Origin of the sequence: Microbacterium caowuchunii (assembly GCF_008727755.1) — a bacterium.
GTDB lineage: Bacteria > Actinomycetota > Actinomycetes > Actinomycetales > Microbacteriaceae > Microbacterium > Microbacterium caowuchunii.
The window spans coordinates 1415649-1471974 of the sequence record NZ_CP044231.1 but is presented as its reverse complement, the minus strand read 5'-3'; the positions used below and the strand labels follow the sequence as shown (position 1 = coordinate 1471974).

The window sequence follows — 56326 nt, the reverse complement described above, 5'->3', positions numbered from 1 at the left end:
GCCCACCGCAGCGGGTCATGCGCGGCGAGGTGCTCCTCCTCCTGGCGGGCCCATCTCTCCCAATGCGGCTCGAACGTGGCACCGTCGCGGGCGAGGGCCCGCATGCGACGCTGATCCGCATCCGCGTCCATCCAGATGCACACGTCGCCCAATACAGCGCTGCGGGCGGTCAGGACGCCGGAGCCCTCGACGAGGAGCGGGCGGTCCGGCTGGACGGCGTGCTCCTCGGCGTACGCCTCCGTGTCCCAGTCCCATCGCCGCCACCGGCCCACGCGCCCCTCCGCATGCGGCGTCAGGACGTCCTCCAGCGCGCGATCGCTTCCCGCGAACAGGCCGTCCCACCCCGGGTACAGGTCGTCCAGGGCGACGATCTGGAACTCCGGATGACGACGCACGAGCTCCGTTGCGAGGGTCGTCTTGCCGGACCCGGAGCGTCCGTCCACGAGGATGCGCGGCGCCGCACGCACGGCGAGGGCCGAGGCCGCGATGGATGCGGCCGCGGCGGTCGCGGTCAACGGCGGGACGACGTCACTTCTTGAGCGCGCGGATGACACGGCTGAGCGCACGTCCGGCGACCCACACGAACGGGATCGCCACCGCGAGGAAGGAAACCACGTTCGGCTCGAAGCGCAGATCGTCGCCCTTGCGGATGTATGCCCCGAGCGGCACGGCGTACGCCCCGCCCCCGCCGCCGGAGTTGCCGGAGTCGTCCCCACCGCCGCCGAAGCCGTTCCAGGACAGCGCCACCGGGATCATCCGGACGCCGTCGACATCCTGCTGTTCACCATAGACGGCGTTCACACCGAGGGTGGCCGCCTGCTTGCCGAGATCGAGTACGAAGTTGGACATGACTCCACGCTAGTGCGGCGAACCGGCTGCGCACAGCGCTTGACCTCGTGCCGCACGCATGCCCGGGAGTGCGCGGCCGGGATGCGCGTCACGCTCCGTCCGCGTCGGTGCGCGGGGGACGCGGATGGGACGGCAAGGATGAGCCGGCGCGCGGCCCGCCGAGCAGCGCCGCCCGGGTGACCACGCCCCGGCCGAAGCGTGAGGAGGCATCGTCCATCGCCTCCTCGACCCGGCGCCACTCCGCGTCGTCGTCCCAGAGCAGGGCGGAGGCCGCCGCGGGGCGCAGGTTCTCGGCGCGCACGCCGATGAGGCGGATGGGCATCGGACGATCGAGGGTGCCGAACAGGGTCCGCGCGGCATCCCCGATCCGCTGCCCCACGGCCGTCGGCTCGGTGAGGGTGACCGACCGCGTGAGCGTCCGGAAGTCCGCGAAGCGGACCTTGATCGAGACGGTCGCCGCCTCGGCACCGTGCGCCCGGAGCCGCGCGCCCACCCGGTCGGCGAGCCGGCGCAGCTCCGCCCCGAGCACGGCGTCGTCGTCCACGTCGTCCTCGAAGGTCTCCTCATGGCCGATGCTCTTCTCGACCCGTTCGACCTCGACCTCGCGGACATCCTCACCGCGGGCGAGGTGCCAGACCCGCGCCCCCATCGAGGCGCCCAGGGCACGCTCCAGCACCGGACGGGGCGTTGCCACCACATCCCCGATCGTCCGGATGCCGCGGGATTCCAGCGCCTCGGCGGACTTCGGCCCGACACCCCAGAGCGCGCGCACGGAGCGCGGGACGAGGAACTCCATCGTGCGGTGCTCCGGGATGATCAGGAGACCGTCCGGCTTGCTGAGGGTCGAAGCCATCTTCGCGACGTGCTTCGTGGCCGCCGCGCCGATGCTGCAGGTGAGCCCGGTGCGCTCCTTGACCCGGGCGCGCAGCATCCGGGCGATGGTCCCCGGCGGGCCCCACAGGCGCCGGGCGCCGCGGACGTCCAGGAAGGCCTCGTCGATCGAGAGCGGCTCGACCAGCGGGGTGATCTCGTGGAAGATCTCCATCACCTGGCGGGACATTTCCACGTAGCGGTCGAAGTGCGGGCGTACGACGATCGCGGTGGGGCACAGCCGCAGTGCCTGGGACACCGGCATGGCGGAGCGCACGCCGTAGCGCCGCGCCTCGTAGGAGGCGCTGGAGACGACGCTGCGTCCCTCCGGGGCGCCGACGATGATCGCCTTCCCGGCCAGCGAGGGATCGTCGAGCACCTCCACCGCCGCGTAGAACGCGTCCATGTCGACGTGGAGGATGCCCGCGCCGGTGTCGTCGGCGTCGGCGGGCGACACCATCCGCCCGCTTCCGTCGCCTCGTCCCACGTTCCGATTCTCCTCCGCGCCGCCGACATCCGGCCCATGAGACGGAAGAACACCCGCGGTCAGCGCAACGGGGTCACGCGTTCGCGCGCTCGAGGATCAGCTCCCGGACGCGAGCGGCATCCGCCTGGCCCTTCATCGCCTTCATCACCGCGCCGATGACCGCCCCAGCGGCCTGCACCTTGCCGTCGCGGATCTTCGCCATCACGTCGGGCTGCGAGGCCAGCGCCTCGTCGATCGCCGCGATCAGCGCACCGTCGTCGGAGACGACGGCGAGGCCGCGTGCGTCGACGACCTCCTGCGGGGTCCCCTCCCCCGCGATGACGCCCTCCAGTACCTGACGGGCCAGCTTGTCGGTCAGGGTCCCCGCGTCGACGAGTCCCTGCAGGGCGGCGACGTCGGCCGGGCTGACCAGGTCGGTCGCCTCCCGGTCCTGGGCGTTCGCGATGCGGGTGATCTCACCCGTCCACCACTTGCGTGCGGCGGCGGGCGCGGCGCCCGCGGCGATCGTCGCCTCGACCTCGGCCAGCAGTCCGCCGTTCGCGACGTCCTGGAACTCCAGATCCGTGAAGCCCCACTCGCCCTTCAGCCGGCGCCGGCGCGCAGCCGGCGGCTCGGGCAGCTCGGCACGCAGTTGCTCGATGAGCTCCGGTGCCGGCACGACGGGCAGCAGGTCCGGCTCCGGGAAGTAGCGGTAGTCGTCGGCATCCGACTTCGGGCGTCCCGGCGAAGTCCGCCCGGTGTCCTCGTGCCAGTGCCGGGTCTCCTGGATGATCGTGCCGCCTTCGGCGAGGATGGCGGCCTGCCGCTGGATCTCGTACCGCACCGCGCGCTCGACCGAGCGCATGGAGTTCACGTTCTTCGTCTCGGTGCGCGTCCCGAGCTTCTCCTGACCGCGGGGGCGCAGCGACACGTTGGCGTCGCAGCGCAGGTTGCCGCGCTCGAGCCTGGCCTCGGAGATCCCGAGCGACAGCACGATGTCGCGGATGGTCTGCACGTACGCCTTCGCGATCTCCGGTGCACGGTGCTCCGCGCCGAAGATGGGCTTGGTGACGATCTCGACGAGCGGGACACCCGCGCGGTTGTAGTCCACGAGGGAGTACTCCGCGCCCTGGATGCGGCCGGTCGCGCCCCCCATGTGGGTCAGCTTGCCGGCGTCCTCCTCCATGTGGGCGCGCTCGATCGGGACATCCACGAGGGTCCCGTCGGCGAGCTCCACCTGGACCTGCCCCTCGAAGGCGATCGGCTCGTCGTACTGCGAGATCTGGTAGTTCTTGCCGAGGTCCGGGTAGAAGTAGTTCTTGCGCGCGAACCGGCTGGACGGGGCGATCGAGCAGCCGAGCGCCAGGCCGAGGCTGATCGAGAACCGCACGGCCTGCTCGTTGACGACCGGCAGCGCACCGGGAAGCCCCATGTCGACCGGGCGCACGAGCGTGTTCGGCGCCGCGCCGTGGTTCGCCGAGTCGGCGGGGTTCGGCGCGGAGGAGAACATCTTCGTCTTGGTGTTGAGTTCGACGTGCACCTCGAAGCCGAGGACGGGCTCGAACAGCTCGAGCGCCTTGTCGAAGTCCATGATCTTGTCCTTGGCCATCAGAGCGCCCCTCCCAGTGCCGGGGCACGGTCCAGCAGCGGACCACCCCATGAATCCTCCAGCAACGCCTCGAGCGCCGCGCCCACCCGGTAGAGGCGAGCGTCCTCGCGGACCGGTGCCAGGAACTGGATGCCGACCGGGAGACCGTCCTCGGCGGCGAGTCCCGAGGGGATCGAGATCCCCGGCACGCCGGCGAGGTTCGCCGGGATCGTGGTGACGTCGTTGAGGTACATCTGCAGCGGGTCGTCGATCTTCTCGCCCAGGCGGAAGGCCGTCGTCGGCGCGGACGGGGTCGCGATGACGTCGACCTGCCCGAAGGCGGTGTCGAAGTCGCGCTGGATGAGCGTGCGCACCTTCTGCGCCGAGCCGTAGTAGGCGTCGTAGTAGCCGGCCGACAGGGCGTAGGTGCCCAGGATGATGCGGCGCTTGACCTCGTCGCCGAATCCCGCGTCGCGGGTCGCGGCCATGACGTCCTCGACCGTGCCACCGGGCACGTTCACCCGCATCCCGAATCGCACGGAGTCGAACTTCGCGAGATTGCTCGAGGCTTCGGCGGGCAGGATCAGGTAGTACGCGGCGACGCCGTACTCGAAGTGCGGCGCGCTGATCTCGACGATCTCCGCCCCCTGCGCGGCCATGAGGTCCAGGGAGGCGCGGAACGACTCCGACACCCCCTTCTGGAAGCCACTGTCGGGGAGCTCCGTGATGACGCCCACGCGGAGGCCCTTGAGCACGTCGCCCCGGGCTCCTTCACGCGCAGCGGCCGCGAACGAGGGCCAGGTCTGGTCGAGGGAGGTGGAGTCGTGCGGGTCGTGTCCGCCGATCACGTCGTGCAGCAGCCCCGCATCCAGCACGGAGCGGGTGACGGGTCCGACCTGGTCGAGGGACGAGGCCAGGGCGATCGCACCGTAACGGCTGACGCCGCCGTAGGTCGGCTTGATGCCGACGGTTCCGGTGACGTGTGCCGGCTGGCGGATGGAGCCGCCGGTGTCGGACCCGAGGGCGAGGGGCGCTTCGAAGGCCGCGACGGCCGCCGCGGATCCGCCGCCGGAGCCGCCGGGGATGCGGTCGAGGTCCCACGGGTTGCGGGTGGGACCGTACGCGGAGTGCTCGGTCGACGAGCCCATCGCGAACTCGTCCATGTTCGTCTTCCCGAGTGGCACGAGACCGGCTGCACGGGAGCGGGCGACCACCGTGGCGTCGTACGGCGACATGTACCCCTCGAGGATGCGGGATCCACTCGTGGAGGGCATGTCGGTCGTGACGAGCACGTCCTTGATGGCGAGCGGCACGCCGGCCACCGGGCCGAGGTCCTCACCGGCGGCCCGGCGACGGTCGATGTCCGCGGCCACCTCGAGTGCGTGGTCACTGACGTGCAGGAAGGCGTGCACGTCGCCGTCCACGGCCGCGATGCGGTCCAGGTGAGCCTGCGTGGCCTCCACGCTGGACACCTCGCGGGCGGCCAGTCGGTCAGCGAGGTCCGCGGCGCTGAGGCGGGTCAGGTCGGTCACTGTTCTTCTCCCAGGATGGCGGTCACGCGGAAGCGGCCGTCGGCGGCGTCCGGTGCGTTCTGCAGCACCTCGTCGAGGGTGAGGGGGACCCCCACCTCGTCCGGGCGGTACACGTTCTGCAGGGGAACGGGATGGCTCGTCGCCGGGACGTCCGGGGTCGCGACCTCGGAGACCTTCGCGATGTTGTCGACGATGACGTCGAGCTGACTGGTGAGTCGTCCGACCTCCTCGTCGCTCAGCTGGATACGGGCGAGCACACCGAGGTGGCGCACGAGATCTGGGGTGATTTCCGACACCCCACAAGTCTAGGCGTTCCGCTCGCGACCCCCTTCCGCGCAGGGCCGGGCCGCCGCGGGGGTTCCCCCTATGCTGTGCGGGTGATGACGTTCGATCCCCCTCGCCCCTGGGTACGCAGCTACGCCGATGGTGTACCGGAGGACCTGGGACCCGTCACCGGATGCCTGGGCGATCTCGTCGAGGCATCCGCACGGGACTACCCCGATGCCGCCGCGCTCCAGTTCTTCGGCCGCGTGACGACGTACCGCGAGCTGGACGCGCAGATCGCACGCGCGGCGGCCGGTCTGCGCGACCTCGGCGTGCGCCCCGGCGACCCGGTCGCGATCGTGCTGCCCAACTGCCCCCAGCACATCGTCGCGTTCTACGCGGTGCTCCGCCTCGGCGCGGTCGTGGTCGAGCACAATCCGCTCTACACGCCGAGGGAGCTGCGCAAGCAGTTCGAGGACCACGGCGCGAAGCACGCCATCGTCTGGAGCAAGGCGGTGCGCACGATCCAGGAGTTCCCGGCGGACCTCCGGGTGGAGGCGCTGGTGTCCATCGACGTGACCCGGGCGATGCCGCTGCGCACCCGCGCCGCGCTGCGACTGCCGATCGCGAAGGCGCGGGAATCCCGCACCGCCCTGCACGAACGGGTGTCCGGCACCGTGCCGTGGGAGACGCTGCTGCGGGCGAACCCCCTGCCCGCGGGACACCCGAAGCCGGTCGCCGACGACCTCGCGATCATCCAGTACACGAGCGGGACGACGGGCACCCCGAAGGGCGCCGCGCTCACCCATCGCAACCTGCTGGCGAACGCGGCGCAGGCCCGCGCCTGGGTCCCGTCCATCGTGCGCGGTGAGGGATGCGTGGTGTACGCCGTTCTTCCGATGTTCCACGCGTACGGCCTGACGCTGTGCCTGACGTTCGCGATGTCGATGGGGGCGCGCCTCGTGCTCTTCCCGAAGTTCGACGCCGACATGGTCCTCGCCGTGACGAGGAAGCATCCCGCCACGTTCCTGCCGCTCGTTCCGCCGATCGCGGCGCGCCTGCTGCGTGCCGCGCAGGAGAAGGGGGTGTCGCTGCGGGGCACGGAGATCGCGATCTCCGGGGCGATGGCCCTCCCCCACGACCTGGTGGTGCCCTTCGAGGAGGAGACCGGTGGATACCTCGTCGAGGGATACGGCCTGAGCGAGTGCTCCCCCGTCCTCATGGCGAACCCCGTCGCGGACAACCGGGTCGCCGGCACCGTCGGCCTGCCGCTGCCGGGCACCGAGTGCCGGGTCGTGGACCCCGACGACCCCCGGGTGGACGTCGCCGCCGGCGAACGCGGTGAACTGCTCGTGCGCGGTCCGCAGGTGTTCCGCGGGTACTACGGCAAGCCGGAGGAGACCGATGCGGTGTTCGTGGACGGCTGGTTCCGCACCGGCGACGTCGTCACGATCGATCCAGACGGGTTCGTGCGGATCGTCGACCGGATCAAGGAGCTGATCATCACGGGCGGGTTCAACGTGGCCCCCACCGAGGTGGAGATCGCGCTGCGCCAGCATCCCGACGTCGAGGATGCTGCCGTCGTCGGCCTGCCGAACGAGACCTCCGGGGAGGAGGTCGTCGCGGCCATCGTGGTCCCGCCCGGAACCGACGTCGACGTGGAGGCCGTGCGGGAGCATGCCCGCGGCATCCTCACGCCGTACAAGGTGCCGCGACGGATCTTCGTGGTGGACGAGCTGCCGACCTCCATGATCGGCAAGGTCCTGCGCCGTCAGGTGCGGGAACGGCTGCTCACCCTGACCTCGGGCGGCTGACCGCCCGGCCCCATCCTCACCCCGCCGAGCCACCCCTCCCCCGCCGAGCCGCCCCTTTCGCACGCGTGGGCTCAGGGGCGGTTCGGAATCAAAGGGGTGGCTCGGTGGCTACCGGCGCGTCGAGGGCGGCGGGTCCCTGCTCGACCAGGATGCGGAACTGGGCGGCGTCGATGATCCGTACCCCGAGGTCCTCGGCCTTGGCGAGCTTTGAGCCCGCGCCCGGACCGGCGGCGACGAAGTCGGTCTTCTTCGAGACGCTGGACGCCGCCTTCCCCCCGGCGGCGATGATCGCCTCCTGGGCGCCCTCCCGCGAGTATCCCTCGAGCGATCCGGTCGCGACGACCGTGATCCCCTCGAGGACCCCGCCGCCGGCGGATGCCGCGCCAGGGCCGGGATGACCGGGCGTCGCCCATCGCACTCCGGCCTCGCTCCAGCGCTCCACGATGTCGCGATGCCAATCCACCTCGAACCAGTCGAGCACCGCGTCCGCGATGATGCCGCCCACACCCTCGACGGCGGCGAGCTCCTCGCGGGAGGCGGCACGTATCGCATCGAGCGAGCCGAACCACTGGGCGAGCGCCCGAGCGGCGACGGGACCGACGTGCCGGATGTTCAGCGCGACGAGGAGCCGCCACAGGTCCTTCGTCTTGGCCTTCTCGAGCTCCTCCAGGAGTTTCCGCGCCTGCTCGGACGGCTGCGGGCCGGTCAGCCCGGCGCGCTTCTCCTCCGCGGAGGGATTGCGCCGGAACGGGCTGCGCTTCTTCACGACCCCCGCATCGTTCTCCTTCGGGAGCCCGGTCTCGGCGTCCCGCACGACCACCTCGATCGGGACGATCTGCTCCAGGGTGAGATCGAACAGGCCCGCCTCCGTGTCGAGGGGCGGCTCGGCGGGCACATCCGGCTGGGTGAGGGCCGCGGCGGTCACCTCACCGAGCGCTTCGATGTCCAGCGCACCGCGCGAGCCGATGTGTTCCACGCGACCGCGCACCTGGGCGGGGCACGACCGCGCGTTCGGGCAGCGCAGATCGATGTCGCCCTCCTTCGCCGGGGCGAGGGGCGTGCCGCACTCGGGACACTCCGCCGGCATGACGAAGGCCCGCTCCGTGCCGTCCCTGAGCTCGGCGACCGGACCCAGCACCTCCGGGATCACGTCGCCCGCTTTGCGCAGGACGACGGTGTCGCCGATGAGGACGCCCTTGGCCTTGACGACGTCCTGGTTGTGCAGGGTGGCCTGCCGCACCACGGAACCTGCGACCCGGACGGGCTCCATCACCGCGAAGGGCGTGGCCCGACCGGTCCGTCCCACCGAGACGACGATGTCGAGCAGGCGGGTGTTCACCTGCTCCGGCGGGTACTTGTACGCGATCGCCCACCGGGGTGCACGGCTCGTCGCGCCGAGTTCGTCGTGCAGGGAGAGCTCGTCGACCTTCACGACGATGCCGTCCAGCTCGTGCTCCACGTCATGCCGGTGCTCGCCGTAGTACGCGACGAACCCGAGCACCCCGTCGATGTCGTCGTTCACCCGGTTGTGGGTGCTCACCGGGAGGCCCCATCCCTCGAGCAGCGCGTAGACCTCGCTCTGGGCCGAGACCGGCGGATCGGGCCAGGCACCGATGCCGTGGACGTACAGGCGCAGTGCTCCGATCCGCTCCAGTGCCGCTTCGCGCTCGAGCCCGGTCTTCTTGTCGAGCTGCTGCCGGAGTCCCCCGCTGGCGGCGTTGCGCGGGTTGGCGAACGCCGGGAACCGGCGTTGCGCCGCGGCCCGCGCCTTCTCCTCGTCGAACTCCGCCGCCCCCGCCTTGCGGGTCGCCCACCGCTCACGGGCCTCCGCGACGGCACGTTCCCGCAGCTCGGCCTGCAACGCGTTCAGCCGCTCGAAGGCGGCGACCGGGATGAACACCTCTCCGCGGACCTCGACGAGCGCCGGATGGCCCGTGCCGCTCAGCCGCTCGGGGATGTCCCCCAGGCGCAGGGCGTTCTCGGTCACGATCTCCCCCACCCGGCCGTCGCCGCGGGTCGCGGCCGAGGTGAGGACGCCGTTCTCGTAGCGCAGACTGATCGCGAGCCCGTCGATCTTCAGTTCCGTGAGCCACCTCACCCGACGTCCGGCGGAGTTCTCCGCCTTCACGCACCATTCGCGCAGCTCCTCCGGGGAGAAGACGTTGTCGAGGCTGAGCATCCGCTCGGCGTGCTCGATCGTCGCGAGATCGGACGTCTGCGCCGCCCCGACGGACTGCGTCGGCGAGTCCTGACCCTGCAGCTCGGGGAAAGCGCGTTCGATCTGCTCGAGCCGCCGCATCCATCCGTCGTAGGTCGCGTCGTCGACGATCTCGGCGTCCGCGCCGTAGTAGGCGTCGCGGGCGCCGAGGATCCGCTCGGTGAGCTCCTGCCCCTCGGCGCGTGCCGCCTCGAGGGTCAGGGCGAGGTCGATCGAGTCGTCGGAATCCGTCACCCCTCCAGTTTAGGGAGGGGGTCCCGCACCGCTGCCGGGATCGCGCTCAGGCGGCGGGGACGGCGGAGACGGTGCGATCGATCGTGAACTGGCCCAGCACCCGCGTGCCGACGTAGAGCACGGCGGTCTGTCCCGGGGCGACGCCCTCGAACGGCACCTCCGGGCGAACCGTCAGCGCACCGTCCTGCCAGGTCGCCCATGCCGGGACCGGGTCCGCGTGCGCTCGGATCTGCACGTCGCATGCGAACGCGGACTCCTGCGGGGCGCGCCCCGCCCAGGAGTGCCGGTGCCCGGAGATCTCGGCGGTGGCGAGCGCCTCGCGGGGACCGACGACGACGGTGTTCGAGACGGGCCGGACCTCCAGGACGAACCTCGGCTTCCCGTCGGGTGCGGGCACTCCGAGCGACAGGCCGCGGCGCTGGCCGACCGTGTAGCCGTGGGCGCCCTCGTGCTGCCCCACGACCGCGCCGGAACGGTCGACGATGTCGCCCTCGGCGATGCCGACCCGCTCGGCCAGCCAGCCCCGGGTGTCCCCGTCGGGGATGAAGCAGATGTCGTGACTGTCCGGCTTCTGAGCGACCGTCAGGCCCCGTTCGGCGGCCTCGGCCCTGACCAGCGCCTTGGACGGTGTCGATCCCAGCGGGAAATAGGTGTGGGCGAGCTGCTCCGCGGTGAGCACGCCGAGCACGTAGGACTGGTCCTTCGCCTGATCCGACGCGCGATGCAGCTCCGGGCCGTCCGGCGTCTCGACCAGGGTGGCGTAGTGCCCCGTGCACACCGCGTCGAAGCCGAGCTCCAGCGCGCGCTCGAGCAGCGCGGCGAACTTGATCTTCTCGTTGCAGCGCATGCACGGGTTGGGCGTGCGTCCGGCCCGGTACTCCGAGACGAAGTCCTCGATCACGTCGTCGCGGAAGCGCTCCGAGAAGTCCCACACGTAGAAGGGGATGCCGAGGCGGTCCGCCGCCCGCCGGGCGTCCATCGCGTCCTCGATCGTGCAGCACCCGCGACTGCCCGTCCGCAGCGTGCCCCCGGCCCGGGAGAGGGCGAGATGCACCCCGACGACCTCGTGGCCGGCCTCGACGGCGCGCGCCGCCGCCACGGCGGAATCGACGCCACCGCTCATCGCCGCAAGGATTCGCATCGTTCCAGTCTACGAGCGCGGGGAACGGGCGGCCCCGGCTGCGCGCGCCCGTTCGACGGCCCACGGGATGGCGGCGAGCGCCGCGTCCACGTCGCTTTCGGTCGTCGTCCGGCCGAGGCTGAAGCGCAGCACCGAGCGAGCGGTCTCCTCGTCGCGCCCGATCGCCTGGACCACATGGGACGGCTCCGGGACCCCCGCCTGACAGGCGGAGCCGGTGGAGACGGCGACACCGCGCTGATCGAGCAGGAACAGCAGGGTCTCTCCGCGCGCGCCGGCGAAGTGCATGTGCAGGGTTCCCGGGACCCGCCGGACGGGGTCCCCGAGGGGCTCGGCGTCCGGCACGGCGGTGAGGATCCCCGCGGCCAGCCGTTCGCGCAGACGGCCGAGCCGCACGCCCTCCGCGGCCTGGTCGGCGAGCGCCGCCTCGGCGGCCACCGCGAATGCCGCCGCACCGGCCACGTCCTGCGTCCCCGCCCGGAGTCCCCGCTGCTGTCCGCCACCGTGGATCTGCGGACGCAGGCGAGCGCCCCGGGCCACCACCACGGCCCCGACACCCACCGGTCCCCCGACCTTGTGCGCCGAGACGCTCATAGCCACCAGCCCGCCGGGCCCGGCCGCATCCGCCCGCCAGTCGGAGAACGAGAGCGGGATGTGCCCGAATGCGGCCACCGCGTCGAGGTGCAGGGCGACCTCCGCGGACGCCGCGGCCGCGGCGAGCGCGGCCGCATCGGAGATCGTGCCCAGTTCGTTGTTCGCGACCATCGCCGTCGCGAAGGCGGCTCCCGGCAGCGCGGCGGTGAAATCCGCGACCGGGATCGCCCCGGTCCGCTCCAGTCGCACGGGACGGGGCACCGCGCCCTCCCGGTCGACGAGCGCCGCCACCGAATCCAGCGTCGCGTGATGCTCGCCGTCCGGCAGCACGATATCCCGGGCACCCTGCGGGCGGGCGGACCAGAGCCCCTTCACCGCGAGGTTCACCGCTTCCGTCCCCCCGCTGGTGAAGACCACCTCGATGGGGTCGCACCCCAGGGTGGCGGCCAGGCGTTCCCGTGCCTCTTCGAGCACTCTGCGCGCCTGCTGCCCGCCCGCGTGGATGGAGGAGGCGTTGCCGACCACCTCGGCCGCGGCGATCCAGGCGTCGCGCGCCTGCGGACGCAGCGGACTCGAGGCCGCGTGATCGAGGTACACCTGCATCCCTCCACTGTCGCACGGGACTCTGGCAGCCTGCCGCGTCAAGAGTGCGGCCCGGCGGTGATTAGGGTAGTCCGCATGGTCAACCCGAAGACGACCGCCGATCCCGCGGGTCTGCTGGATCCCGCCCTGGACGACCTCGGCGTCACCCTGCACGACGGCGGGGGGACGCTGCGGGTGTGGTCGCAGGCGGCGGACAGCGTCGAACTCGTCGTCTTCGACGAGGGCGATCTCGACTGGAGCATCGCCGCCGAGCCGCTGCAGCGTCAGGCCAGGGGCGTGTGGCAGATCGACACGGAGCTGCTGCGACCCGGCACGCGGTACGCCGTGCGGGTGGCCGGATCGACCGCGGCCGGCAACATGTTCAACCCGCAGACGCTCCTCATCGAGCCCTACTCCAAGGGGCTCGTCAGTGGCGGCTTCGCGGACTGGCGGTCGGTCGCAGTGGACACGACCTTCGACTGGGGCGGGGTACGCAAGCCCCGGGTTCCGCTGGATCGGACCGTGCTCTACGAGGGGCACGTCAAGGGCATGACCAAGCGTCACCCCGGCGTCCCGGCCCACCTGCACGGGACCTATGCCGGTCTCGCACACCCGGCGATGATCGAGCACTTCCTGGATCTCGGGGTGACGACCATCGAGCTGCTGCCGATCCACGCCTTCGCTTCGGAGCCGCGCCTGCTCCAGCTCGGACTGTGCAACTACTGGGGGTACAACAGCCTCAACTTCTTCTCACCGCACGCGGAGTACGCCACCGAGGCCGCCCGCCGGGAGGGCCCGGATGCGGTCCTGCGCGAGGTCAAGGGCATGGTGAAGCTCCTCCACGAAGCCGGTCTGGAAGTGGTGCTGGACGTCGTCTACAACCACACCGCGGAGGAGGGCATCGGCGGGCCGCGCACGAGCCTGCGTGGCCTGGACAACCGGGCGTACTACCGGCAGACGGAGGACGGCGCCTACATCGACGTGACCGGCTGCGGCAACTCACTGAACACCTCCACCGATGCCGCCGCCCGCCTCGTGCTGGACTCCCTGCGCTACTGGGCGGACGAGGTGCAGGTCGACGGGTTCCGGTTCGACCTGGCCGTGACCCTCGGTCGCGACGCCGACCACACGTTCACCCCGGAGCATCCCCTGCTGCGTGCGATCATCGACGACCCCGTGCTGGCGGACGTGAAGAAGATCGCCGAGCCGTGGGACGTGGGGATGGGCGGCTGGCAGACCGGCAACATGGGGCAGGGATGGATGGAGTGGAACGACCGGTACCGGGACCGGGTCCGAAACTTCTGGCTCTCCGACATCGACTACGCCCGGCGGGCGTCCACCGCCCCGGTCGGCATCGGCGGCTTCGCCACCCGGCTCGCTGGTTCGTCCAACACCTTCAGCGCCGAGCGGGGGCCGCTCGCCGGTGTGAACTTCGTGACGGCGCACGACGGCTTCACGCTGCGGGACCTCGTCTCCTACGACGTCAAGCACAACCTCGGCAACGGCGAGCAGGGACGCGACGGCGCCGACACGAACCGCTCCTTCAACCACGGCACCGAGGGACCGACCGACGACGAGTGGATCCTGGCGACGCGACGGAAGGCGATGCGCAATCTGCTCGGCACACTGCTGCTGTCCGCGGGCGTCCCCATGCTGACCGCCGGGGACGAGTTCGGTCGCTCGCAGCGCGGCAACAACAACGCCTACTGTCATGACTCGGCGCTGACCTGGCTTCCCTGGCAGCACGCGCCCTGGCAGGAGGACCTCTACGCGCACGCGCGACGGCTGCTGCAGGTGCGGCGGGACAACCCGGCGCTGCGGCCGATTCGGTTCGCCCGCCCCGACGAGGCGATCCCCTCCGCATCGGTCATGGAGTGGTACGACGAGCACGGGGACACCATGTCCGGCGAGCGCTGGACGAACCCCGCGCACCGCACGCTGCAGTACGTCGCGGCGTCAACGCCCGAGACGGAGGCCTTCAACCGCATCCTCCTCGTCGTGCACGGCAACGAGTCGCCGATCGACGTGACGCTGCCCGACGTGCCCGGTGTCACCCGGTACGTATCGCTCTGGACGAGCGCCGAGGAGGTGCCCTCCGAGCCCGGATCCGTGCACGTCCCGGGTGGGATCGTGCCGATGGCCGCGACATCCATGCATCTTTTCCGCGCGGAGTGAAGCCCGCGGTGTCGCCTGTCGTCCCGGGCGGCTGAACGATAGGTTCGGAACGTGGCCCTCCAGACCCGTTCCCCGAAGAACCCGCCCGCCTGGCGCAGCGCGTCCGCCCTCCCCATCCGTCCCGCAGCCGACATCGGCGCGGCCGGTGACACGGTGACCGGACGCATCCCGCTCGCGGACCCGCGGCCCGCCGCCCTCGACCCGGCGTTCTCGCCCTCTGCCTTCGCCGGCGAGGTCGTGCCGTTCCGGGTGACGGCGTTCCGGGAGGGACACGACCTCATCGGCGTCCGCCTCCGGCTCACGGCTCCGGACGGCGGGGAGTCCCTCCACGCACTGCGGCCGATCGGCAACGGTCTGGACCACTGGAGCGCGGAGGTCGCCCTCCTCGTCCAGGGCACGTGGTCGTTCCGATTCGAGGCGTACGGCGACGATTTCGCGACCTGGCAGCATGCAGCGGCCCTGAAGATCGCCGCGGGGGTGGATGTCGCCCTCATGCGCGAGACGGGCGCACTGCTGTTCGACCGGGCGCAGGCGGAGGCGGACCGCCCCGCCTCCGAGCGCCGAGTGCTGCAGGAGCGTGCGCGGGATCTGCGCGACCCGGATCTCGACGCCGCTGCGGCGCTCGCGATCGTCGGCGACGAGATGCTCACCGGGTTCTTCCGCGCCCGGCCGCTCACGTCGCTGCTCACCGTCGGACGGACGACCGACCTCCTGGTCGAGCGCGAGCGCGCCGGCGTCGGCGCCTGGTACGAATTCTTCCCGCGTTCCGAGGGAGCGAGCGTCCGCGAGGACGGGACCATCGCGAGCGGGACGTTCCGTACGGCGATGGCGCGGCTCCCCCAGGTGGCCGACATGGGCTTCGACGTCCTGTACCTGCCCCCGATCCACCCCATCGGCCGAACCAACCGCAAGGGGCCCAACAACACGCTCGAAGCCGGTCCCGCCGACCCCGGCTCCCCGTGGGCGATCGGCGGCCCCGACGGCGGGCACGACGCCGTGCACCCCGATCTCGGCACGCTCGCCGACTTCCGCGCGTTCGTCGCCGAGGCCGGACGGCTGGGGCTCGAGGTCGCCCTCGACCTCGCGCTGCAGGCGTCGCCGGACCATCCCTGGGTCACCGAGCATCCGGAGTGGTTCACCACCCTCCCCGACGGCTCGATCGCGTTCGCCGAGAACCCGCCGAAGAAGTACCAGGACATCTACCCGGTGAACTTCGACAACGACCCGGAGGGCATCCGCGCCGAGGTCCTGCGTGTGGTGCGCCACTGGATCGCGCAGGGGGTGCGGATCTTCCGCGTCGACAACCCGCACACGAAGCCGCTGCAGTTCTGGGAGTGGCTCATCCGCACCGTGAACGCCGAGTCCCCCGACGTCGTCTTCCTCGCCGAGGCCTTCACCCGCCCGGCACCCATGCAGGCGCTCGCCCAGGCCGGTTTCCAGCAGAGCTACACCTACTTCACCTGGCGCAACACCAAGACCGAGCTCGAGCAGTTCCTGGACGAGATCTCCCACACCACGTCGGATTTCCTGCGTCCGAACCTCTTCGTGAACACGCCGGACATCCTCACCGAGTACCTGCAGTACGGTGGCCGCCCGGCGTACAAGATCCGCGCGGCGATCGCCGCGACGGCCGCCCCCACCTACGGCGTGTACGCCGGCTACGAGCTCTTCGAGAACGTCGCCCGCCCGGGCAGCGAAGAGAACATCGACAACGAGAAGTACGAGTACAAGCTGCGGGACTGGGCCGGCGCCGAGGCGAACGGCGATTCGCTGGCGCCCTACCTGCGGCGGCTGAACGAGATCCGCCGCGCCCACCCGGCGCTCCGGCAACTGCGCAACCTGTCGATCCAGTGGAGCGACGACGACGCCATCCTGGTCTACGCGAAGCACCTGGACGCCGCGGTGGCGCCGGACGGCGTCGCCGACACCATCCTCGTGGTGGTCAATGTCGATCCGCACTCGGTGCGCCAGACGACGGTCCACCTCGACACCCGGGTCTGGGGGGTGGAACCGGGCCTGCCCTTCCTCGTCGAGGACCTGCTCACCGGCCAGACCTGGACGTGGACGGATCACGACTTCGTCCGCCTGGATGCGTTCTCGGAACCCGTCCACATCCTGCACGTGAAGGGCATCGCATGACTCCTCCCGACCCGTCCCTGCTCGACGCCGTCGCCGCGGGATCCCACCACGCCCCGCACGACGTGCTGGGGATCCACCCGGCTACCGCGGACGGCACGTGGATCGTGCGCACGCGTCGCCCGCTCGCCCAGTCCGTCACGGCCGTCTTCGGCGATGGCCGCCGCGTCCCCCTCGCCCACCTGCACGGCGGGATCTGGGAGGGTGAGACGACCGGCGAGCCGCAGGCCTATCAGGTGGTCGCGACGTACCAGGACGGCCCGGCACACACCACGGACGATCCCTATCGGCACACCCCGACGCTCGGCGAGCTGGACCTGCATCTGATCGGAGAGGGCCGTCACGAGCGGCTCTGGGATGTGCTGGGCGCCCACGTGCGCCTGCACGGGGACGCCGAGGGCACCTCGTTCGCCGTCTGGGCCCCCCACGCCCGCGCCATCCGCGTCGTGGGCGACTTCAACGGGTGGGACGGTGCCGGCCACGCGATGCGCTCGATGGGGGGCAGCGGCGTCTGGGAGCTGTTCATCCCGGGTGTCGGCGTCGGGACGACGTACAAGTACCAGATCCTCACGGAGCACGACGGCTGGGTCATGAAGGCCGACCCGATGGCGAGGGCCGCCGAGGTGCCGCCTGCGACCGCATCCGTGGTCACCGCATCCGACTACGTATGGGGCGATGACGAGTGGATCGCCGATCGCGCCTCCTCGCAGCCGCTGACCAGACCCATGTCGGTGTACGAGCTGCATCTCGGCTCCTGGCGTCCAGGACTCGGGTACCGGGAAGCGGCCGATCCCCTCGTCGAGTACATGACCGCGCAGGGATTCACCCACGTCGAGTTCATGCCGCTGGCGGAGCACCCGTTCGGCGGTTCGTGGGGATACCAGGTGACCGGCTACTACGCCCCGACCAGCCGCTTCGGCAGCCCGGACGATCTGCGCTACCTCATCGACCGCCTGCACGCAGCGGGGATCGGGGTCATCATGGACTGGGTCCCCGGTCACTTCCCCAAGGACTCCTTCGCCCTCGCCCGCTTCGACGGCGGCCCGCTGTACGAGCACCCGGACCCGCGCCGCGGTGAGCACCGTGACTGGGGGACCCTCATCTTCGACTACGGCCGGAACGAGGTGCGCAACTTCCTCGTCGCCAACGCGCTGTACTGGTTCGACCAGTTCCACGTCGACGGGCTGCGCGTCGACGCGGTCGCGTCCATGCTGTACCTCGACTACTCGCGCGAGCCCGGCGAATGGGAACCGAACGAGTTCGGCGGGCGCGAGAACCTGGAGGCCATCCGGTTCCTGCAGGAGACCAACGCGACCGTCTACAAGACGTTCCCCGGCATCGCGATGATCGCCGAGGAATCCACCAGCTACCCCGGTGTCACCGCACCCACCAGCGCCGGCGGTCTCGGATTCGGCTTCAAATGGAACATGGGCTGGATGAACGATTCGCTCGTCTACATCTCGCGGGACCCGATGTACCGTTCCCATCACGAGGCCGAGCTGACGTTCTCGTTCGTCTACGCCTTCAGCGAGAACTTCGTGCTGCCGATCAGCCACGACGAGGTCGTGCACGGCAAGGGCAGCCTCTTCACGCGGATGCCGGGCGACCACTGGCAGAAGCTGGCCGGGATGCGACTGTTCCTGTCGTACATGTGGGGCCACCCGGGCAAGCAACTGCTGTTCATGGGTCAGGAGTTCGGTCAGCTCTCGGAATGGTCGGAGAGCCGCGGTCTGGACTGGTGGCTGCTCGACCAGCCGACCCACCGTGAGCTGCAGGACTTCGTCGCCGCGCTGAACCGGGCGTACCGCGCGGAGCCCGCCCTCTGGAGCCGGGACCACGACGGGGCCGCCTTCGACCGGATCGGGGGGCCCGCGTGGAACCCGGACGTGTCCGCGTTCGTCCGTCGTGGCGACGACGGTGCACCCGTCGCGATCCTCTGCAACTTCTCGGGCGCACCGCTGCGCCTCGAACTGGACCTGCCCTCCGCCGGGCGCTGGGACGAGGTGCTGAACTCGGACGCCACCGTGTACGGCGGATCCGGGGTCGGCAATTTCGGCAGCGTCCAGACGGATGCCGCCGGTCGCGCGAACGTCACGCTCCCGCCGTTGGGCGCCCTCTGGCTTCGCTACGCGGGCTGACGCGGCGCCCGGTCAGAACAGGAGCGAGGCCAGACGACCACGCGCCCGGATGACACGGGGGTCGGCGTCGCCGACGAGACCGAACAGCTCGAGCAGGCGCTCCCGCACCGGGGCCCGCTCGTCGCCGGGGAGGCGGCCGAAGAGGTCGAGCAGCCGCTCGAATGCGTCATCGACGTGACCGCCCGAGACATCGAGGTCGGCCACGGCGAACTGCGCGTCCACGTCGAGCGGAGCCGCTGCAGCGGCCGCGCGCGCCTGCTGCAGGTCGAGCCCCTGCACCCGCTGCAGCAGCGAGACCTGGGCGAGACCGGCACGGGCGTCCGCGTCCCGCGGGTTCTCCACGAGTGCCTGCTCGTACGCGGCGACGGCACGGGCGTAGTCCCCCGCCTCGATGGCCTCGTAGGCGGCGGCGTGCAACGGCGGGAGCGCCGGCTCGGCGGGCTCTGCCGCGTCGCCGTCGCCCGGCTCGACCGGCAGCGTCCCGGTCACGCCGTTCTGCGCGGCGACCTGCAGCAGCTGTGCGAAGACCTCCCGCACCTGCTGCTCCGGGACCGCGCCCGTGAACAGCGGCACCGGCTGACCGCCGACGAGGGCGACCACCAGCGGGATCGACTGCGCGCGGAAAGCCTGGGCGAGCTGAGGGTTGGCGTCGACGTCCACCTTGGCCAGCACGAGCCGGCCGCCGAGTTCCGTCACCACCTTCTCCAGGATCGGGCTGAGCTGCTTGCACGGTCCGCACCATTCGGCCCACAGATCGACCACGACGGGCACCGTGCGGGAGAGCTCGAGTACCTGCGGGAACAGTGCGTCGGTCACGTCCATGATCAGCGACGGGAGGTCGGATGCCGCACCGGGATCGGCGGGCGCTGCGCCGGCGGCCGGCTGGGGACGGTTGCGCAGCGAGGACAGGTCGACGGCGCCGCGGAGGACGGCACCGGGGGCGGGATCGGTCATCACAGAACCTTCGCTTCGAGGATGTTGGACGAATAGCCGAGCAGCCGGATCTTCTCCGTGGATCCCTGTGCCGGGACGTAGAAGAAGAGCTGGTCGACGAACGTGGTCGAGACTCCGGTCTGCGACTCTGCGACCCCGGTGAGGGCCTGCACGGTCGGGTTCCCGTCGAACTTGATCACGACGTCTTCGTTGGCCGGTTTCACCGTATCGGACTCGTTCACGGTGATGGCCACGATCGCTCCGCTTTCCAGCGTGGCCAGCGCCAGCGGGGTGAAGGCCCCGGGGGCGGCGCCGAACTCGAGCGTGCCGGTGTCGGTGGCCGTCGTGTTGAACGCGTCGAGGCGCTCCTGACGGTCCTTCGCCACGCTTTCACTGAAGCGGTCGGATGCCTCGTCGAACAGGCCGGCGAAGGAGCTCTCCGCGCCGTTCGTGAGCACGTCGGCGTACGCGGCCGGGAGCGCATCGGGAGCGAGGACGAGGAACGAGGAGTCCGGCGGGACCTGGGCCGCCCCGATGTAGGCGGGCGCGAGGTCCGGCATCTCGGTGGAACCGCCGAGGTTGCCGACGTAGGAGAGCTTGTACTCGGACCAGGGGTCCTCCTGCGTCATCATCATGATCGTGGAGGTGGTCGCCTCACTGGCGTCGTTCTGCACCACGGCCATCACGGTGCGCGGCCAGGCGTCGAAGGCCTGCGGCAGGATGATCTGGGTCGGCTCGGCGGGGATCGCCGGGAGGGCCGCGTAGTCGGCGATGCCGGCGCGCAGGGTGTAGTTGGTCTGGCGTTCGGCCAGAGCTGCGCCGGAGAGCCGGGTGGCCGCGAGATCCGCGTCCAGGGCGGAGTCGGCCTGGGCCACGGTCTCCGCGATGCGGGTCAGGATGATCTTCGCCTGGGCCTCGGTGACGGCGGGGGCCTGCTGCTGGTCGGAATCGACGATCGGCGCCGTGGGAGTCGGGGTGGGCGTGCTGCCCAGCTGCGGCCACGCCTCCGGCGAGCAGCCGGTGAACACGAGGGCGCCGACGAGCAGGGCGGGAAGCGCGACGACGGCCTTCCGGCGTCCACCACCACGGCGGGAGGTCGACGGACCGGAGGTGATGACGCCCTTGTCGGCCGCGGTGACGGACAGATCGATGGGCTCCGTCTCGGGCAGGGGCGGCGGCGCCTTCCGTCGCGGGCCGCGCGAGCGCCGCGCGTGGCGGATGGCGAGCACGTACAGCACCACTCCGCCGAGGAGCACCAGGGCACCGACCAGGATCAGCGGCCCGGCCCAGGGCGTGGTCTGCGGGATGTCCCACGTGACCGAGATGTCGGCGGGAGCGGGGGCCGTGCCGTCGGAGGCGATGAGCAGGCTCATCGTGGACGGAAGCTGGAGGTTCGCGACGACCGCATCCGGGTCGGTGTACTCGGCGAGCCACAGATCGGACCCCACGGGGTTCCGACCACGGGGCGCGGATGCATCTTCCTCCGCCGCGGCATCGTCCGCGGCCTGCGCGTCGTCCGCGGTGCCCGGGTCCACCTGCTCGACGGCGTCCGGATCGGGCTCGACGACGGAGCTGACGATGACGTCGTCCTCATCCAGGGTGACGGCGGTGTACTCCTCGTCGGAGAGCCAGGCGGCGACATCCGCCGTGCGTCCGTAGGCGACGAACACGCCGTCCGGGCCTGCGACCTCGAGGGTCTGCGTACCGGGGAGGGTGTTCAGCACGGCGCCGTCGACCAGGGTGAAGGGCGTGTCGTCCTCCAACGCGATCGTCGCGGACTGGGTGGACGGACCGGCGAATACCGTGCGCTGGGCGATACCCGCCCCGATCAGGGCGGCAGCCAGCACGAAGGCCACAACGGCCCAGACGAAACGCACGAAAAACCATCCTCCCGACGCCTCACGGCGGCTCGATCCGACGTTCCAGCCTATCCGGAAGCACCTGTGTGTTGTGCGAAAGGGAGTGGCTGCGCCGTGCAGCGCCGTCGGGGCCATAGGGTTTCCCCTACGCCCGTGTCACTGAGGAGACCGCTGTGAAGATCCACAACCCGTTCCGCGTCGCGCTGGTGGGCACGCTCGGCGTCGGTCTCGGCCTGCTGCTGATCGGCAGCATCCAGACGCTCTCCACGATCCTCCTCTACATCGGTACCGCACTGTTCCTCTCGCTCGGTCTGGAGCCGCTGGTCGCCTGGCTCACCCGCCGGAGGCTGCCGCGCTGGGCGGCGGTGCTGGTGACGGTGCTGGCGGTGCTGGCGGTCTTCGCGGGCATCGTCTGGATGATCGTGCCGATCATCGTCGCCCAGGTGGGGCAGCTCGTGGATGCGATCACCACGTTCCTCAACAGCACGTCGTGGCCGGATGTGAAGGACTGGATCCACTCGCTGTTCCCCGCCATCCAGGAGTCCGCGATCGACGACACGGTCGCCAACATCCAGGACTGGCTGCTCTCCAACTGGGGCGAGATCACCGGAAGCGTGATCAACGTCGGGATCTCGTTCTTCACCGGGCTGACCGGCGCGTTCATCGTCCTCATCCTGACGATCTACTTCACGGCATCCACGCCGAATCTGAAGTCCGCCGTGTACAGCCTGGTCCCGGCGTCGAAGCGTCCCCGGTTCATCGACCTGTCCGAGCAGATCACCGACTCGGTCGGGTACTACGTCATGGGCCAGGGCGCCCTCGGTGTGACCAACGGCGTGCTCAGCGCGATCTTCCTCAGCATCATCGGGGCCCCGTTCCCCGCGGTGCTGGCCGTCATCGCCTTCTTCTTCTCGCTGATCCCGCTGGTCGGGACGCTCACCGGCGCAGCCATCATCGTCCTCACCTGCTTGATCCCGGGGCTCGGCTCCCCCATGACGGCCCTGATCGCTGCGATCTACTACCTCGTCTACATGCAGCTGGAGGCTTACCTGATCTCGCCGCGCATCATGAACCGTGCCGTCTCGGTTCCGGGCGCCGTCGTCGTGATCGCGGCCCTCGCCGGCGGTTCGCTGCTCGGGCTGCTGGGCGCGCTCGTGGCGATCCCGGTCGCGGCGAGCATCCTCATCGTGTACCGGCAGGTCGTGGTCCCCCGGCAGAACGCGCGCTAGCGCGACGCCCACCGTCGAGGGCGCGGTTCAGCCGAGGGGTCCGTCCCACTCGTCGGGGAGCGGCAGTGCGGCGGGGTTCACCGCGGCGACGATCTCGGTCAGCACGCGACGGGTCTGATTCTCGCCGACCCAGAGGTGCTTGCCGCCTTCGACCGGGATGAGCTTCGCCTCGGGGACCGACGCGAAGCGTTCGCGCGCCTCATCCGGGCGCAGGTAGTCGTCGAACTCGGGGATGAGGGCGATGAGTGCGCGACGGTCGCCGGCCCAGGCCGCGACCTCGTCTGCGGTGGCGCGGTGCAGGGGCGGAGACAGCAGGATCGCCCCCTCGACGTCGTGCTCGCGCCCGTACTTCAGGACGAGCTCCGTGCCGAAGGACCAGCCCACCAGCCACGGCCGCGGCAGCGCGCGCTCGCGGACGAACCGCATCGCGGCGGCGACGTCGTGGCGCTCCAGCCCGCCGCCGTCGAACGCCCCCTCGCTCGTGCCGCGCGGGGACGACGTGCCCCGGGTGTTGAAGCGCAGGACCGCGATCCCGGCGAGGGCGGGGAGCCGGGCTGCGGCCTTGCGGATGATGTGGGAGTCCATGAATCCGCCGTGTGTGGGCAGCGGGTGCAACATGACGAGGGTCGCGACTGGATCTGCGTCCAGCGGTGTGGCGAGCTCGCCCACGAGGGTGAGCCCGTCCTCGGTGTGCAGCTCGACGTCCTCACGACGGGCGGGCAGCAGGGTCGCTCCGCGGATCTCCATGTCAGTACACCTTCCAGCAGTGCGAGTGCCAATGTCTGCGTGCCGCGAGGTCCGCCGCATCGCCGAGGACGCCGTCCGCACGCCAGACGACGACGTGCGCCGTCCCCTCGGGCACGACGCCGCCGCATCCGGGGCAGGTGTAGGCCTTCACGGCCTGGCCCGCGGACACCGGCTGGACCGTCCATTCACCGCCTCGGCGCACCTCGGTGCGCTTCCAGCCTGCGACGAGCCGGTCGAACGAATCCTCGTGCCGCGGTCGCTGCGGCCGACGGCGGGACTTCGCCAATGGTTCAGTACCAGCCCTTGGCGTTCGAATGTCCCCACGCGCCGCAGGGGGCGCCGTACCGGCCGGAGATGTAGCCGAGACCCCAGGAGATCTGGGTGGCGGGGTTCGTCTCCCAGTCGGCGCCGGCGCTGGCCATCTTGCTGCCCGGCAGGGACTGCGGGATGCCGTAGGCGCCACTGCCGGCGTTGTACGCGTTCACGCGCCATCCGGACTCACGGTTCCACAGGGCCACCAGGCAGGCGAACTCGTCGTCACCCCATCCCCGCGCACGCACCATGTCGTAGGCGATGGCCTGCGCGCTGCCCGGGTCCGGGGACACGAACGGGGGGCTCCAGGAGCGCCCGCCCCCACCGGACGAGGACGAGGATGACGCGGTCGCCGGCGGGGCCGTCACGACGGGCTCGGGCTTCGGGGTCTGGTACGCCGTGTAGCCGTCGCGCTGGAAGTCGATGGTCTCCTCCACCGCCGTCCCGGTCACGGTGAAGCGCTGCGCATCGCTGAGGATGCTCGCGTAGACGGTGGTCGGCGGCGTGTCGGCGGCAGCCGGCTCAGACATCGCGAATCCGACCGGGACCAGGGATGCGGCCACGAACCCGAAAGCGGCGAGGCCGGCGAACACGCCTGCGACACCGCGCCGGCGAGACCATCGCGCCGTCGAACGGGATGCATTCGCGGTCGTCGAGCGCGCCGCGGCAACCGCGGCACGGCGGGTCACGACGGTGGCATCGGGGGTGCGGATCTCATCACCAGAAGTCACAATCCCCCGATTCTAACGAGGTAGCCCTGAGTACGCCATCCGAAGGACGTCAGCCGACCGCCAGCATGATCTCGATCACGGCATCGAGCAGCGCGTCGACCTGCACCTCGCGGTACCCCCCGCGCTGCATGCGGAAGGCGACGGAACGCACCTGTTCGACGGAGACGCCGGTTCCGTCAGCGAGGTAGCGGGCGATCTTGTCCGCAACGAGATCGACCTCTTCGATACGGTAGCCGTAGCGGATCGCGGAAACGCGGTCGAACCGGTTCCGCGGCGGACGGGACAACCGGTCCAGGATCTCCTGCGCGTCCGTGCGCTGCTTCTCCACCCACGCGCGAGCACCGAGACGGGCGATGGCGTCGGCGCGCTCCTGGGCGGCGAACGCGTCCTCGACGCGCCCCAGCGCCGCATCCACCGCGGCGACCGAGTACCCGCCGCGGACGAGCGCGAAGGATGCGTCGCGGACGGCGGCCGCCGTGACCGGCTCACCGTCGGTGGTCTCCATCTCGAACGAGGCGCGTGCCCGGTCGAGGAACGCATCGACCGCTGCCGGTTCGTATCCCTTCTCGCGGCCGTGGACGCGACGGAACGAATCGTGGACCGGCTCGATGTCTCGGGACGCGGCATCGCTGCGGCGCACCACCTCGTCCGTCTGCCGCGTCGTCAAGACAGCACCAGCGGGGCCAGCAGGAAGTAGAGGGCGAGGCCCGCGACGGCGGAAGGGAGGATGGAGTCCAGCCGGTCGAGCACTCCCCCGTGCCCGGGAAGCCAGGAGCTCATGTCCTTTATCCCCAGGTCCCGCTTGACCATCGACTCGCCCAGGTCACCCGCGGTCGCTGTGCCCAGGACGACCAGACCGAAGATGATCCCGGTCCACCAGGGGAGGTCCAGCAGGAGCCACGCCAGCAGGATTCCGGCGATCACCGACGCCACCGCGGCACCTGCGAAACCCTCCCACGTCTTCTTCGGACTGATCCGCGGCGCCATCGGGTGCTTTCCGAGGGTCAATCCGGTCACGTAGGCGCCGGTATCGGCCGCGATCGCCACGATGAGGAACGACAGCACCCACCACTCGCCGTTCTCCTGCCGCAGCAGGATCAGCGCGAGGCTCGCGAGGAACGGCACATACACCGGGATGAAGCCCGAGGCCAGCACGTCGTCCAGCACGGAGGCGTACACCCGGCCGTCGCGCGCCGTCATCTGGCCGATCAGGCGGCACACGATGACCAGCGCGACCGCGGCGAACAGCGATACCCAGTGCAACCACGGATCCAGGAAGACGGCGGACAGCACGAGCAGCAGACCCGCGATCAGCTGCGGGATCAGGTCGACGCGCCGTCCGGCCCCCTGCAGGGCTCGGACGAACTCGAAGACCCCGAGCAGGGCCACGGCCCCACCCACGATCGCGAAGGGCCACTTCGCGAAGATCAGCGAGGCCAGAACGATGGCGCCGATGGCCACGCCGATCACGATCGCCAGGATCAGATCGCGGCCGGTCCGCTGCTTGATCCGCGCGTTCGCCTCTTCGAACTCGGCGCGCGCGTGCGCGACCTGCATCTCGAATTCGTTCCGCGCTGCACGCATGGATGCGGCGCGCGTCATCGGCTCGGCAGGCGCATCAGGGCGCGCCGGTCCAGGAGCACCCGCGGTGCTCCCGGTTGACGGCGCTGATTCGCCGGGGGCGTCGGTCATCGGGTCTCAGACCTCGAGCAGCTCTGCCTCTTTGCGCTTGAGCGCATCGTCGATCAGATCGACGTGGGCCCGGGTGAGAGCGTCGAGCTCCTTCTCCGCGCGAGCCAGTTCATCTTCGCCGACCTCGGACTTGAGGGCGTCCAGATCGTCCTTCGCCTTGCGGCGGATACCGCGCAGGTGGACCTTCGCGTCCTCGCCCTTGTTCCGGACGAGCTTGACGTATTCCTTGCGCCGTTCCTCGGTCAGCTCCGGAAGCGTCACCCGGACGATGTTGCCGTCGTTGGTCGGGTTCACCCCGAGATTCGGCGTGTCGCGGATGGCCTGTTCGATGGCCTTCAGCGCCGACTTGTCGTACGGCGTCACGATGATGGTGCGCGCCTCGGGGTTGTTGAGCGACGCGAGCTGCGCGAGAGGCGTGGGCGTCCCGTAGTATTCCACGCTGATCTTCTGGAACAGCTGCGGGTTCGCCCGTCCGGTGCGCACAGTAGCGAAATCCTCTTTCGCAGCCTCCACGGCACGATCCATACGCCCGGCGGCGTCGGTCATCACATCGGCGATCACGGTTTCTCCCTCAGTCACAGCAGGATTCAAGTCTAGTCGGGACGGCGCGGGGCCCGTGAGCGCACCGCCCGTGAGCGGTCAGGCGGTGACCAGGGTTCCGATCGGCTCGCCCCGGAGGGCGCGGGTCACGTTGCCCGCCGGCTGCATACCGAACACGCGCATGTCGATGCGGTTGTCCATGCAGAGGCTGAAGGCAGTGGAGTCCACGACCTTGAGTCCCTGCACGAGAGCGTCGTTGTACGTGATCCGGTCCAGCCGGGTCGCCGTGGGGTCGCTCTTCGGGTCGGCGGTGTACACGCCGTCCACGCCGTTCTTGGCGACGAGCACCTCCGTCGCACCGATCTCGAGCGCACGCTGCGCGGCGACGGTGTCGGTGGAGAAGTACGGCAGGCCCGCACCGGCACCGAAGATGACGACGCGCCCCTTCTCCATGTGACGCTCCGCGCGACGGGGGATGTACGGCTCCGCGACCTGGGTCATGGAGATGGCGGACTGCACACGGGTGGCGGCGCCCGCCTGCTCGAGGAAGTCCTGCAGCGCCAGAGCGTTCATGACGGTGCCGAGCATCCCCATGTAGTCGGCGCGTCCCCGGTCCATGCCCCGCTGGCTCAGCTCGGCGCCGCGGAAGAAGTTGCCCCCGCCGACGACGATCGCGATCTCCACCTCGTCGACGGCGGCCGCGATCTCGCGGGCCATCTGACTGATGACGTCGGGGTTCACCCCCAGGGATCCACCCCCGAACGCCTCTCCCGAAAGTTTGAGCAGAACGCGACGGCGTCCGGTGGATTCATCCATGGGGGGTCCTCTCTTCGGGGTAAACCTACGGCATGCGAAAGGCCCGCACCGGATGCCGATGCGGGCCTTTCAGGTCGGCTACGCGCCGACCTTGAAGCGGGCGAAGTCGGTGATGGTGATACCGGCGTCGCTGGCGACCTTGGCGACGGACAGCTTGTTGTCCTTCGCGTAGTCCTGGTCGAGCAGCGCGACCTGCTTGAAGAACGCGTTGACGCGTCCCTCGACGATCTTCGGCAGCGCAGCCTCGGGCTTGCCCTCGTTCCGGGAGATCTCGGTGACGATGTCACGCTCCTTCTCCACGTCCGACTCCGGCACGTCCGCGCGGGACAGGTAGGAGGGGTTCGCGAACGAGATGTGCTGCGCGATGCTGCGAGCGGTCTCCGCGTCGTCGCCCGAGTAGGCCACGACGACACCGATCTGCGGCGGCAGGTCCTTGCTGGTCTTGTGCAGGTAGATCTCGAAGTTGTCACCGGTGAGGGTGCGCACGCGACGGAGTTCGACCTTCTCGCCGATGATGGCGGCCTCGTCCGAGATCAGCTGAGCGACGGTCTGACCGCCCGCGTCGGCGGCCAGAGCAGCCTCGGCGGAGTCGGCGCCGGCGGCGGCAGCGGCATCCGCGACCTTGTCCGCGAGGGCGATGAACCGGTCGTTCTTCGCGACGAAGTCGGTCTCGCAGGCGAGCTCGACGAGCGTGACGGCACCGTTGTGCTCGCGAGCCGCGACGAGGCCTTCGCTCGTGGAGCGGTCGGCGCGCTTGGCGTTGCCCTTGGCGCCCTTCAGGCGCAGGATCTCGACGGCCTTCTCGACGTTGCCGTCAGCCTCCTCGAGAGCCTTCTTGGTGTCGACCATGCCCGTGCCGAGCTGCTCGCGCAGAGCCTTGATGTCGGCGATGGTGAAGTTTGCCATGAGTGGCGGCTCCTTCTGTCTGGGTAGTTCTCGATGATGCCGATCGGCGCGACCGGAGTGCGGTCGCGCCGATCGGTGCGGCTCCGTGGGGCCGCAGGGGTTTACTTGTCGGCTGCCTCGGCGGCGGCGACGGCCTCGACCGTCTCGCCCGACGCAGCGGCGATCGCCTCGTCGTGCTCGGCGGCACCGGCGGCGTCGGCGGCGGACTCGGTCGCAGCCTGACCCTCGATGGCCTGCTCGTCGGCGATGAGCTCGGTCGCCTCGGCGGCGGCTTCGGCCTGGTCGGCGACGGCAGCGGTCTCGGCGGAGGACTGCTCGGGGGCGCCCTGCTCGAGCAGCTCGCGCTCCCACTCGGCCAGCGGCTCGGCGGCCGGCTCGGCGTCGCCGGCGGGCTGGTGGCGCTGGATGAGGCCCTCGGCTGCGGCGTCGGCGATGATGCGCGTCAGCAGCGAGACGGAGCGGATCGCGTCGTCGTTACCGGGGATCGGGTACTGGAACTCGTCCGGGTCCGCGTTGGTGTCGAGGATGCCGATGACGGGAATGCCGAGCTTCTTGGCCTCGTCGATGGCCAGGTGCTCGCGCTTCGCGTCGACGACCCAGAGCGCGGACGGCGTCTTGGTCAGGTTGCGGATACCGCCGAGGGACTTGTGCAGCTTGTCGAGCTCGCGCTTCTTGAGCAGCAGTTCCTTCTTGGTGAAGCCACTGTCGGCGGGGTTCTCGTAGTCCAGCTCCTCGAGCTCCTTCATGCGCGCGAGGCGCTTGGAGACCGTGGCGAAGTTGGTGAGGAGGCCACCGAGCCAGCGCTGGTTGACGTAGGGCTGGCCCACGCGGGTCGCCTGCTCGGCCAGGACTTCCTGAGCCTGCTTCTTGGTACCCACGAAGAGGATGGTGCCGCCGTGTGCGACGGTCTCCTTGGTGAATTCGTACGCCTTGTCGATGTACCCGAGCGACTGCTGCAGGTCGATGATGTGGATACCGCTGCGCTCGGTGAGGATGAAGCGCTTGACTTTCGGGTTCCACCGGCGGGTCTGGTGTCCGAAGTGGACGCCGCTGTCGAGCAGCTGGCGAATGGTGACGACGGCCATGGCCGTTCTCCTGTTCTGTACGGTTGTCGCGCCTGACCGATCGGCCGGCGAGCCTGGTGCCCGGCGCACACCCGCACGTCGCTGACGCGACGAGACCGAAGGGTGTGGATGCCGCGAGACGGATCCGGGGATCCGTGCCGCTGTGGGCACGCGGAGTCACCCCGACGAGCGAGGTGCGCCCCCAGTGTATCAGTCGCGCCTCGGGTCATCGCGTCCTCCCCATGCTCGTCCGGCGGGCGTCTTCTCCCCCGCCGGCCGCATCCCGGCGCGGGTGACGGTGCGGCAGCGCAGGGTTCTTCCATGCCCCATCCCGTTCTCCGCCGATCCGTGGTCGCGCTCACCCTGCTCATGCTCACCGGCGGACTCACGGCTCCGCCCGCCGTCGCGATGCGCGGGGCTGCGAGCACCGCCGCGCCGGGCGTTGGCACCGCCGCTCCGCCGCTCGTGGACCCGCTCTGGATCTGGCCGGTCGCGGGTGTGGTGAGTCACCGGTACCAGCAGCCCGCACACGCCTACGGTCCGGGCCACCGCGGCATCGACGTGCTCGTCGCGGAACGCTCCGTCCGCGCTCCGGCGGACGGGGTCGTGCTGTTCGCCGGCACCGTGGTGGATCGTCCGCTGATAACGATCGACCACGGTCAGGGCATCGTGTCGACCCTGGAGCCGGTCTCGTCCCCCCTGGTCCCCGGAACGGCCGTCGCTCAGGGGGACGACATCGGCGAACTCGCGGCAGGCGGTCACAGCGGGCCGGGCGAGCTCCATCTGGGCGCACGGTGGAACGGCGACTACGTCAATCCCCTGCTGTTCCTGGGCGAGGTGCCCCGCGCGGTGCTGCTGCCCTGCTGCTGACGGATGGTCAGGGCGCGCCTACCCGGTTGCGCTGACCGCTGTCGACGATCTCGCCCAGCTGGGCGGACGAGATCTCGTTGTCGGCGCCGGCGACGACGACGCGGTCGATCGACGCCCGGGCCTCGATCTCGTTCCGGTCGCCGTTGACGGTGAGCGAGCCGATCCGGTCGGCGTCCACGTCGTTGTCCTGACCGCTGACGGCGAGCGTGTCGACGGACCGCGCGTCGAGGTCCATCCGGTCGCCGCTCAGCTGCATCGCGCCCACGGTCGCCGCCGAGGCGTCGATGTCGACGTCGTTGCCGTTCACCGAGACGGACGGGCAGTCCCCGGTGAGGACGACGTCGAGGTCGGCGCCGTCGACCGACACCGGCGCGCCGCCGCAGTCGCTCTCCGATCCGGGCTGCGCCGGGGCCGCGGAGGGGGCCGCAGTGGTCGCCACGGGCGGAGGGGATGCGGCGCCCGCGTCCGTGGGTACGACCGTCTGGCGCGGATCCGGGAGGACGCTGCATCCGGACACGACGAGGAGGGTGGCGATGAGCAGCGGAAGCGCGAGGCGGTGACGTGACGAGACGGACATGTCCCCACGCTACGCCGCGGCGCCGCGCCCGTCCGCCTCCCCGGTCAGGCGCGCGGGTGGGCGAGGCGGTAGGTGGAGACCAGGCGCTCGCCCGAGACGTGGGTGTAGATCTGGGTCGTCCCGAGGCTCGCGTGGCCGAGGAACTCCTGCACGGCGCGCAGATCCGCGCCGCCGTCGAGCAGGTGGGTCGCCGCCGAATGCCGCAGGGTGTGCGGGCCGACGGCACCGGAGCCGAGGGCCGGGCCGACGGTGCGCGTCACGAGGTCGTAGACGCTCCGCGGCCCGAGCGCCCCGCCTCTCACTCCGAGGAAGAGGGCATCCACGGGTCCGGCGGACCGTCCGGCGAGGGCGGGACGTGCCCGCACCAGGTAGGCGTCGACGGCACGGACGGCGGGAACGCCGAAGGGGACCACGCGATCCTTGTCACCCTTGCCTGTCACCCGCACCGTGAGCCGGTCCCGGTCGATGTCGCCGATCCGCACGGAGCAGAGCTCCGAAACGCGCAGGGCAGCGCCGTAGAGCAGTTCCAGGACGGCGTGGTCCCGCAGCGCCACCGGGTCGCCGTCGGCTGCATCGTCGGCGAGCGAGGCGAGGACCTCGGCCAGGGCGGGCGCGGTGGCCACGGCGGGCAGGGTACGACCCCGCTTGGGCGCGACCAGCCGCAGGCTCGGGTCCGTTTCCACGTGTCCTGCCTCGCGCGCCCAGCCGAAGAACCCGCGCGCGGCGGCGGTGCGGCGGGCGAGGGTCGCGCGGCTGTCGCCGCGGTTCGTGGCGGCCCACAGCCATTCCCGGAGCTCTTCGAGGTCGACCCTGCCGAGATCGGTCTCCCCGCCCACCGCGGCCGAGAGATCCATCAGATCCGCCCGGTAGGCGCGCACCGTTGCGGGCGAGAGGCGGCGCACGTCGGACAGGTGCCGTGTCCAGTCCTCGATCGCCCGCAGAAGCTCCATTCCCCCAGCATGCCCGGAGTACCCACCGCACCGTGACCGCCACGCGCGCCGCCCGTCAAGGCCCTCCCGCGTCCCACCGCGGTGGCGTCTACTGGCGGTATGAGTCGAGACGGCAACGAGCGACCCCAGCAGGACCACTACGACGACGGATCCGCCGACGAGCAGGAGTCGCCCCTGCCGATGCCGGACCTCGACGACGACGGCACGCCGCCTCCCCACGGCACCGCGGACCGGCCTTAGCCGGCGAGCTTCAGGGGAGAGCGGCAGCGCCGGATGGCACCGCCCCACTCCGGGTGATGCGGATGCGCCTCCCCTCAGCGAACGCGCCGCCACCGGTCCGCGACGGGTTCGGCGGCCCCCTCCAGCATCAATGTGCCCAGGTGCGCTCGGACGTCCGCCCCGGACATCCCGGAGCGGGCGGCGACGTCCTCGACCCGGCGCGGGACACGGTCACTCAGCGCATCGAGCACACGGATCCGCCCCGCCGCTTCCGGTGACGGGGCGGCCGTTCCGTTCCCCGGATCGAGACCGATGAGCTCCCGGACATCGTCGACCCCCGTCACGCAGACCGCGTCGAACTCGCGCAGGAGACGGTGCGTGCCCGCGGATGCCGCGCTCGTCACCGGACCCGGTACGGCACCGATCGGGCGACCGAGGGAGGCGGCGTGACCGGCCGTGTTGAGAGAGCCGCTGCGAACACCCGCCTCGACCACGACGGTGGCATACGTCGCCGCAGCGATCAGCCGATTGCGTTGCAGGAAGCGCCACTTGGTGGGCGCCGCACCGCACGGCACCTCGCTGACGACGGCGCCGGACGCCGCGATCCGCTCCAGCAGGTCGGTGTGCCCGCTGGGGTACGCGCGGTCGCAGCCGCCGGCGAGGAATGCCAGCGTCGTGCCGCCGCTCGCGAGGGCGGCACGGTGGGCGGCACCGTCGATGCCGTAGGCGGCACCGGAGACGACCACGATCCCCGCCCCAGCGAGCCCCGCGGCGATCTCCCCCGCCACGTGCTCTCCATAGGAGGTGGCCGCCCGAGCGCCGACGATCGCGACGGACGGATCCAGTCCCGCCGACCACCCCCGCCCGCCGCGTACCCAGAGGCACGGCGGAGCGTGGTCACCGAGATCGTCGAGGGCTGCGGGCCAGTCGTCGTCCCCCGGGACCACCACGGCGACACGGTGTCGCTCCGCGCGCTCGAGGGCCTCCTCGGCGGTCCGCGATCCGAGCCTCGGTGCCCATCTCTCGATCGCGGCCTTCGCCTCGTTCCGACCGATGTCAGCCTCCGCGGCGAGCACGTCCGCGGAGGGCAACCCTTCGACCAGGCGCCAGGCTTCGGCTGCGCCGCGCGCGCGGATGAGCGCGCCTCCCAGCCGATCCCCGGGCTCGAGCAGCCCGCTCCAGAGGATCCGCGCAGCGCGGTCCTCCCGCTGCCAGGCATCCGGTTCCGTGGCCGCCGGCCCGACATCGGGCATCCGGTCCACGAGATCGTCCAACGATGTCATGCGGCGATCCCCTTCTTCATGAACAGCGCCCTGCCGATGTCGCCCGGCTCCAGGCGCATGCGGCCGTCCATATCGGCGAGGGTCCAGGCCACCCGGAGGACACGGTCGTAACCGCGGAGGGTCAGCGCCCCGCGCTCCAGGGCGGCGTCGAGCGGTCCGCGGACGCTCCGGTCCGGTGCGGCGGGACCCTCCCTCAGCCACGGTCCCGACACGTCCACGTTCCGGCGCCAGGGTGTCGCGTGCAGGCGCCGGGCCGCGCTGTCCCGTGCTCGCGCCACCCGTTCCCGCGCCTGCGCGCTGGTCACCCGGTCCGTCGCCGGGTCGGCACCGATCCTGGCGACCCGCCGCATCGGCAGTTCGATGTCGACCCGGTCGAGGAGCGGCCCGGAGAGCCGTCCGAGATAGCGCCGGATGGCGAAGGGCGCGCATTCGCAGGCGGCCCCGCGCACACCGTGGTTGCCGCACGGACAGGGGTTCGTCGCAAGGACGAGCTGGAACCGCGCGGGGTAGCGCACCGACGCGCCCGCCCGGTGGATCTCGATGTCCCCGCGTTCGAGGGGCTGACGGAGGGCGTCCAGCACCGATGCGGGAAACTCCCCCGCCTCGTCGAGGAACAGGACGCCCTCACTGGCGCGGGCGATGGCACCCGGACGGATCACCCGCGACCCTCCTCCCACGAGTGACACGATGCTCGCGGTGTGGTGCGGCGCCTCGATCGGCGGCACGCGGGACAGGCTGCTGACGCGTTCTCCGGAGAGCGATCGGATCGATGCCACCGCGAGCGCGGCGCGCTCGTCGAGGGGCGGGAGGATCCCGGGGAGCCGGCGGGCGAGCATCGTCTTGCCTGCTCCCGGCGGCCCGCTCATGAGCAGGTGGTGGCCGCCGGCTGCGGCGACGATCAGCGCCTCCACGGCGTCCCGCTGGCCGACCACATCCGAGAGATCCGCCGGTTCGGGGTCGTCGCAGGGCAGGGGCTCCGGGATGTCGGGCGGAACCTCGGGAACCTCGATCTGCGCGCCGTGGCGACGCGCCACCTCGGCGAGCGTCGCCGCCCCGACGACGTCGATCCCCTCGACCAGGGAGGCCTCGGCGAGGTTGCCGATCGGCACCATGATCCGCGTGCGGCCCGCCCGTGCTGCGGAGACCACCGCGGGGAGGACGCCCGCGACCGGACGCAACCGTCCGTCCAGCCCCAGCTCCCCCAGGTGCACGGTCGCGGCGACCGATGCGGTGTCCAGCCCGCCGTCTGTCGCGAGGGCCGCGACCGCGATCGCCAGGTCGAAGGCGGAGCCGTGTTTGGGCAGGCTCGCCGGGGAGAGGTTCACCGTGATCCGCCGCCGCGGAAGCGGCAGACCCGAGTTCGCGCACGCATTGTGCACACGCTGCACGGCCTCGCCCAGTGCCCGGTCCGCCAGGCCGATGATGCGGAAATCCGGCGTCTGCTGGCTCAGATCCGCCTCGACATCGATCAAGGCGCCGTCGAGGCCGGACAATGCCACCGCCCAGGTGCGGGCGACGCTCATCGCACATCCCGCAGGTGCTCCAGCCGGAAGCCGCCGCGACCTGCGCCGATGGCCGACACGGCGTCGATGCGCACGGGTCCGCCGCGCGCGTGTTCCGGATGCGCGGCGCACCAAGCCATGGCCAGCCGCCACAGCCGGGACCGTTTGCGGGCGTCGATCGCCTCGAGCGGGTGCCCGAACCGTTCCGAGGTGCGCGTCTTGACCTCGACGACGACGAGTTCCGTCCCCTCACGGGCGACGATGTCGATCTCCCCGTCCGCGCACCGCCAGTTGCGCGCCAGCACCTCATAGCCCTGGGCCCGCAGATAAGCGGCCGCGGCGCCCTCGCCGTCCCGCCCCAGATCGTCTTTCGCTGCCATCCCCCCAGCGTTCCTGGCGGCGCGAAGCGACGGGCGGGGATCAGCGCGTCGGTGAACGGATGAGCCGCCTGCGCGCCTGGGGAGGCGGGGATGCGTCAGGTGTCGAGCGACCGTCCTTCGGGCATTCAGCTCGCGGTCGGGGTGCCCTCGGATCGGCTGCGGCGTCCGCCGATCTCCCGGCCCGGCTGAAGACCACCGAGCGCTCACCGCACCGTGCCGTGGCACCCTTGAAGAGTGACCCGACTTCCCCTGCGCGCGCGGCTCCTCACGGCGCTGGCGGGCGATCCGGACGGAACGCCCGCATGGGTTCGAGCTTTGGCTGAGGGTGACGACGGCGGCTACTTCGCCGACGGCGGCGCGGTCTGGACGGTGCACGCCGGCACGGCGACGTTCGTCGCGGGCATACGCGCTCTTCTCATCCAGGCGCTGCACCCGGGCGCCATGGCGGGCGTCCATGACTTCTCCCGCTATCGCGAAGACCCCATCGGGCGTCTCACCGGCACGGTGCGCTGGATCATCTGCGTGACCTATGGGTCGACCGAGCAGGCTCACGCTGAGACGGCCCGGGTGGGTCGCCTTCATCAGAGGGTTGCCGGTACCTACTCGACGGACACCGGCCCCCGCACCTATTCGGCGTCTGACGCGGCGCTCCTGGAATGGGTCCATGTCGCCTTCACCGAGGCGTTCCTCGGCGCCCACCAGCGCTGGGGCGGCTCGATCCCGGGAGGGGCCGACGCGTATGTGCGGGAATGGGCACAAGCGGGCCGGTTGATGCACGTATCCGATCCGCCCGAGACCGAGGCCGATCTGAGGGCGCGGATGGATGCCTACCTCGAGCGGGGTGACCTCCGGCATGACGAGCGTGTCGCCGAGGTCGTGCGGTTCCTTCGCAACGTCCCCTTCACCGGACCGATGCGGCTCGCCTACCGCGTGCTGTTCGCCGCTGCGGTCGCGAGCCTTCCGCGCGCATACCGCAAGCTGCTCGGTCTGCGACGAACGCCCCTGCCCGTGATCACCGCGACCAGAATCGTGCTCGCCATCTCATCCCGCGCCCTCGGGTCAGGTCCACGCGCCCAGGACTTCGCCCGCGACCGGATTCAGCGACTTCAGAACGCCGGTCACGGGAAGGTCGGCGGATGACCGACGACGACCCGAGAGCGGACGGCCTGGACGCGCTGCGTTCGCGCATCATCTCCGAGCAGACCGTGCGCCTGCGGGGGAGGCGGGGATGCGTCAGTTGTCGAGCGACAGCTCTTCGGGCAGCTGGAAGTCGCGGCGGGAGAGCTCCTCGACGTTCACGTCCTTGAACGTCAGGACGCGGACGCCCTTGACGAAGCGGTCGGCGCGGTAGATGTCCCACACCCACACGTCCTTCATCGAGATCTCGAAGTAGAAGTCGTTCTCGGTGTCCCGGCGCACGACGTTCACCTCGTTCGCGAGGTAGAACCGTCGCTCGGTCTCGATCACGTACTGGAACTGCGAGACGACATCCCGATACTCGCGGTACAGGGCGAGCTCGAGTTCGCGATCGTAGTCTTCGAAGGCGTCGTCATCCATGGTGCTTCCATCCTAGATCGGACGGACGCCTCCGCGACCACGCTCAGAACAGCGCGGGTGCGTCCAGGATCGCCCACGACGCCCGGTGATGGTCGCTCATGCCGTGTTCGAGGATCGCCGCACGGTGCGCGGAACTGGCGTATCCCTTGTTCCGGTCCCAGACATACACGGGTGCGCTCTCGTGCAGGTCGACCATCAGCGAGTCGCGGGCGACCTTCGCGAGGACGGATGCGGCCGCCGCGCTCGCGCAGTCACGGTCGCCCTTCACGATCGGCCGCACGGCGCACTCGAGAGGACCTGCCGGACTGATGTAGTCGTGGTTCCCGTCGAGTAGGACGATGGCGTCCGCGATGGGCACCCCCTGACCGCGGAGCCCTGCGATGGCCCGATGAGCGGCGCGTCCCAGCGCCCGGATGATCCCGACCTCATCGATCTCGGCGGATGTCGCCCAGCCGAGGGCGGACGCATCCACCCACGCGGCCGCGCGCTCCGCGACCTCGACCCGGCGCGCCTCGGGGATGAGCTTCGAGTCCCGCAGACCCTCCGGGACGCGGGGCCTTCCCGATCGTGGCGCCATCACGGTCGCCCCGATCGTCACCGGTCCGGCGAGGGCGCCACGCCCCACTTCGTCGCAGGCGATGACGATGCGTCCCTCCGCCCACAGCGCCCGCTCCACGCGGAGGGTCGGCGCGACCGGCGTCACCGCGAGGCCTCTTCGGTATCCGGGACGGTCGAGAAGAGCTCGTGGTGGGAGTCGATCGACCCGAACCGGTCGAAGGGCCAGGTGATCAGGAAGGCGCGGCCGACGAGGTTCTCCATCGGCACGAAGCCCTTCCCGGGCTGGTCCTGGTTGTAACGGGAGTCCTTCGACCGGTAGCGGTTGTCCCCCATCATCCAGAGGGAGTCCTCCGGGACGACCACGTCGAAGCCGACCGCCGACGCGGGGGCGCCGGGCTCGGGCAGTTCGAGGTAGGGGGTCTCGTCCACCGGCGTGCCGTTGATCGTGAGCTGGCCGAGGTCGTTGCAGCAGACCACATGGTCGCCCGGCAGACCGACGATGCGTTTGATGAGGTGATCATCGCTGTCCGGAGCCGCGAGTCCCACGAGCGAAAGCACCCACTCCACGGCGTCCACCACAGGGCCGCGCGACGGGGTCTCCGTGCTCGTGCCGAGCCATCCGCCGGGGTCGCGGAACACCACCACGTCCCCGCGCTCGTAGCCGCCGAAGCGCGGCGTCAGCTCGTCGACGAGGATCTGGTCCTTGACCATGAGCGTCTGCTCCATCGACGCCGAAGGGATGTAGAACGAGCGCACCAGGAAGGTCTTCACCAGGAAGGACACCGCGAGGGCGACCAGCACGATGACCAGGACGTCCCGCAGGAAGATCGCCGCGCCCCGGCGTCGTGTCCGCGGTCGCGGTGCCCCAGGAATGGAGACGTCGGGGGTCGCGCTGTCGCTGGTCATGGGGGTCCTTCGGTGCGGGGCGCTTCGCGCCGGTCTCTAGGGTCGCACACCGTGCCTCGGGATCGCGTGTGACCGCACGGGAGCCGGCATGCGACGACGAAACCCCCGGTGCGCGATGCACCGGGGGTTTCACGGGAGACGACTCAGTTGTCGCGCTTCTCCTTGATCTTGGCCTTCTTGCCACGGAGGTTGCGCAGGTAGTAGAGCTTCGCGCGACGCACGTCACCGCGGGTGACGACCTCGATGTGGTCGATGACCGGGGAGTGAACCGGGAAGGTACGCTCCACGCCGACCTGGAAGCTGATCTTGCGAACCGTGAAGGTCTCGCGCACGCCGTCGCCCTGGCGGCCGATGACGACACCCTGGAAGACCTGGATACGGGAGCGGCTGCCCTCGGTGATGTTCACGTGCACCTTGACGGTGTCACCGGGACCGAACGCCGGGATGTCGGAGCGGAGCGATGCCGCGTCGACGAAGTCGAGGATCTGCATGTCTGGATCTCTTCCTGCAACCGCCACAGGTCGGCAGCAAAATTGGTGTTCATGAAGTGGAGGTGGTACCCGTGCCGCCCGCATGCGGGCGACGGACTCCCCTGAGGCAGAGCCGGTCAGGGCACAAACAATCATTCTGCCACGTTCGCGCGGCGCAGCCAAAACGTCACCGCTCCGGCCGGGTCGTCTCCTCCACGATGATGACGCTCTGCGGGTCGTCGCCGGCGGCGCTGCGCTGCCGATCGGGCATGGGCGGGATGTAGGCGGCACCGTTCGACGCGTGCAGGACGACGTCCGCCGGACGCGCTTCCTGCCAGAGCTGACGCAACTGCAACCAGACGAGGGCGATGCCGACCAGCACGGTGACCACCATCACGGGCGCCCACCAGGCGGCGACGTAGAAACCGAGCGCGATCGTCAGCGCGTGCCAGACCCCGTATCCGAGCACGTCCCACCAGGAGACGGCACGGAGGGCCCGCACGCTCGGACGCATCCGGGTGAGGACCGTCAACGCGAGCTGCCCGAGGAACACCGAGGGGATCGCGAGGAACAGGACCCAGAGGAACGCCCAGCCGCCGGCGTTGAACACCCCCCAGCCCACGAAGAGCCAGAGCGGCAGCAGCACGGCAGCGGGGAACAGCCACCGGTAGATCGCGCGTCTCAGCCACATGCTTGCGATGGTACGCGGCGTCGACCGTCCGCGGGGGCGCGTGCCGCGCACTCACCGGGATCACCCAGCCGGGCGCGGGGCGCGCCGATCACGCCACGACATCCGCGACAATGGAAGGGACATCGAAGGAGCACCATGATCGAACTTCGCACACCCGCCGAGATCGAGGAGATGCGGCCGGCCGGCCGTTTCGTCGCCGAGGTGCTCGCCACCCTGCGGGACGAGACGAAGGTGGGGACGAACCTCCTCGCCATCGACCGCCGGGCACACGAGATGATCCGCAAGGCGGGCGCCGAGTCCTGCTACATCGACTACCACCCGTCCTTCGGAGCGAGCCCGTTCGGCAAGGTCATCTGCACGTCCATCAACGATGCCGTGCTGCACGGTCTCCCCCACGACTACGCGCTCCGCGACGGCGACCTCGTCTCTCTGGACTTCGCGGTGTCGGTGAACGGCTGGGTCGCCGACTCGGCGGTGTCCTTCGTCGTCGGCACGCCGCGTGACGAGGACCTCCGCCTGATCGAGACGACCGAGCGCGCCCTGGACGCGGCGATCGCGGCCGCCCAGGTCGGAAACCGGATCGGTGACATCTCGGCGGCCGTGGCACAGGTGGCGCACGGCGAGGGCTATTCGATCAACACCGACTTCGGCGGGCACGGCGTCGGACGGATCATGCACGGCGACCCGCACGTGCCCAACGACGGGAAGGCGGGACGCGGGTACCCGCTGCGCGCCGGTCTCGTCGTGGCGCTCGAGCCCTGGTTCCTCGCGACGACCGACAAGCTCGTCACGGATCCGGACGGGTGGACCCTGCGCAGCGCCGACGGATCCCGCGGTGCTCATTCCGAGCACACCATCGCGATGACGGCGGACGGCCCGATCGTGCTGACCGACCGTTCGTTCCTCGGCGTCGACTGACTCTGCGGAGGGCGCCCCGCGCCCGACCGGCGAACTTCAGTCGGCCAGAAGGTCGGGGCGCCGTTCCCGGGTGCGCTCGATCTGCTGCGCGCGGCGCCATTCGGCGACGCGTCCGTGGTGCCCGCTGAGGAGCACATCGGGCACGTCGTAGCCGCGCCAGGACGCGGGCTTGGTGTACGAGGGGTACTCGAGGAGGCCATCCTCGTGGGACTCCTCGACCAGGCTGGCCGGATTGCCGACGACGCCGGGGATGAGCCGGCCGACGGCCTCGATCATGGCCATCGCCGCGACCTCGCCGCCGTTGAGCACATAATCGCCGAGACTCACGAGACGAACGTCGCCGAGGGTCGCAGCGTATTCGAAGACGCGCTCGTCGATCCCTTCGTACCGCCCACATCCGAACACGAGGTGGTCCGCGGTCGACCACTCCCGGGCCGTGGCCTGGGTGAACCGCTCCCCCGCGGGCGACGGGAAGACGAAGATCGGGCGCCCCGGCGAATCCGCGGCGATCGCATCGAGGACCTCGCCCCAGGGCTCCGGCTTCATGACCATGCCCGCGCCGCCGCCGTACGGCGTGTCGTCCACGGTACGGTGCCGGTCGTGCGCGGCGTCCCGCAGGTCGTGCACGCGCACGTCCAGCAGGCCGCTCCCCCGGGCCTTGCCGAGCAGCGAGACCTCGAGGACGTCGAAGAACGCCGGGAAGATCGTGACGACGTCGATCCGCACGTCAGTCCTCGTCGGTGGCCGGAGCGGCGTCCGAGAGCGGCGCGGGCGCCGTCGGCTCGTCTGCCGGGAGTTCCTCGAAGAGACCTGCCGGAGGCGTGACGACCACTCGGCCGCCGCGGATGTCGACCTCCGGGACGATCGCCTTAACGAACGGCACGAGCACCTCGTTGTCATCGCCGGTGTCGACGATGAGGAGGTCCTGGGCGGGCATGTGGTCGACGCGGGCCACGCGGCCGACGACGGCACCGTCACGGATGACGCTGAGACCCACCAGCTGGTGGTCGAACCAGGCATCCTCCTCGGCAGACTCGGCGTCCGCGTCCTGGTCGATCCACAGGATGGCGCGCACGAGCGACTCGGCCCCCTCGCGGTCCTCGATGCCCTCGAGGAAGACGACGGGATGGGAGTTCATCCATTTGAACTCGCGCACGGTGACGGTCTTGCCGAACCACGGCGAGGAATCCGGCACCTGCAGGGTGAAGACCGCACCGGTGTGGAAGCGGCCGTCGGGGTCATCGGTGTACAGCTCTACCTTCAGAGCGCCCTTCAGACCGTGCGCCTTCACGAGGCGGCCGACGCGGAGCTGGGTCTTGGCCGGGTGCGGAGGGCGCGCAGAGGCCCTCGCCCGCTCGGACGATTCTTCGCTCATCAGTCGTCGGCGACGTCGACGCGCACGCGGGACCCGTCGGCGAGAGCACTCACCACGGTCCGCAGGGATTTGGCGGTGCGGCCGCCGCGCCCGATCACGCGACCCCGGTCATCGGGGTGCACGTGCACCTCGAGCACGTCGCCGCGGGGCGACGTGGACGAGACGATACGCACGGCGTCAGGGTGATCGACGATCCCCTTGACGACGTGCTCGAGCGCGGCGGCAAGCACGACGGTTACGCCTCGGTGCTCTCAGCGGCCTCGGCCGGGGCCTCGGCTGCGGGGGCGTCGGCCTTCTTCTCGGCCTTGGGCTTGACGACCGACTTCTTGGCGGAGTCGACCTCGAACGGAGCCTTGGGCTCAGCGACCTTCACGGTGCTGACGGCGTTGGCGTCGCCCTTGTAGCGGCCCCAGTCACCGGTGAGCTTGAGCAGCGCGCGGACCTGCTCGGTCGGCTGTGCGCCGACGCCGAGCCAGTACTGCGCACGGTCCGAGTCGACCTCGATGAAGGACGGGTTCTCGGTGGGGTGGTACTTGCCGATCTCCTCGATGACACGACCATCGCGCTTGGTGCGCGAGTCGGCGACGACGATGCGGTAGTACGGCGCACGGATCTTGCCGAGACGCTTGAGACGGATCTTGACAGCCACGATTCTCCTGAATGTGTGGAAGGTGGTCGAACCAGGCGCCTGGAGCGTGGGGTGCACACCCGGCGGAAGCTCTGTAGGGGCGGATCTCATCGGATAGAGGGTCGGACGATGATCCAGCGTCCTATTTTGCCAGATGATCGGGGATGCCGCGAACCAACCGGTGCCGCGTGTCAGACTTGGGCCTGTGACGGTCAACTTCGCTCCCTCCCGCCGCTCGACCGTCGGGGTGGAATGGGAACTCATGCTCGCCGACGGCGCCACCGGTGATCTCGTCCCCCGGGCACCCGAGGTGATCGAGTCCCTCTCCGAGCACACCGCACCGGAACGGTTCACCGTCACGGGCGAGCTCCTCACCAACACCATCGAGCTGACCAGCGGCGTCGGCGACACGGTGGAGGCGGCGATCGACGACATCGCCGACGCGATCTCGGCGGTGCGCACGGCCACCGACCCGGCCGGCATCGAGCTGCTCTGCGCAGGAAGCCATCCGTTCGCGCAGTGGTACGACCAGAGGGTGACCGACAAGACCCGGTACCACTCCCTCATCGAGCGCACCCAGTGGTGGGGACGCAACATGATGATCTGGGGCATCCACGTGCACATCGGCGTCGAGGACGTCACGAAGGTGTTCCCCCTCATCGGCGCGCTGTCGGCGTACCTGCCGCACCTGCAGGCACTGTCCGCGTCCAGCCCCTTCTGGGCGGGCGAGCGAACCGGCTACGCGTCGAACCGGTCCCTGGTCTTCCAGCAGCTGCCCACCGCCGGCCTCCCGTGGCAGTTGTCCGACTGGGCGGGATACGAGGGGTACCTCGAGGACATGGTGCGCACCGGCGTGATGGCCGATGCGACCGAGGTGCGCTGGGACATCCGGCCGGCTCCGAAATGGGGGACGATCGAGATACGCGCCTGCGACGGGATGTCGACCCTCCCCGAGCTCGCCGCGGTCGCCGCCCTGACCCAGGTCCTCGTCGAGGACTTCTCCCGGCGACTGGACGACGGCGAGGACCTCGCGGTCCTCCAGCCGTGGTTCGTCCGGGAGAACAAGTGGCGTGCGGCGCGCTACGGGATGGACGCCGAGGTGATCGTCGACCGTTCCGGGCGACAGGAGCCCGTCGCCGAGCACCTCCGCGAGACGATCGATCGGCTCTCCGAGACCGCTGACGAGCTCAAGTGCGCCGGCGAGTTCGCGGGTCTGCAGTCGATCCTGTCCCAGGGTGCCAGCTATGAGCGACAGCTCGCGGTGGCCAGCGCCGCCGACGGGGACCTGCGTGCGGTGGTCGCCCACCTCATCCGCGAGTTCCGCGCCGGTCCCAGCCGCCGGGAGCCCCTGAACGCGCTCTGATCCGCTCCGCGCGGCTCTCAGCCCTTGCCGAGCATCTTCTGCAGCTCGGCGAGGTCCGCCGCACTCGGCGCCTTCTGTGCGCCGCCGAGCCCGAAGCCGGACCCGGTGGGGGTGGCCGCCTCCGCGGCGGCACCGGCGTTCTCCGCCGCGCGCTTGGCGGGGTTGCCCGACCGCGAGCCCTTCGCCTTCTGCTGCTTGCCGCGCTTGCTGGACGCGCCCGGACGGCCCATCGACCCCATGCCGGGGATGTTGGGCACGCCGCCGCGCGCGACGGTCTTCATCATCTTCGCCGCCTGCTCGAAGCGCTGGACCAGCTGGTTGACGTCGGTGACCGTCATCCCGGAGCCCTTCGCGATGCGCAGGCGACGGGATCCGTTCAGGATCTTCGGGTTGCGGCGCTCCCCCGGCGTCATCGAACGGATGATCGCCTCGGTGCGGTCGATCTCGCGCTCGTCGAAACCGTCGAGCTGCTGTTTCATCTGGCCCATGCCCGGGAGCATCCCGAGCATCTTCTTCATCGAGCCCATCTTCTTCATCTGCTGCAGCTGCTCGAGGAAGTCCTCCAGCGTGAACTGCTCCGTCGCGAGCTTCTCCGCCATCTTCATGGCTTCGGTCTCGTCGAACGCCTGCTGCGCCTGCTCGATCAGGGTGAGGATGTCACCGAGATCGAGGATGCGGCTGGCCATGCGGTCCGGGTGGAAGGGCTCGAGATCCTCCAGGCCCTCGCCGGTGGAGGCGTAGATGATGGGACGGCCGGTGACGGATGCCACCGACAGCGCGGCACCACCGCGCGCGTCGCCGTCGAGTTTGGAGAGCACGACTCCGGTGAAGTCGACGCCCTCCTGGAACGCCTTGGCGGTGTTCACGGCGTCCTGACCGATCATCGCGTCGATGACGAAGAGGACCTCGTCGGGGTCCGTGGCGCGCCGGATGTCGGCGGCCTGCTTCATGAGCTCCTCATCGACGCCGAGCCGTCCGGCCGTGTCGATGATGACGATGTCGTGCAACTGGCGCTTGGCGTACTCGACGCCGTCGCGCGCGACCTTGACCGGGTCGCCGACACCGTTGCCGGGCTCCGGGGCGTACACGGCCGCGCCGGCGCGCTCGGCGACGACCTGGAGCTGGTTGACCGCGTTCGGGCGCTGGAGGTCCGCCGCGATGAGCAGGGGCGTGTGCCCCTCCTTCTCGAGCAGCCGGGCGAGCTTGCCGGCGAACGTCGTCTTCCCGGATCCCTGGAGGCCCGCGAGCATGATCACCGTCGGGGGCGTCTTCGCGAACCGCAGACGCCGCTGCTCCCCGCCGAGGATCGCCACCAGCTCCTCGTTGACGATCTGCACGACCTGCTGGGCCGGGTTGAGTGCACGGTTGACCTCGTCGCCCAGCGCCCGCTCACGGACCTTGCCGGTGAACTCCTTCACGACCGGAAGGGCGACATCCGCGTCCAACAGCGCGCGGCGGATCTCGCGGACGGTGCCGTCCACGTCCGCCGCGGTGAGCTTGCCCTTCGTGCGCAGATTGCGGAAGGTCTCGGTGAGCCGGTCGGAGAGAGTGCCGAAAGTCGCCATGATTCCCCGATTCTACGCTGAGCGGCGGACGAGTCCGGGGCATCCCCGCCGATGCGCCGTCGGCGGGTCCGGCGAACGCGCGCGGATCCCGCCGGTCAGCGCGCGGCGAGCTCGAGGGCGTCGGCGAGAACCCCCTCCAGCGAGGTGTCGTCACCCGTCCTGTCCGCCCAGGCCCAGACGGCGGCCAGCACCGCCGCGGCATAGGCCGCTCCCCGCACCTCGGACTCCAGGGACGATGTTCCTTCGGCACGGAGGCGTTCGGCCACGGCGTTCTGCAGGCGGGCCTGCCGGAGGGCCCGGTCGCGGGCGAGCTCGGCGGCGACCCCCATGGCCTCCGCGTTCGTGATCGCGAGGGCGAGCGTGTCCGGGACGAGACCGTCCGCGAGGGCGGACAGCGCGTCGCGGACCGTCACCTCCGGCGTGCGGAGCAGGTCCTCCGCCACCCGGATCCGCTCGTCGAAGCGGGTCCAGAGCACGTCGACCTTGCCGGCGAAGTAGTTGAAGAAGCTGGAACGAGAGACGCCGGCGCGACGGGTGATGTCGGCGATGGAGGTCGCGTCGTAACCCTGCTCCAGGAACAGTTCGCTGGCGGCCTCGGCGATCGTCTCACGCGAGGAGGCGCGCGGACGACCGGGGCGGGCGGATGCGGACACGCACCCAGCTTACGGAGCGGCCGACACCCCCTGAGGACCCCTAGACTCGATTTGTTGGACCGCATCCATAAAGTACGGTCCGTCTCCCACAGCAAAGGCACACCATGCACAGCGCCCCCACGGCCCACCACCGTCGCACCCTGCCTCTCCTCGCCGTCTCCCTCGCCGGGCTCCTCGCGCTGGCTGGGTGCGCCGCCCCCGCTCCGAGCGCACCCGAGTCGGGCGGCACCCTCGTCTATGCGACGGGCGACGCGGAGCCCACCTGCCTCGACCCGCATGTGGGCGGCAACTATCCCCAGGCCCTGATCTCGACCCAGTACCTCGAGCCGCTGGTCGGCCGCGACGAGGACGGGGAGATCACGCCCTGGCTCGCCACCGACTGGACCGTCTCGGACGACGGGCTGACATGGGACTTCACCCTGCGCGAGGACGTCGCGTTCACCGACGGCACTCCCCTGGACTCCGCTGCGGTGAAGGCGAACATCGAGCACCTCCAGGACCCGGACACGGGCTCTTCGACGGGCTACCTGGCCGTCGAGAAGGTGCGCGAGGTCGAAGCCGTCGATGCCGGGCACGTCCGCTTCCACCTCTCCGCGCCGGACTCCGCGCTGCTGGAGTCCCTCAGCCAGCAGTGGACCGCCATCCAGTCCCCGGCCGGGCTCGCCCGCGGCATCGACGAAAACTGCGCCGCCCCGGTCGGCACCGGTCCGTTCATCGTCGACGAGTGGGTGCCCCAGCAGCAGATCACCCTGGTCCGCAACGATGCGTACGTCGCCCCGGACGGCGGCACCGAGGATGCCGGAGCGCCCCACCTGGACGAGATCGTCTGGCGCTTCATCCCCGACGCCGCCACCCGCTGGGCGGCGCTGCGCGCGGGAGAGGTCAACGTGATCGACAACCCCCAGCCGGACGCCATCGTCGCCGCGGAGGCATCGGAGGACATCGCCCACATCGACGCCCCCCGCCCCGGCTCGGTCAACCGCATCGAACTCAATTCGGGACAGGCCCCCTTCGACGATGAGCGCGTGCGCACGGCGTTCCTCCTGGCCGCGGACCCGGAGCCGGGCATCCGGTCGCTCTACCAGGGCACCGTGGAGCGCTCCTTCTCACCGCTGGCGAGCACCGAGCCGCTGGCGTTCTCCGATCCCGAGCCGTTCGGCACCGATGTCGCCGAGGCCGAAGCGCTCCTGGACGAGGCCGGATGGACCGACGAGGACAGCGACGGCATCCGCCTCAAGGACGGTGCGCGGCTCACCGTCCGCTTCCCGGTGAGCACCAACCAGTCGGTGGCGGCGGAGCAGTCCCTGTTCGAGCAGATCCAGGCCAACGCCGCTGCCGTGGGCTTCGACGTCATCCTCACCCCCATGGACCTCTCCGCCTGGTATGCGGCACTCGGCGCGAACGAGTACGAGGCGGTCAGCGCTCCGTACACGAAGGTCGGTCCCGACGTCCTGCGCATCCTGTACCACTCGGACGGCATCATCCCGGCGCCGTCCGGGTACTTCGCCAACCACGCGCAGCTGTCCGACCCGGAGCTCGACGCGGTCCTCGATGCGGCATCCGCGACGAGCGATGCCGAGGAGCGGGCGGACCTGTACGCACAGGCCCAGCGGATCATCCTGGACAGCCGCACGGTGCTGCCCCTGTACGACCAGCAGAACCATTTCCTCACCCGGGGCGTGACGGGGGTCCGCACCCTGGGCACGGTCGCGACGCCGACCTTCGTCGACGCCCGCCTCGGCGACTGAGCCCGACCGATGCGGTTCGCACGCTGGGCAATGGCCCGCATCGGTTCGGCCCTGCTCGTCGTCTGGGTCGTCACCACCGTGGTCTTCTTCGCACTGCGGGCGTCGGGCGACCCCCTGGAGGCGATCCTGGGGGGACCCGGTTCGCAGGCCGGTGAGGAGGCCGTCGCCCGGGCGCGGGAGACCTACGGGCTGGACCAGCCACTGATCTGGCAGTACCTGCTTCTCCTCGGTCGCGTCGCGACGATGCAACTGGGCGATTCGTACGCCCGCAGGCAGAGCGTGGTGGACCTCATCGCCGCCCAGCTGCCGTCGACCCTGCTGCTGGCGACCCTCGCGCTGGTGCTGGCGTGGGCGCTCGCCCTCACCGGCGCGCTCATCGCGCAGACGGCTCGTGGTCCTGTCGCGCGGTCCTTCTCCGTGTTCCTCCGGGGCGCCGAGGTGGTCGCCACCGTCATGCCGCAGTTCTGGCTCGGCGCCGTGCTCATCCTCGTGTTCGCGGCCGGCCTCGGCGTGCTCCCCGCCACCAGCAGCGGGGCGGACCCGGCGGGCCTCGTGCTGCCGGTCGTGACACTCGCCATCCCGATCGCGGGCTTCCTGGCGCAGGTCATGCGCGACTCCCTCGCCGAAGCGGACGCGGCGCCCTTCGCGACGACGGCGCGCTCGCGCGGCGCGTCCGAGACGCGGGTGCTCCTGCGGCACACGCTCCGCCACGCCAGCCTTCCGGTGCTGGCCCTCTCGGGATGGGCGTACGGCAGCCTGCTCAGCGGAGCGGTCGTGGTGGAGACGCTCTTCGCCCGGCCTGGTCTCGGCCGGCTGCTGATCGACGGCGCCATGCAACGCGACGTGCCCCTGGTGATCGGCGCGGTGGTGGTGGTCGCCCTGGTGTACATCGTGGTGCTCGTGGTCGGCGATGCCCTCGAGCTCCTGGTGGATCCGCGTCTCCGGCGCGGACGGGGCGTCGTCTCGCCCCCTGCGGACGTGGCGGTGGGATCGTGACCGTCCTCGCCCCGACCGTCCTCGCGGTGCGCGGCACGGCGGCACGGCTCGGGCCGACCGGTCTGCTCGCCGCCGTGGTCCTGGTCCTGCTCCTGCTGGCCGCCCTGTGGCCGGGGTTGCTCGCTCCGGGCGCGGCGCTCGCGATCGCTCCCGCCGACGCCTTCCAGCCGCCCTCCTGGGGGCATCCATTCGGCACCGACGAATCGGGGCGGGACATCTACACGCGCGTCGTCCACGGCACGGCCCCCTCGGTCGGGATCGGGATCGCCGCGACCGCCATCGGCGTCGGCGGCGGCCTGGTGCTGGGATTCGCGGCGGGCCTCGGGCCGCGATGGCTGGATGCGGCCATCGGCCGGATCATCGAGGTGCTCTTCGCCCTCCCGACTCTCGTCATGGCGCTGCTGCTGGTCGCCGTGATGGGTCCCGGCACGGGTGCCGCCGTGCTCGCGATCGGGGCGGCCACGGCCCCGGGGTACGCCCGCATCCTGCGGGCCCGCGTCCGAGGCGTCGCGCGCAGCGACTACGTCGCCTACGCCCGCTGGGAGGGCGCACGCCCCGTGTCCGTGTTCTCGAGACACATCGCCCCCAATGCCCTCTGGCCGCTCGTGGGGGTGGGCACCCTCGGTATCGGCCAGGCCGTGGTGTGGGTGAGTGCGCTCAGCTTCCTCGGGTTCGGAGCCCTCCCGCCCTCACCGGAGTGGGGGGCCATGCTCAACGCGGGACGCGTGTACATCTCCAGCGCGTGGTGGATGACGATCTTCCCGGGACTGGCGATCGTGGTGACGGCGACGGCCCTCACCGTGCTGGGGCGACGCGTCGGGGGAACGGGGCGAGGATGACACTGCACGTGGAAGGGCTCACGGTGATCCTGCCCGGGGCGGGAAAGGTGCTGGATGACGTCGACCTGCATGTCGGGCCGGGTGAGCGGCTGGCGATCGTGGGCGAGTCGGGGGCCGGCAAGTCCGTTCTCGCCCGGACGCTCCTGGGGCTGACCCAGGACGACCCCCGCGCACGTGTCACCGCCGACCGGTTCGAGATCGACGGTCGGGACGTCCGGCGTCTGTCCCGGCGCGCCTGGCGCCGGATGCGGGGCACCGCCGTCTCGCTCGTCCTCCAGGATGCCCTGCAGTCGCTCGACCCGCTCCGCACGGTGGAGGCGGAGGTGGGCGAGGCCCTCGCGATCCGCGGCGCGCGCCGCGGGGACCGACGGGAGCGCGTCATCCGCGCTCTCGAGGAGGCAGGGCTGCCCGGAGCCGAGCAACGGCTGCGGCAACGGTCGGAGGAGCTTTCCGGCGGGATGCGGCAACGTGTCCTGATCGCCTCGGCGCTGGTCGCGGGCGCACCGCTGCTGGTGGCGGACGAGCCCACGACCGCGCTCGACGCGACCGTGGCGGCCCGCATCCTGGGGCTGCTCGGTGACCTCCCCCGCCGGGGGCGTTCGCTCGTGCTCATCAGTCACGATCTCGGAGTCGTCTCCCGCGTCGCCGACCGCGTCGCGGTGCTCGACGCCGGCCGGGTCGTCGAGCAGGGAGCGACCCGTGATGTGCTCGAACACCCCCGCCACCCCGTCACCCGCGCACTGGTGGACGCGATACCGCGTGGCGCGAAGGAGGCGTCGGACCCCGACGGCGGACGCGTCCTCCTGGAGGCGAAGGATCTCACACGCCGATACCGCGCCCCGGGCGGGCGGACGGTCACCGCGGTGGACGGCGTCGGCATCACGGTCCGTGCAGGACGGACCGTCGGTGTGGTCGGCGAGTCCGGCTCCGGCAAGACGACACTCGCCCGGCTCCTGATCGGCGCGGAGCGCCCCGATCGGGGAGAGGTCACCCTCGGCACACCCCCGCCCCGCATCCGCCTCATCCCGCAGGACACGCTCGGCTCCTTCGACCCGCGGTGGACCGTCGCGCGGATCCTCCGGGCCGCCGCAGGCCGCGAGGGCCAGAGGCCCGAGGATCTGCTCCGCCAGGTCGGTCTCCCGCCGGCGTTGCTCGGCCGACGCCCGGCCTCGCTCTCCGGCGGTCAGCGTCAGCGCGTCGCGATCGCCCGAGCGCTGGCGGGCTCTCCGGATCTGCTCGTCTGCGACGAACCGGTGTCCGCTCTCGATGTCACCACTCAGGCCGGGATCCTGGAGCTCCTGTTGGAGCTCCAGCGCACCGCGGGGCTGGGGATGGTGTTCATCTCACACGATCTGGCCGTCGTGCGTCGCGTCAGCGATCGCGTCATGGTGATGCGGGACGGCAGGACGGTCGAAGCCGGTCCGGTCGAGGACGTCTTCTCATCGCCGAGGCATGACTTCACGCGCGAACTCATCCGCGCCGCCACCCCGGCCTGACCGACGTGCGAGACGACTCAGTCCGCGCTGGTGACCGACTGGACGCCCCCGTCGGAGTCCAGGTTGACCAGGAGCACGTCGTCGGTCTCATCGGCGTCGAGCGCGTACTCCAGCACGGCGAACGGGTCCGCGCCGCCGTGCTCGTCGGCGAGGATCGTCAGGCTCGTCAGCTGCATCGACCTGATCACGTCGACGTGCACGTCGCCGGAGAGGTCCACCAGCATCCCGGGCAGCGTCTCACCGTAGGTGGCCTGCTGCTGCAGGATGTACTCCGTGACCTCGCTGGTGCGGTCGTCCAGTTCGGCGATCATCGCGTTCCGGGCGACCATGTCGAGCTGTTCGAGTGACGACACCAGGGACGCCGCCACGTCGAGGGCCGCCTCCGAGACGTCGTCCTGATCCGGCGCGGTCAGATCAACCGTCACCGTCTGGTCGCCGAACTCCACGTTCTCCGACCAGAAGATCGAACCATCGGGGCCGGACTCCAGGAGCCCGAAGAAGTCGTGTTCGATCGCCATGTCCTTATGAAACCAGCCTGTCAGCCCGGACGGTAGTGCGACGCGCAGTCCGCCTCCGTACCCGCCCGCGCATCACGAGACGAGGGCGTCGACGAACACGTGCGGCGTGAAACCGGTGAGATCGCCGATCCCCTCGCCCTGACCCAGCAGCTTGACCGGAATGCCCGTTCGCTCCTGCACGGCGAGCACGAAACCGCCCTTGGCGGAACCGTCCAGCTTCGTCAGCACGAGCCCGGTCACCCCGGCGTGCTCCAGGAACGCCTGGGCCTGCATGACACCGTTCTGACCCGTGGTGGCGTCGAGGACGAGCAGGACCTCGCTGATGGGGGCCTGCTTCTCGATGACGCGCTTGATCTTGCCGAGTTCGTCCATGAGGCCGCCCTTGGTGTGCAGGCGCCCCGCGGTATCCACGAGCACGATCTCGGTGCCGGTGTTCTTCGCGTATTCGACGGTCTGGAACGCGACGGATGCCGGGTCCTGACCCTCCTGCTGCGGGCGCACGATCGCCGCTCCCCCGCGTTCCGCCCACGTCGCGAGCTGGTCGACCGCCGCCGCGCGGAAGGTGTCCGCCGCCCCGACGACCACCGAGCGGTCGTAGCGACGGAGGAAGTGCGCGAACTTGCCGATCGTGGTCGTCTTGCCGACCCCGTTGACGCCCACGACCAGCACGACGGCCGGACGCTCCGTGAGCCGGAGCGTGGTGTCGAACGCGGCGAAGTGCTCCTCCAGCGTCTCCTTCAGCATCCGCTGCAGGTCACGCGGATCCGTGGTGCGGTACCGCTCCACCTTCTCGCGCAACTCCTCGAGGAGGCGCTCCGTGATGTCCGGGCCGAAGTCGGCGGTCAGCAGCGCCGTCTCGAGGTCTTCCCAGGTGTTCTCATCGATGACGGGTTTGACGAACATCCCGCGCAGGGCACGCCCCAGGGACCACGATCTTTCGGCCATGACTCCAGCCTAGGGGCCTGACTAGGCGCTCTCGCGTTCCCGCACGCGTTGACCGACCACGGCGGACACGCCGTCCTGCCGCATGGAGACGCCGTAGAGGGCGTCAGCGATCTCCATCGTGCGCTTCTGATGCGTGATGACGATCAGCTGACTGGACTCGCGCAACTGCTCGAACACGCTGAGCAGTCGCCCGAGGTTGGCATCGTCCAGCGCGGCCTCGACCTCGTCGAGGATGTAGAACGGGCTCGGACGGGCCTTGAAGATCGCCACGAGCAGTGCCACCGCGGCCAGGGATCGCTCCCCGCCGGAGAGCAACGAGAGCCGCTCCACCTTCTTCCCGACCGGCCGCACCGTCACCTCGATGCCGGTGCGCAGCGGATCCTCCGGCGCCGTCAGGGCGATGCTGCCCGTCCCGCCCGGGAACAGCACCGGGAAGACCTCGGCGAACGCCGCCTTGGTGTCTTCGAAGGCGGCGACGAAGATCGTCTGCATCCGCTCGTCCAGCTCCGCGATGATCGTCAGGAGGTCGGCGCGGGTGCGGGTGAGGTCGGCCAGTTGGTCGGTCAGGAAGGTGTGCCGCTGCTCGAGCGCGGCGAACTCCTCCAGCGCGAGCGGGTTGACCCGGCCGAGCTGCGCCAGCTTCCGCTCCGCATCCTGGAGCCGCCGCTTCTGCGCGGCGCGATCGTACGGCACGCCCTGGGGCGCATCGCCGTCCTCCCCCGTCGGGCCGTTCTCCGCGGGGATGAGCTGATCGGGACCATATTCCGAAATGAGAATGTGCTCGTCCAGCCCCAGCTCACTGTGCACGCGTTCCAGCAGCGCGGTGACGTGCAGACGCTTCTCGTGGATGCGCAGTTCCAGGCCGTGGACGCTCTCGGTCAGGCCGCTCAGTCGCTCCCGGAGCGCGGCTTCCTCGCGTCGCGCCTCGGACAGTTCCGCGGTGACCGCGGTGCGCGCGGTCTCGGCGGTGGCGAGCGCGACCCGGGCCTCGGTGACGGATCGATCCACGGACTGCATGAGCGCGGGCAACTGCGCGGCGACGCCCGCCGCGATGTCACGCTGGCGGCGACGGAGCACCGCCCGACGGGCGGCCTCCTCGGCGGCTGAGCGCTCCCGCTCGCGCTGTCGTTCCAAGCCTGCGACGCGGGCCTCCCCGGCACGGATGCGCTCCCGCAGCGTCTCCACGTCCAGTCGGCAGCGCATCTCGGCGTCCCGCGCCGCTTCCAACGCCGCGAGCATGCCGTCGCGGGCGGAGACGTCCAGGATCGGACGAGGCGCCTCCTGCGCATTCGCGAGCCGCTCGTCCGCCACCCGGGCGGCGTCCTCGGCCTCCGCGACGGCTTCCTGCACCTGACGCAGGGACGCGGTCAGCCGATCGCACTCCGCGATCGCCGCCTCGTGCCGCACCGTTGCCCGGTTGACCTTCTCGGCGTGGGCGGCGAGGGCGGCATCGTGCGCGCGGAGGGCGGCCAGGGCGGATTTCGTGTGCGCGCGGGCCTCGGCGAGGTCGTGCGAGCGATCCCCCAGCGCCTCCCGCAACGAGTCCGCCACGACCCTGATCTCCGAGAGTCGGTCGACCGCCGCATCGCGCTCCGCAGCCAGTTCCAGACGCGAGCGGCCCTGCCCGGAGCCCGCACGGACCGTGAACCGGGTCGCGACCTCGCCGCTGCGCGTGACGATCGTCACGTCCGATGCGTCCGCGTGCTCCGCCAAGGCGAACGCTGCCCGGAGATCGTCCACGATGACCACGCGCGAGAGCAGCCCGAGCACGCCCGGCGGCGCCGTGACGACATCCCGGGCCGCGACGATGCCCTTGCCGGTCGGGATCCTCGCGGGCTCCGTGGCGACCTCGGCGACGACGATGTCGACGACGCCGTACTCCCCCGTACGCGCGGCATCCACGGCGGCCATGGCATCCGCGCGGGTGTCCACGAGCACGCCCTCCGCGACGGCCCCCAGGGCCGCGGCGATCGCCGGCTCGTATCCCGCCGCGACCTGCACGGAATCGCCCACCAGGCCACGCACCCCGGGACCTCCGCCGAAGATCAGTTCCGACGCGCCGGTGCGCACGTCCAGCGCGCGGCCGAGCGCGGTCACCTGCGCGGTGAGGGAATCCTGTTCCCGCTCCGCGGCATGCAGTCGTTCACGGATGCCGGCGACGTCGTTCTCGGCCTCGGTCGCGCGGCGCTGCGCCTGCTCGTACGCTGCGGCGTGCTCGGCGGAGGATTCCTCAGGAACGAGATCGGGGTCCACTCCCGCGAGTTCCTCGGCCGCGGCCGCGCGGCGGCTCTCCGCGGCGTCGAGCGCCTTCTGCTGACGTTCGACCCCGGCCCGCACCGCCGCGAGGGCGGACTGGGCGGCCTCCGCGGATCCGCGCAGCGCGGTCAGCCTCATGTCGTGCTGGGAGACGAGCGCGCTCTGCTCGGCGATGTCGACGTCGAGCGCGTCGAGTTCGGCGCGGGCGCGGGTGACCTCGCGCGCCGCCGCCGCGGCGGCATCCTGGGCCTCGCCGACCCCCGTCGACACCTGCTCCAGTTCGGCGCGCGCGTCGTCGATCGTCGACTGCGTCACGGACGGCGTCGGCACCAGTGCGTCCTCGTCGACGGACAGCAACGCGAGACGCTGCCCGGTGAGCGTGTTGAGGCCGCGCAGCCGTTCCTGGACCCGCTCCAGCCCGAACGCGACGCTCCGGGCACTGTCCACCGCGGCGGAGCGCTCCTGAGCCTCGAGCGCGGCCACCCTGGCGCGCAGGGATTCGGACCGATCCTGCAGCAGGGTGCGCTCGGCGCGCCGCTCCTGCTCGTTGCGTGCGAAGTCGGCGAGCTCGGTCCGCAGGGCCACCAGCTCGTCCGCCAGCAGGCGCGCCTTCGCGTCACGCACCACCGCGGCGATCGTGGCAGCCTCCCGGGCGACCTCCGCCTGGCGCCCGAGCGGCTTCAGCTGACGACGCAGCTCTCCGGCGAGATCGCTCAGGCGGGTGAGATTCGCCTCCATCGCATCGAGCTTGCGGAGGGTCTTCTCCTTGCGACGGCGGTGCTTGAGGATGCCGGCGGCCTCCTCGATGAATCCGCGACGATCCTCCGGGCTGGCCTGGAGAACGGTATCGAGTCTCCCCTGACCGACGATGACGTGCATTTCCCGCCCGAGTCCGGAATCGCTCAGGAGCTCCTGGACGTCGAGAAGCCGGCAGGACTGACCGTTGATCGCGTACTCGCTCGCGCCGTTGCGGAACAGTGTGCGACTGATCGTGACCTCGGCGTACTCGATCGGCAGAGCACCGTCCGAGTTGTCGATCGTGAGCTGGACCTCGGCACGTCCGAGCGGTCCGCGGGTGGATGTACCGGCGAAGATGACGTCGTCCATCTTGCCGCCGCGCAGAGTCTTCGCGCCCTGTTCGCCCATCACCCACGCGAGTGCGTCGACGACGTTCGACTTGCCGGATCCGTTGGGTCCGACGATGGCGGTCACCCCGGGTTCCAGGGCGAAGGTCGTGGGCTGGGCGAAGGATTTGAACCCTTTGAGCGTCAGGCTCTTCAGGTGCATGCAGGATCCTCCGGCCGGTTCGACGAGCTCCGCTCAACGGTACCCGAGCACGCTCCACGGCCCCTGCAGGCTCGCCCCGCAACACACACGACACGCCCGGGATGTTGACAGCGCTCTCTCAGCGGGTCTATGTTCGCTTCTCGCAACCGATGTCGAGAGGAGGTCGCCCCATGATGAACCCAGCTTGCACCCGCACCCCGCGTGTCAACGCCCCGGCGACCGTCTCCATCGATGCGTTCCGGATCGGCGGCGCCGCCGCGATCCAGAACCCCGCGTACGCCGCGAACTAGCGCGCACAGGGGACGAGTCCGCCCACGACGGGTCGGACGCCTCCGGCGTCCGTGGCCCG

General features: G+C 70.7%; 53 protein-coding genes (1 of these 53 running past the window's edge). 14 read left to right on the top strand and 39 right to left on the bottom strand.

What is annotated here, in order from left to right; genetic code table 11:
• The 6 genes from F6J84_RS06985 to gatC all read right to left on the bottom strand — a co-directional run.
• On the bottom strand, nt 1-515 hold the 5' portion of the coding sequence (locus F6J84_RS06985; RefSeq protein WP_238702632.1) for a nucleoside/nucleotide kinase family protein. Its footprint begins 25 nt before the window's first position; the window shows 515 of its 540 coding nt (coding positions 1-515); its start codon is at nt 513-515; the stop codon falls past the left edge of the window.
• A 13-nt stretch (nt 516-528) separates the two neighbouring features.
• Nucleotides 529-849: a hypothetical protein gene (locus tag F6J84_RS06980; RefSeq protein ID WP_150892375.1), complete on the bottom strand. Its 321-nt coding sequence runs from the start codon at nt 847-849 to the stop codon at nt 529-531.
• Nucleotides 850-937: 88 nt separating this feature from the next.
• Nucleotides 938-2206 (bottom strand): DNA polymerase IV, encoded by a 1269-nt coding sequence (gene dinB / locus F6J84_RS06975; protein WP_150972509.1) that lies wholly within the window; start codon nt 2204-2206, stop codon nt 938-940.
• 73 nt (nt 2207-2279) lie between these two features.
• Nucleotides 2280-3794 (bottom strand): Asp-tRNA(Asn)/Glu-tRNA(Gln) amidotransferase subunit GatB, encoded by a 1515-nt coding sequence (gatB, locus tag F6J84_RS06970; protein ID WP_150972507.1) that lies wholly within the window; start codon nt 3792-3794, stop codon nt 2280-2282.
• Nucleotides 3794-5305 carry an Asp-tRNA(Asn)/Glu-tRNA(Gln) amidotransferase subunit GatA gene (gatA, locus tag F6J84_RS06965; protein WP_150972505.1) on the bottom strand — a complete coding sequence of 504 codons (1512 nt, stop codon included), beginning with the start codon at nt 5303-5305 and terminating at the stop codon, nt 3794-3796. Before gatA ends, gatB begins: the two co-directional genes overlap by 1 nt.
• Nucleotides 5302-5601 carry an Asp-tRNA(Asn)/Glu-tRNA(Gln) amidotransferase subunit GatC gene (gene gatC, locus F6J84_RS06960; RefSeq protein WP_150892371.1) on the bottom strand — a complete coding sequence of 100 codons (300 nt, stop codon included), beginning with the start codon at nt 5599-5601 and terminating at the stop codon, nt 5302-5304. Before gatC ends, gatA begins: the two co-directional genes overlap by 4 nt.
• An 84-nt stretch (nt 5602-5685) precedes the next feature.
• Here gatC and F6J84_RS06955 point away from each other — a divergent pair, with 84 nt between their 5' ends.
• The gene (locus F6J84_RS06955; RefSeq protein WP_191905802.1) at nt 5686-7383 is read left to right on the top strand and encodes a long-chain-fatty-acid--CoA ligase; all 1698 of its coding nucleotides are present in this window, start codon (nt 5686-5688) and stop codon (nt 7381-7383) included.
• Nucleotides 7384-7471: 88 nt separating this feature from the next.
• Here F6J84_RS06955 and ligA read toward each other — a convergent pair whose 3' ends face one another.
• From ligA to F6J84_RS06940, 3 genes are all read right to left on the bottom strand, one after another.
• Nucleotides 7472-9682 (bottom strand): NAD-dependent DNA ligase LigA, encoded by a 2211-nt coding sequence (gene ligA, locus F6J84_RS06950; RefSeq protein ID WP_420846195.1) that lies wholly within the window; start codon nt 9680-9682, stop codon nt 7472-7474.
• Nucleotides 9683-9881: 199 nt separating this feature from the next.
• The gene (mnmA, locus tag F6J84_RS06945) at nt 9882-10976 is read right to left on the bottom strand and encodes a tRNA 2-thiouridine(34) synthase MnmA (RefSeq protein ID WP_150972500.1); all 1095 of its coding nucleotides are present in this window, start codon (nt 10974-10976) and stop codon (nt 9882-9884) included.
• 9 nt (nt 10977-10985) lie between these two features.
• Nucleotides 10986-12170 carry a cysteine desulfurase family protein gene (locus tag F6J84_RS06940; RefSeq protein ID WP_150972497.1) on the bottom strand — a complete coding sequence of 395 codons (1185 nt, stop codon included), beginning with the start codon at nt 12168-12170 and terminating at the stop codon, nt 10986-10988.
• 75 nt (nt 12171-12245) lie between these two features.
• Here F6J84_RS06940 and glgX point away from each other — a divergent pair, with 75 nt between their 5' ends.
• The 3 genes from glgX to glgB are packed head-to-tail and all read left to right on the top strand — an operon-like array spanning nt 12246 to nt 18598.
• The gene (gene glgX, locus F6J84_RS06935) at nt 12246-14324 is read left to right on the top strand and encodes a glycogen debranching protein GlgX (protein ID WP_150972494.1); all 2079 of its coding nucleotides are present in this window, start codon (nt 12246-12248) and stop codon (nt 14322-14324) included.
• A 51-nt stretch (nt 14325-14375) separates the two neighbouring features.
• On the top strand, nt 14376-16463 hold the full coding sequence (locus F6J84_RS06930) for an alpha-1,4-glucan--maltose-1-phosphate maltosyltransferase (RefSeq protein ID WP_150972491.1): 2088 nt from the start codon (nt 14376-14378) through the stop codon (nt 16461-16463).
• The gene (glgB, locus tag F6J84_RS06925; protein WP_150972489.1) at nt 16460-18598 is read left to right on the top strand and encodes a 1,4-alpha-glucan branching protein GlgB; all 2139 of its coding nucleotides are present in this window, start codon (nt 16460-16462) and stop codon (nt 18596-18598) included. Before F6J84_RS06930 ends, glgB begins: the two co-directional genes overlap by 4 nt.
• Nucleotides 18599-18610: 12 nt before the next feature.
• On the opposite strand, the gene F6J84_RS06920 is transcribed toward glgB, so the two are convergent.
• Together F6J84_RS06920 and F6J84_RS06915 are read right to left on the bottom strand one after the other, a co-directional pair.
• Nucleotides 18611-19552 (bottom strand): tetratricopeptide repeat protein, encoded by a 942-nt coding sequence (locus F6J84_RS06920; RefSeq protein ID WP_150972487.1) that lies wholly within the window; start codon nt 19550-19552, stop codon nt 18611-18613.
• The gene (locus F6J84_RS06915) at nt 19552-21408 is read right to left on the bottom strand and encodes a DUF8094 domain-containing protein (RefSeq protein WP_150972485.1); all 1857 of its coding nucleotides are present in this window, start codon (nt 21406-21408) and stop codon (nt 19552-19554) included. Before F6J84_RS06915 ends, F6J84_RS06920 begins: the two co-directional genes overlap by 1 nt.
• A 155-nt stretch (nt 21409-21563) precedes the next feature.
• Here F6J84_RS06915 and F6J84_RS06910 point away from each other — a divergent pair, with 155 nt between their 5' ends.
• On the top strand, nt 21564-22619 hold the full coding sequence (locus F6J84_RS06910) for an AI-2E family transporter (RefSeq protein ID WP_150972483.1): 1056 nt from the start codon (nt 21564-21566) through the stop codon (nt 22617-22619).
• A 27-nt stretch (nt 22620-22646) separates the two neighbouring features.
• On the opposite strand, the gene F6J84_RS06905 is transcribed toward F6J84_RS06910, so the two are convergent.
• The 9 genes from F6J84_RS06905 to rpsB all read right to left on the bottom strand — a co-directional run bounded on the left by F6J84_RS06905 (nt 22647) and on the right by rpsB (nt 29448).
• Nucleotides 22647-23366 carry an alpha/beta hydrolase gene (locus F6J84_RS06905; RefSeq protein WP_150972481.1) on the bottom strand — a complete coding sequence of 240 codons (720 nt, stop codon included), beginning with the start codon at nt 23364-23366 and terminating at the stop codon, nt 22647-22649.
• A gap of 1 nt (nt 23367) precedes the next feature.
• Nucleotides 23368-23652: a hypothetical protein gene (locus tag F6J84_RS06900; RefSeq protein ID WP_150972479.1), complete on the bottom strand. Its 285-nt coding sequence runs from the start codon at nt 23650-23652 to the stop codon at nt 23368-23370.
• A gap of 4 nt (nt 23653-23656) precedes the next feature.
• Entirely contained in the window at nt 23657-24409 is a 753-nt protein-coding gene (locus F6J84_RS06895) for an aggregation-promoting factor C-terminal-like domain-containing protein (RefSeq protein ID WP_238702629.1), read from the bottom strand.
• Between the two features lie 49 nt (nt 24410-24458).
• Complete coding sequence (locus F6J84_RS06890; protein WP_150974729.1) at nt 24459-25019, bottom strand: DivIVA domain-containing protein; 561 nt, start codon at nt 25017-25019, stop codon at nt 24459-24461.
• Nucleotides 25020-25072: 53 nt separating this feature from the next.
• Nucleotides 25073-25966: a phosphatidate cytidylyltransferase gene (locus F6J84_RS06885; protein WP_338037222.1), complete on the bottom strand. Its 894-nt coding sequence runs from the start codon at nt 25964-25966 to the stop codon at nt 25073-25075.
• A gap of 141 nt (nt 25967-26107) precedes the next feature.
• Nucleotides 26108-26662: a ribosome recycling factor gene (gene frr, locus F6J84_RS06880; RefSeq protein WP_150974728.1), complete on the bottom strand. Its 555-nt coding sequence runs from the start codon at nt 26660-26662 to the stop codon at nt 26108-26110.
• 78 nt (nt 26663-26740) lie between these two features.
• Nucleotides 26741-27457: a UMP kinase gene (gene pyrH / locus F6J84_RS06875; protein ID WP_150892358.1), complete on the bottom strand. Its 717-nt coding sequence runs from the start codon at nt 27455-27457 to the stop codon at nt 26741-26743.
• A 78-nt stretch (nt 27458-27535) separates the two neighbouring features.
• Nucleotides 27536-28363 carry a translation elongation factor Ts gene (tsf, locus tag F6J84_RS06870; RefSeq protein ID WP_150972475.1) on the bottom strand — a complete coding sequence of 276 codons (828 nt, stop codon included), beginning with the start codon at nt 28361-28363 and terminating at the stop codon, nt 27536-27538.
• Nucleotides 28364-28464: 101 nt separating this feature from the next.
• Nucleotides 28465-29448: a 30S ribosomal protein S2 gene (gene rpsB / locus F6J84_RS06865; RefSeq protein ID WP_150972473.1), complete on the bottom strand. Its 984-nt coding sequence runs from the start codon at nt 29446-29448 to the stop codon at nt 28465-28467.
• Between the two features lie 300 nt (nt 29449-29748).
• Here rpsB and F6J84_RS06860 point away from each other — a divergent pair, with 300 nt between their 5' ends.
• Complete coding sequence (locus F6J84_RS06860; protein WP_238702628.1) at nt 29749-30297, top strand: murein hydrolase activator EnvC family protein; 549 nt, start codon at nt 29749-29751, stop codon at nt 30295-30297.
• A 7-nt stretch (nt 30298-30304) separates the two neighbouring features.
• Here the strand turns inward: F6J84_RS06860 and F6J84_RS06855 are convergent, their stop codons facing one another.
• Together F6J84_RS06855 and F6J84_RS06850 are read right to left on the bottom strand one after the other, a co-directional pair.
• Nucleotides 30305-30874, bottom strand: a complete 570-nt coding sequence (locus F6J84_RS06855; RefSeq protein WP_150972471.1) for a hypothetical protein — start codon at nt 30872-30874, stop codon at nt 30305-30307.
• A gap of 44 nt (nt 30875-30918) precedes the next feature.
• Nucleotides 30919-31824, bottom strand: a complete 906-nt coding sequence (locus tag F6J84_RS06850; RefSeq protein ID WP_150972469.1) for a tyrosine-type recombinase/integrase — start codon at nt 31822-31824, stop codon at nt 30919-30921.
• A gap of 99 nt (nt 31825-31923) precedes the next feature.
• Here F6J84_RS06850 and F6J84_RS15470 point away from each other — a divergent pair, with 99 nt between their 5' ends.
• Nucleotides 31924-32064, top strand: a complete 141-nt coding sequence (locus F6J84_RS15470) for a hypothetical protein (protein WP_191905775.1) — start codon at nt 31924-31926, stop codon at nt 32062-32064.
• Nucleotides 32065-32138: 74 nt separating this feature from the next.
• Here F6J84_RS15470 and dprA read toward each other — a convergent pair whose 3' ends face one another.
• The 3 genes from dprA to F6J84_RS06835 are packed head-to-tail and all read right to left on the bottom strand — an operon-like array spanning nt 32139 to nt 35208.
• Complete coding sequence (dprA, locus tag F6J84_RS06845; protein WP_150972466.1) at nt 32139-33326, bottom strand: DNA-processing protein DprA; 1188 nt, start codon at nt 33324-33326, stop codon at nt 32139-32141.
• On the bottom strand, nt 33323-34849 hold the full coding sequence (locus tag F6J84_RS06840) for a YifB family Mg chelatase-like AAA ATPase (protein ID WP_150972464.1): 1527 nt from the start codon (nt 34847-34849) through the stop codon (nt 33323-33325). Before F6J84_RS06840 ends, dprA begins: the two co-directional genes overlap by 4 nt.
• Nucleotides 34846-35208, bottom strand: coding sequence for a YraN family protein (locus F6J84_RS06835; RefSeq protein WP_150972462.1), 363 nt, complete (start codon nt 35206-35208; stop codon nt 34846-34848). Before F6J84_RS06835 ends, F6J84_RS06840 begins: the two co-directional genes overlap by 4 nt.
• Before the next feature lie 234 nt (nt 35209-35442).
• Here F6J84_RS06835 and F6J84_RS06830 point away from each other — a divergent pair, with 234 nt between their 5' ends.
• Nucleotides 35443-36348 carry an oxygenase MpaB family protein gene (locus F6J84_RS06830; protein ID WP_150972460.1) on the top strand — a complete coding sequence of 302 codons (906 nt, stop codon included), beginning with the start codon at nt 35443-35445 and terminating at the stop codon, nt 36346-36348.
• 93 nt (nt 36349-36441) lie between these two features.
• On the opposite strand, the gene F6J84_RS06825 is transcribed toward F6J84_RS06830, so the two are convergent.
• The 5 genes from F6J84_RS06825 to F6J84_RS06805 form a co-directional block, all read right to left on the bottom strand.
• Nucleotides 36442-36765, bottom strand: coding sequence for a DUF2469 family protein (locus tag F6J84_RS06825; protein WP_150892350.1), 324 nt, complete (start codon nt 36763-36765; stop codon nt 36442-36444).
• A 43-nt stretch (nt 36766-36808) separates the two neighbouring features.
• The gene (locus F6J84_RS06820; protein ID WP_150972458.1) at nt 36809-37468 is read right to left on the bottom strand and encodes a ribonuclease HII; all 660 of its coding nucleotides are present in this window, start codon (nt 37466-37468) and stop codon (nt 36809-36811) included.
• Nucleotides 37465-38229 carry a signal peptidase I gene (gene lepB / locus F6J84_RS06815; RefSeq protein ID WP_150972456.1) on the bottom strand — a complete coding sequence of 255 codons (765 nt, stop codon included), beginning with the start codon at nt 38227-38229 and terminating at the stop codon, nt 37465-37467. The genes F6J84_RS06820 and lepB overlap by 4 nt, the downstream gene beginning before the upstream one ends.
• 143 nt (nt 38230-38372) lie before the next feature.
• Complete coding sequence (rplS, locus tag F6J84_RS06810) at nt 38373-38720, bottom strand: 50S ribosomal protein L19 (RefSeq protein ID WP_150972454.1); 348 nt, start codon at nt 38718-38720, stop codon at nt 38373-38375.
• Nucleotides 38721-38886: 166 nt separating this feature from the next.
• Nucleotides 38887-39390: an MFS transporter permease gene (locus F6J84_RS06805; RefSeq protein ID WP_150972452.1), complete on the bottom strand. Its 504-nt coding sequence runs from the start codon at nt 39388-39390 to the stop codon at nt 38887-38889.
• Nucleotides 39391-39525: 135 nt separating this feature from the next.
• Here F6J84_RS06805 and map point away from each other — a divergent pair, with 135 nt between their 5' ends.
• Nucleotides 39526-40308 carry a type I methionyl aminopeptidase gene (gene map / locus F6J84_RS06800; protein ID WP_150972449.1) on the top strand — a complete coding sequence of 261 codons (783 nt, stop codon included), beginning with the start codon at nt 39526-39528 and terminating at the stop codon, nt 40306-40308.
• 36 nt (nt 40309-40344) lie between these two features.
• Here map and trmD read toward each other — a convergent pair whose 3' ends face one another.
• Genes trmD through rpsP form a run of 4 tightly spaced genes read right to left on the bottom strand, consistent with a single transcriptional unit; the run spans nt 40345 to nt 42332 of the window.
• Nucleotides 40345-41034, bottom strand: coding sequence for a tRNA (guanosine(37)-N1)-methyltransferase TrmD (gene trmD, locus F6J84_RS06795; protein ID WP_150972447.1), 690 nt, complete (start codon nt 41032-41034; stop codon nt 40345-40347).
• Nucleotide 41035: 1 nt separating this feature from the next.
• Nucleotides 41036-41683: a ribosome maturation factor RimM gene (gene rimM, locus F6J84_RS06790; RefSeq protein WP_150972444.1), complete on the bottom strand. Its 648-nt coding sequence runs from the start codon at nt 41681-41683 to the stop codon at nt 41036-41038.
• A complete protein-coding gene (locus F6J84_RS06785) occupies nt 41683-41913 on the bottom strand; it encodes an RNA-binding protein (protein WP_150892343.1) in 231 nt (76 codons plus the stop codon). The genes rimM and F6J84_RS06785 overlap by 1 nt, the downstream gene beginning before the upstream one ends.
• A gap of 5 nt (nt 41914-41918) precedes the next feature.
• Nucleotides 41919-42332 carry a 30S ribosomal protein S16 gene (rpsP, locus tag F6J84_RS06780; RefSeq protein WP_150892342.1) on the bottom strand — a complete coding sequence of 138 codons (414 nt, stop codon included), beginning with the start codon at nt 42330-42332 and terminating at the stop codon, nt 41919-41921.
• A 184-nt stretch (nt 42333-42516) separates the two neighbouring features.
• Between rpsP and F6J84_RS06775 the strand changes: the two genes are divergently transcribed.
• Nucleotides 42517-43674, top strand: coding sequence for a glutamate--cysteine ligase (locus F6J84_RS06775; RefSeq protein WP_150972442.1), 1158 nt, complete (start codon nt 42517-42519; stop codon nt 43672-43674).
• Nucleotides 43675-43691: 17 nt separating this feature from the next.
• Here F6J84_RS06775 and ffh read toward each other — a convergent pair whose 3' ends face one another.
• Together ffh and F6J84_RS06765 are read right to left on the bottom strand one after the other, a co-directional pair.
• Nucleotides 43692-45239, bottom strand: coding sequence for a signal recognition particle protein (gene ffh / locus F6J84_RS06770; protein ID WP_150972440.1), 1548 nt, complete (start codon nt 45237-45239; stop codon nt 43692-43694).
• Between the two features lie 95 nt (nt 45240-45334).
• Complete coding sequence (locus tag F6J84_RS06765; RefSeq protein ID WP_150972438.1) at nt 45335-45892, bottom strand: TetR/AcrR family transcriptional regulator; 558 nt, start codon at nt 45890-45892, stop codon at nt 45335-45337.
• 104 nt (nt 45893-45996) lie between these two features.
• On the opposite strand from F6J84_RS06765, the gene F6J84_RS06760 reads away from it, so the two are divergent.
• From F6J84_RS06760 to F6J84_RS06745, 4 genes are read left to right on the top strand one after another with little or no spacing between them, the layout of a single operon-like run.
• The gene (locus tag F6J84_RS06760; protein WP_150972436.1) at nt 45997-47640 is read left to right on the top strand and encodes an ABC transporter substrate-binding protein; all 1644 of its coding nucleotides are present in this window, start codon (nt 45997-45999) and stop codon (nt 47638-47640) included.
• Nucleotides 47641-47670: 30 nt separating this feature from the next.
• Nucleotides 47671-48636: an ABC transporter permease gene (locus tag F6J84_RS06755; protein ID WP_238702627.1), complete on the top strand. Its 966-nt coding sequence runs from the start codon at nt 47671-47673 to the stop codon at nt 48634-48636.
• Nucleotides 48633-49475 (top strand): ABC transporter permease, encoded by an 843-nt coding sequence (locus tag F6J84_RS06750; protein WP_238702626.1) that lies wholly within the window; start codon nt 48633-48635, stop codon nt 49473-49475. Before F6J84_RS06755 ends, F6J84_RS06750 begins: the two co-directional genes overlap by 4 nt.
• A complete protein-coding gene (locus F6J84_RS06745) occupies nt 49472-50971 on the top strand; it encodes an ATP-binding cassette domain-containing protein (RefSeq protein ID WP_150972432.1) in 1500 nt (499 codons plus the stop codon). The genes F6J84_RS06750 and F6J84_RS06745 overlap by 4 nt, the downstream gene beginning before the upstream one ends.
• Before the next feature lie 17 nt (nt 50972-50988).
• Here F6J84_RS06745 and F6J84_RS06740 read toward each other — a convergent pair whose 3' ends face one another.
• From F6J84_RS06740 to smc, 3 genes are all read right to left on the bottom strand, one after another.
• On the bottom strand, nt 50989-51489 hold the full coding sequence (locus F6J84_RS06740; protein ID WP_150892335.1) for a DUF2004 domain-containing protein: 501 nt from the start codon (nt 51487-51489) through the stop codon (nt 50989-50991).
• 72 nt (nt 51490-51561) lie between these two features.
• A complete protein-coding gene (gene ftsY / locus F6J84_RS06735; protein WP_150892334.1) occupies nt 51562-52434 on the bottom strand; it encodes a signal recognition particle-docking protein FtsY in 873 nt (290 codons plus the stop codon).
• Nucleotides 52435-52455: 21 nt separating this feature from the next.
• Nucleotides 52456-55977, bottom strand: coding sequence for a chromosome segregation protein SMC (gene smc / locus F6J84_RS06730; RefSeq protein ID WP_150972430.1), 3522 nt, complete (start codon nt 55975-55977; stop codon nt 52456-52458).
• Nucleotides 55978-56326 lie beyond the last annotated feature (349 nt).

Coding starts and splice junctions, on each gene's coding strand:
- F6J84_RS06835 (WP_150972462.1), bottom strand. CDS start 35,208: ATGGCAGCGAAAGACGATCTGGGGCGGGACGGCGAGGGCGCCGCGGCC.
- mnmA (WP_150972500.1), bottom strand. CDS start 10,976: ATGCGAATCCTTGCGGCGATGAGCGGTGGCGTCGATTCCGCCGTGGCG.
- glgX (WP_150972494.1), top strand. CDS start 12,246: ATGGTCAACCCGAAGACGACCGCCGATCCCGCGGGTCTGCTGGATCCC.
- F6J84_RS06885 (WP_338037222.1), bottom strand. CDS start 25,966: ATGCAGGTCGCGCACGCGCGCGCCGAGTTCGAAGAGGCGAACGCGCGG.
- pyrH (WP_150892358.1), bottom strand. CDS start 27,457: ATGGATGAATCCACCGGACGCCGTCGCGTTCTGCTCAAACTTTCGGGA.
- smc (WP_150972430.1), bottom strand. CDS start 55,977: ATGCACCTGAAGAGCCTGACGCTCAAAGGGTTCAAATCCTTCGCCCAG.
- F6J84_RS06755 (WP_238702627.1), top strand. CDS start 47,671: ATGGCCCGCATCGGTTCGGCCCTGCTCGTCGTCTGGGTCGTCACCACC.
- F6J84_RS06940 (WP_150972497.1), bottom strand. CDS start 12,170: ATGCAGGTGTACCTCGATCACGCGGCCTCGAGTCCGCTGCGTCCGCAG.
- ligA (WP_420846195.1), bottom strand. CDS start 9,682: ATGCGGCGGCTCGAGCAGATCGAACGCGCTTTCCCCGAGCTGCAGGGT.
- tsf (WP_150972475.1), bottom strand. CDS start 28,363: ATGGCAAACTTCACCATCGCCGACATCAAGGCTCTGCGCGAGCAGCTC.
- F6J84_RS06740 (WP_150892335.1), bottom strand. CDS start 51,489: ATGGCGATCGAACACGACTTCTTCGGGCTCCTGGAGTCCGGCCCCGAT.
- rplS (WP_150972454.1), bottom strand. CDS start 38,720: ATGCAGATCCTCGACTTCGTCGACGCGGCATCGCTCCGCTCCGACATC.
- F6J84_RS06825 (WP_150892350.1), bottom strand. CDS start 36,765: ATGGATGACGACGCCTTCGAAGACTACGATCGCGAACTCGAGCTCGCC.
- F6J84_RS06905 (WP_150972481.1), bottom strand. CDS start 23,366: ATGGAGATCCGCGGAGCGACCCTGCTGCCCGCCCGTCGTGAGGACGTC.
- F6J84_RS06745 (WP_150972432.1), top strand. CDS start 49,472: ATGACACTGCACGTGGAAGGGCTCACGGTGATCCTGCCCGGGGCGGGA.
- F6J84_RS06805 (WP_150972452.1), bottom strand. CDS start 39,390: ATGTGGCTGAGACGCGCGATCTACCGGTGGCTGTTCCCCGCTGCCGTG.
- rpsB (WP_150972473.1), bottom strand. CDS start 29,448: ATGGCCGTCGTCACCATTCGCCAGCTGCTCGACAGCGGCGTCCACTTC.
- F6J84_RS06855 (WP_150972471.1), bottom strand. CDS start 30,874: ATGTCCGTCTCGTCACGTCACCGCCTCGCGCTTCCGCTGCTCATCGCC.
- rimM (WP_150972444.1), bottom strand. CDS start 41,683: ATGAGCGAAGAATCGTCCGAGCGGGCGAGGGCCTCTGCGCGCCCTCCG.
- F6J84_RS06840 (WP_150972464.1), bottom strand. CDS start 34,849: ATGAGCGTCGCCCGCACCTGGGCGGTGGCATTGTCCGGCCTCGACGGC.
- F6J84_RS06955 (WP_191905802.1), top strand. CDS start 5,686: ATGACGTTCGATCCCCCTCGCCCCTGGGTACGCAGCTACGCCGATGGT.
- glgB (WP_150972489.1), top strand. CDS start 16,460: ATGACTCCTCCCGACCCGTCCCTGCTCGACGCCGTCGCCGCGGGATCC.
- dprA (WP_150972466.1), bottom strand. CDS start 33,326: ATGACATCGTTGGACGATCTCGTGGACCGGATGCCCGATGTCGGGCCG.
- F6J84_RS06860 (WP_238702628.1), top strand. CDS start 29,749: ATGCCCCATCCCGTTCTCCGCCGATCCGTGGTCGCGCTCACCCTGCTC.
- F6J84_RS06920 (WP_150972487.1), bottom strand. CDS start 19,552: ATGACCGATCCCGCCCCCGGTGCCGTCCTCCGCGGCGCCGTCGACCTG.
- F6J84_RS06980 (WP_150892375.1), bottom strand. CDS start 849: ATGTCCAACTTCGTACTCGATCTCGGCAAGCAGGCGGCCACCCTCGGT.
- lepB (WP_150972456.1), bottom strand. CDS start 38,229: ATGACCAGCGACAGCGCGACCCCCGACGTCTCCATTCCTGGGGCACCG.
- F6J84_RS06850 (WP_150972469.1), bottom strand. CDS start 31,824: ATGGAGCTTCTGCGGGCGATCGAGGACTGGACACGGCACCTGTCCGAC.
- ffh (WP_150972440.1), bottom strand. CDS start 45,239: ATGGCGACTTTCGGCACTCTCTCCGACCGGCTCACCGAGACCTTCCGC.
- F6J84_RS15470 (WP_191905775.1), top strand. CDS start 31,924: ATGAGTCGAGACGGCAACGAGCGACCCCAGCAGGACCACTACGACGAC.
- gatB (WP_150972507.1), bottom strand. CDS start 3,794: ATGGCCAAGGACAAGATCATGGACTTCGACAAGGCGCTCGAGCTGTTC.
- map (WP_150972449.1), top strand. CDS start 39,526: ATGATCGAACTTCGCACACCCGCCGAGATCGAGGAGATGCGGCCGGCC.
- ftsY (WP_150892334.1), bottom strand. CDS start 52,434: ATGGCCGAAAGATCGTGGTCCCTGGGGCGTGCCCTGCGCGGGATGTTC.
- F6J84_RS06760 (WP_150972436.1), top strand. CDS start 45,997: ATGCACAGCGCCCCCACGGCCCACCACCGTCGCACCCTGCCTCTCCTC.